At 68.6% G+C, this 57,671-nt stretch carries 48 protein-coding genes and 1 riboswitch (2 of these 49 running past the window's edge); of the genes, 28 read left to right on the forward strand and 20 right to left on the reverse strand.

Annotated features, from left to right (window positions below; all coding sequences use genetic code 11):
• Positions 1 to 7,101: the 5' portion of a non-ribosomal peptide synthetase gene (locus EV641_RS19255; RefSeq protein WP_132473826.1), read on the reverse strand. It extends 15,009 nt beyond the left edge of the window; the window shows 7,101 of its 22,110 coding nt (coding positions 1-7,101); its start codon is at positions 7,099 to 7,101; the stop codon falls past the left edge of the window.
• Positions 7,102 to 7,553: 452 nt separating this feature from the next.
• On the opposite strand from EV641_RS19255, the gene EV641_RS19260 reads away from it, so the two are divergent.
• Positions 7,554 to 8,156: a hypothetical protein gene (locus tag EV641_RS19260; protein WP_132473828.1), complete on the forward strand. Its 603-nt coding sequence runs from the start codon at positions 7,554 to 7,556 to the stop codon at positions 8,154 to 8,156.
• 29 nt (positions 8,157 to 8,185) lie between these two features.
• On the opposite strand, the gene EV641_RS19265 is transcribed toward EV641_RS19260, so the two are convergent.
• On the reverse strand, positions 8,186 to 8,518 hold the full coding sequence (locus EV641_RS19265) for a hypothetical protein (protein ID WP_132473830.1): 333 nt from the start codon (positions 8,516 to 8,518) through the stop codon (positions 8,186 to 8,188).
• Positions 8,519 to 8,700: 182 nt separating this feature from the next.
• On the opposite strand from EV641_RS19265, the gene EV641_RS19270 reads away from it, so the two are divergent.
• From EV641_RS19270 to EV641_RS19290, 5 genes are all read left to right on the forward strand, one after another.
• Complete coding sequence (locus tag EV641_RS19270) at positions 8,701 to 9,036, forward strand: RNA polymerase-binding protein RbpA (RefSeq protein ID WP_054720842.1); 336 nt, start codon at positions 8,701 to 8,703, stop codon at positions 9,034 to 9,036.
• A 305-nt stretch (positions 9,037 to 9,341) separates the two neighbouring features.
• Positions 9,342 to 9,695: a chorismate mutase family protein gene (locus EV641_RS19275; RefSeq protein ID WP_199233324.1), complete on the forward strand. Its 354-nt coding sequence runs from the start codon at positions 9,342 to 9,344 to the stop codon at positions 9,693 to 9,695.
• Between the two features lie 7 nt (positions 9,696 to 9,702).
• Positions 9,703 to 11,901 carry an aminodeoxychorismate synthase component I gene (gene pabB / locus EV641_RS19280; protein ID WP_132473834.1) on the forward strand — a complete coding sequence of 733 codons (2,199 nt, stop codon included), beginning with the start codon at positions 9,703 to 9,705 and terminating at the stop codon, positions 11,899 to 11,901.
• On the forward strand, positions 11,898 to 12,839 hold the full coding sequence (locus tag EV641_RS19285) for a prephenate dehydrogenase/arogenate dehydrogenase family protein (protein WP_241997353.1): 942 nt from the start codon (positions 11,898 to 11,900) through the stop codon (positions 12,837 to 12,839). Before pabB ends, EV641_RS19285 begins: the two co-directional genes overlap by 4 nt.
• Entirely contained in the window at positions 12,836 to 13,873 is a 1,038-nt protein-coding gene (locus tag EV641_RS19290) for a diiron oxygenase (protein ID WP_132473836.1), read from the forward strand. Before EV641_RS19285 ends, EV641_RS19290 begins: the two co-directional genes overlap by 4 nt.
• 63 nt (positions 13,874 to 13,936) lie before the next feature.
• Here EV641_RS19290 and EV641_RS19295 read toward each other — a convergent pair whose 3' ends face one another.
• From EV641_RS19295 to EV641_RS19310, 4 genes are read right to left on the reverse strand one after another with little or no spacing between them, the layout of a single operon-like run.
• Positions 13,937 to 14,746 carry a polyprenol monophosphomannose synthase gene (locus EV641_RS19295; protein WP_132473838.1) on the reverse strand — a complete coding sequence of 270 codons (810 nt, stop codon included), beginning with the start codon at positions 14,744 to 14,746 and terminating at the stop codon, positions 13,937 to 13,939.
• Positions 14,746 to 16,368 (reverse strand): apolipoprotein N-acyltransferase, encoded by a 1,623-nt coding sequence (lnt, locus tag EV641_RS19300; protein WP_241997361.1) that lies wholly within the window; start codon positions 16,366 to 16,368, stop codon positions 14,746 to 14,748. The genes EV641_RS19295 and lnt overlap by 1 nt, the downstream gene beginning before the upstream one ends.
• A 59-nt stretch (positions 16,369 to 16,427) precedes the next feature.
• Positions 16,428 to 18,047 (reverse strand): amidohydrolase family protein, encoded by a 1,620-nt coding sequence (locus tag EV641_RS19305; protein ID WP_241997354.1) that lies wholly within the window; start codon positions 18,045 to 18,047, stop codon positions 16,428 to 16,430.
• 22 nt (positions 18,048 to 18,069) lie between these two features.
• Positions 18,070 to 18,615 carry an FxsA family protein gene (locus EV641_RS19310; protein ID WP_132473840.1) on the reverse strand — a complete coding sequence of 182 codons (546 nt, stop codon included), beginning with the start codon at positions 18,613 to 18,615 and terminating at the stop codon, positions 18,070 to 18,072.
• Positions 18,616 to 18,768: 153 nt separating this feature from the next.
• On the opposite strand from EV641_RS19310, the gene EV641_RS19315 reads away from it, so the two are divergent.
• Genes EV641_RS19315 through EV641_RS19325 form a run of 3 tightly spaced genes read left to right on the forward strand, consistent with a single transcriptional unit; the run spans position 18,769 to position 22,437 of the window.
• On the forward strand, positions 18,769 to 19,533 hold the full coding sequence (locus tag EV641_RS19315) for a TSUP family transporter (RefSeq protein ID WP_132473842.1): 765 nt from the start codon (positions 18,769 to 18,771) through the stop codon (positions 19,531 to 19,533).
• 46 nt (positions 19,534 to 19,579) lie between these two features.
• Positions 19,580 to 21,067, forward strand: a complete 1,488-nt coding sequence (locus tag EV641_RS19320) for a TldD/PmbA family protein (protein ID WP_132473964.1) — start codon at positions 19,580 to 19,582, stop codon at positions 21,065 to 21,067.
• Entirely contained in the window at positions 21,064 to 22,437 is a 1,374-nt protein-coding gene (locus tag EV641_RS19325; protein WP_132473844.1) for a metallopeptidase TldD-related protein, read from the forward strand. The genes EV641_RS19320 and EV641_RS19325 overlap by 4 nt, the downstream gene beginning before the upstream one ends.
• 50 nt (positions 22,438 to 22,487) lie before the next feature.
• On the opposite strand, the gene EV641_RS19330 is transcribed toward EV641_RS19325, so the two are convergent.
• From EV641_RS19330 to EV641_RS19350, 5 genes are read right to left on the reverse strand one after another with little or no spacing between them, the layout of a single operon-like run.
• A complete protein-coding gene (locus EV641_RS19330; protein WP_241997355.1) occupies positions 22,488 to 23,015 on the reverse strand; it encodes a DapH/DapD/GlmU-related protein in 528 nt (175 codons plus the stop codon).
• Between the two features lie 9 nt (positions 23,016 to 23,024).
• Positions 23,025 to 23,558: a glutathione peroxidase gene (locus EV641_RS19335; protein WP_132473846.1), complete on the reverse strand. Its 534-nt coding sequence runs from the start codon at positions 23,556 to 23,558 to the stop codon at positions 23,025 to 23,027.
• Between the two features lie 51 nt (positions 23,559 to 23,609).
• Entirely contained in the window at positions 23,610 to 24,008 is a 399-nt protein-coding gene (locus EV641_RS19340; RefSeq protein ID WP_132473848.1) for a PPOX class F420-dependent oxidoreductase, read from the reverse strand.
• A 44-nt stretch (positions 24,009 to 24,052) separates the two neighbouring features.
• Positions 24,053 to 25,327, reverse strand: coding sequence for an acyl-CoA dehydrogenase family protein (locus tag EV641_RS19345; RefSeq protein WP_199233316.1), 1,275 nt, complete (start codon positions 25,325 to 25,327; stop codon positions 24,053 to 24,055).
• Complete coding sequence (locus EV641_RS19350; RefSeq protein WP_158289194.1) at positions 25,324 to 26,472, reverse strand: acyl-CoA dehydrogenase family protein; 1,149 nt, start codon at positions 26,470 to 26,472, stop codon at positions 25,324 to 25,326. Before EV641_RS19350 ends, EV641_RS19345 begins: the two co-directional genes overlap by 4 nt.
• 139 nt (positions 26,473 to 26,611) lie before the next feature.
• On the opposite strand from EV641_RS19350, the gene EV641_RS19355 reads away from it, so the two are divergent.
• From EV641_RS19355 to EV641_RS19375, 5 genes are all read left to right on the forward strand, one after another.
• A complete protein-coding gene (locus tag EV641_RS19355) occupies positions 26,612 to 27,406 on the forward strand; it encodes a precorrin-3B synthase (RefSeq protein ID WP_241997356.1) in 795 nt (264 codons plus the stop codon).
• A gap of 48 nt (positions 27,407 to 27,454) precedes the next feature.
• Complete coding sequence (locus EV641_RS19360; RefSeq protein WP_132473856.1) at positions 27,455 to 28,930, forward strand: NAD(P)/FAD-dependent oxidoreductase; 1,476 nt, start codon at positions 27,455 to 27,457, stop codon at positions 28,928 to 28,930.
• A gap of 219 nt (positions 28,931 to 29,149) precedes the next feature.
• Complete coding sequence (locus tag EV641_RS19365; RefSeq protein ID WP_132473858.1) at positions 29,150 to 29,971, forward strand: pentapeptide repeat-containing protein; 822 nt, start codon at positions 29,150 to 29,152, stop codon at positions 29,969 to 29,971.
• 110 nt (positions 29,972 to 30,081) lie between these two features.
• A complete protein-coding gene (locus tag EV641_RS19370) occupies positions 30,082 to 31,137 on the forward strand; it encodes a tyrosine-type recombinase/integrase (protein WP_132473860.1) in 1,056 nt (351 codons plus the stop codon).
• A gap of 76 nt (positions 31,138 to 31,213) precedes the next feature.
• On the forward strand, positions 31,214 to 32,662 hold the full coding sequence (locus EV641_RS19375; protein ID WP_132473862.1) for an NAD(P)/FAD-dependent oxidoreductase: 1,449 nt from the start codon (positions 31,214 to 31,216) through the stop codon (positions 32,660 to 32,662).
• Between the two features lie 16 nt (positions 32,663 to 32,678).
• On the opposite strand, the gene EV641_RS19380 is transcribed toward EV641_RS19375, so the two are convergent.
• Both EV641_RS19380 and EV641_RS19385 read right to left on the reverse strand, forming a co-directional pair.
• Positions 32,679 to 33,131: a PaaI family thioesterase gene (locus EV641_RS19380; protein WP_132473864.1), complete on the reverse strand. Its 453-nt coding sequence runs from the start codon at positions 33,129 to 33,131 to the stop codon at positions 32,679 to 32,681.
• Between the two features lie 227 nt (positions 33,132 to 33,358).
• Positions 33,359 to 34,102, reverse strand: a complete 744-nt coding sequence (locus tag EV641_RS19385; RefSeq protein ID WP_132473866.1) for a hypothetical protein — start codon at positions 34,100 to 34,102, stop codon at positions 33,359 to 33,361.
• 280 nt (positions 34,103 to 34,382) lie between these two features.
• Between EV641_RS19385 and EV641_RS19390 the strand changes: the two genes are divergently transcribed.
• The 7 genes from EV641_RS19390 to EV641_RS19420 all read left to right on the forward strand — a co-directional run bounded on the left by EV641_RS19390 (position 34,383) and on the right by EV641_RS19420 (position 41,620).
• Entirely contained in the window at positions 34,383 to 35,765 is a 1,383-nt protein-coding gene (locus EV641_RS19390; RefSeq protein ID WP_132473968.1) for an iron ABC transporter permease, read from the forward strand.
• Between the two features lie 68 nt (positions 35,766 to 35,833).
• Positions 35,834 to 36,904 (forward strand): iron chelate uptake ABC transporter family permease subunit, encoded by a 1,071-nt coding sequence (locus tag EV641_RS19395; RefSeq protein WP_199233326.1) that lies wholly within the window; start codon positions 35,834 to 35,836, stop codon positions 36,902 to 36,904.
• Positions 36,901 to 37,788, forward strand: coding sequence for an ABC transporter ATP-binding protein (locus tag EV641_RS19400; protein ID WP_132473870.1), 888 nt, complete (start codon positions 36,901 to 36,903; stop codon positions 37,786 to 37,788). The genes EV641_RS19395 and EV641_RS19400 overlap by 4 nt, the downstream gene beginning before the upstream one ends.
• Positions 37,789 to 37,828: 40 nt before the next feature.
• Positions 37,829 to 38,230: a BlaI/MecI/CopY family transcriptional regulator gene (locus EV641_RS19405; RefSeq protein WP_132473872.1), complete on the forward strand. Its 402-nt coding sequence runs from the start codon at positions 37,829 to 37,831 to the stop codon at positions 38,228 to 38,230.
• 13 nt (positions 38,231 to 38,243) lie between these two features.
• On the forward strand, positions 38,244 to 39,194 hold the full coding sequence (locus EV641_RS19410; protein ID WP_132473874.1) for a M56 family metallopeptidase: 951 nt from the start codon (positions 38,244 to 38,246) through the stop codon (positions 39,192 to 39,194).
• A 58-nt stretch (positions 39,195 to 39,252) separates the two neighbouring features.
• Complete coding sequence (gene gndA / locus EV641_RS19415) at positions 39,253 to 40,704, forward strand: NADP-dependent phosphogluconate dehydrogenase (protein ID WP_132473876.1); 1,452 nt, start codon at positions 39,253 to 39,255, stop codon at positions 40,702 to 40,704.
• Between the two features lie 13 nt (positions 40,705 to 40,717).
• On the forward strand, positions 40,718 to 41,620 hold the full coding sequence (locus tag EV641_RS19420) for a DMT family transporter (protein WP_132473878.1): 903 nt from the start codon (positions 40,718 to 40,720) through the stop codon (positions 41,618 to 41,620).
• Here the strand turns inward: EV641_RS19420 and EV641_RS19425 are convergent, their stop codons facing one another.
• A complete protein-coding gene (locus tag EV641_RS19425) occupies positions 41,621 to 42,238 on the reverse strand; it encodes a class I SAM-dependent methyltransferase (RefSeq protein ID WP_054720764.1) in 618 nt (205 codons plus the stop codon).
• A 104-nt stretch (positions 42,239 to 42,342) separates the two neighbouring features.
• Between EV641_RS19425 and EV641_RS19430 the strand changes: the two genes are divergently transcribed.
• From EV641_RS19430 to EV641_RS19460, 7 genes are all read left to right on the forward strand, one after another.
• Entirely contained in the window at positions 42,343 to 42,573 is a 231-nt protein-coding gene (locus EV641_RS19430) for a hypothetical protein (protein ID WP_132473880.1), read from the forward strand.
• Positions 42,573 to 43,946: a hemolysin family protein gene (locus EV641_RS19435; protein WP_132473882.1), complete on the forward strand. Its 1,374-nt coding sequence runs from the start codon at positions 42,573 to 42,575 to the stop codon at positions 43,944 to 43,946. Before EV641_RS19430 ends, EV641_RS19435 begins: the two co-directional genes overlap by 1 nt.
• Entirely contained in the window at positions 43,943 to 45,043 is a 1,101-nt protein-coding gene (locus EV641_RS19440; protein ID WP_132473884.1) for a hemolysin family protein, read from the forward strand. The genes EV641_RS19435 and EV641_RS19440 overlap by 4 nt, the downstream gene beginning before the upstream one ends.
• Complete coding sequence (locus EV641_RS19445; RefSeq protein WP_132473886.1) at positions 45,040 to 45,957, forward strand: 3-methyladenine DNA glycosylase; 918 nt, start codon at positions 45,040 to 45,042, stop codon at positions 45,955 to 45,957. The genes EV641_RS19440 and EV641_RS19445 overlap by 4 nt, the downstream gene beginning before the upstream one ends.
• Before the next feature lie 89 nt (positions 45,958 to 46,046).
• Positions 46,047 to 48,230 (forward strand): malate synthase G, encoded by a 2,184-nt coding sequence (locus tag EV641_RS19450; RefSeq protein ID WP_132473897.1) that lies wholly within the window; start codon positions 46,047 to 46,049, stop codon positions 48,228 to 48,230.
• A 153-nt stretch (positions 48,231 to 48,383) separates the two neighbouring features.
• Positions 48,384 to 50,183 carry a substrate-binding domain-containing protein gene (locus EV641_RS19455; protein WP_158289195.1) on the forward strand — a complete coding sequence of 600 codons (1,800 nt, stop codon included), beginning with the start codon at positions 48,384 to 48,386 and terminating at the stop codon, positions 50,181 to 50,183.
• A 2-nt stretch (positions 50,184 to 50,185) separates the two neighbouring features.
• Positions 50,186 to 51,346: a metallophosphoesterase gene (locus EV641_RS19460; protein ID WP_132473901.1), complete on the forward strand. Its 1,161-nt coding sequence runs from the start codon at positions 50,186 to 50,188 to the stop codon at positions 51,344 to 51,346.
• Positions 51,347 to 51,511: 165 nt separating this feature from the next.
• Here the strand turns inward: EV641_RS19460 and gcvP are convergent, their stop codons facing one another.
• The 6 genes from gcvP to gcvH all read right to left on the reverse strand — a co-directional run.
• Positions 51,512 to 54,370 carry an aminomethyl-transferring glycine dehydrogenase gene (gcvP, locus tag EV641_RS19465; protein ID WP_132473903.1) on the reverse strand — a complete coding sequence of 953 codons (2,859 nt, stop codon included), beginning with the start codon at positions 54,368 to 54,370 and terminating at the stop codon, positions 51,512 to 51,514.
• Positions 54,371 to 54,536: 166 nt separating this feature from the next.
• Positions 54,537 to 54,634: riboswitch (glycine riboswitch) on the reverse strand.
• Positions 54,635 to 54,691: 57 nt separating this feature from the next.
• Positions 54,692 to 55,318 carry a MerR family transcriptional regulator gene (locus EV641_RS19470; protein ID WP_054713565.1) on the reverse strand — a complete coding sequence of 209 codons (627 nt, stop codon included), beginning with the start codon at positions 55,316 to 55,318 and terminating at the stop codon, positions 54,692 to 54,694.
• Between the two features lie 251 nt (positions 55,319 to 55,569).
• The gene (locus EV641_RS19475; protein ID WP_132473905.1) at positions 55,570 to 56,043 is read right to left on the reverse strand and encodes a bifunctional nuclease family protein; all 474 of its coding nucleotides are present in this window, start codon (positions 56,041 to 56,043) and stop codon (positions 55,570 to 55,572) included.
• 148 nt (positions 56,044 to 56,191) lie between these two features.
• Entirely contained in the window at positions 56,192 to 56,929 is a 738-nt protein-coding gene (locus EV641_RS19480) for a MerR family transcriptional regulator (protein WP_132473907.1), read from the reverse strand.
• Entirely contained in the window at positions 56,929 to 57,393 is a 465-nt protein-coding gene (gene garA / locus EV641_RS19485; RefSeq protein WP_054713563.1) for a glycogen accumulation regulator GarA, read from the reverse strand. The genes EV641_RS19480 and garA overlap by 1 nt, the downstream gene beginning before the upstream one ends.
• Before the next feature lie 152 nt (positions 57,394 to 57,545).
• Positions 57,546 to 57,671 carry the 3' portion of a glycine cleavage system protein GcvH gene (gene gcvH / locus EV641_RS19490; RefSeq protein WP_132473909.1) on the reverse strand. Its footprint extends 279 nt past the window's final position, so only the last 126 of its 405 coding nucleotides appear in the window; the start codon falls outside the window, past its right edge — the gene reads right to left on this strand; the stop codon is at positions 57,546 to 57,548.

Raw genomic sequence — 57,671 nt, forward strand, 5'->3', positions numbered from 1 at the left:
CGGATCGGGGCGCGGCACGGCGGTCAGTGGGGGACGCGCCGTGGCGGGGGCGTCGAGGGAGGTGCGGTGCACGTGGTCGAGCACTGTCGCGACGGTCGGATTGTCGAACAGGTCGCGGATGCCGAGGTCTGCGCCGAGGGCGGTCGACAGGCGCGCGGCGAGCCGCATCGCGAGCAGGGAGCCGCCGCCGAGGTCGAGGAAGCTGTCGTGCAACCCCACGCGGGGTACCTCGAGCAGTTCGGCGAAGGTGTCGGCCACGAGTTGTTCGACGGGGGTGCGCGGTGGGCTGTACACCCGGTCGGGTGCGGACAGGTCGGGTGCCGGGAGGGTGTCGCGGTCGAGTTTGCCGTTGACACCGACCGGGAACCGGTCGAGCACGATCAGCGTGGTGGGCACCATGTAGTCGGGGAGCCGCTGCGCGAGCGCATCGGTGACCGCGGCGGTGTCGATGCTGTGGTCGGGGTGCGGCACCACGTAGCCGGTGAGCACGTCGTCGGCGAGGTGATGGACGAGCACCGCGGCCTGCCCGACGTCGGGATGGCTGCGCAGGGCGTGTTCGATCTCGCCGAGTTCGATGCGCAGGCCGCGGACCTTGACCTGGAAGTCGGTGCGGCCCAGGTACAGCAGGGCGCCATCGCGGCGGCGGGTGGCCAGGTCGCCGGTGCGGTACATCCGCTCCCCCGGGTGTCCGTGCGGGTCGGCGACGAACCGGTCGGCGGTCAGTGCGCCGCGGCCGAGGTAGCCGCGGGCGAGCTGCACTCCGGCGAGATACAGTTCGCCGACCGCCCCGACGGGCACCGGGTGCAGGCGGGTGTCGAGGACGTAGGCGCGGGTGTTCCACACCGGGCCGCCGAGGGGCACGGTGCCGGTGTCGTCGTCGCTGGTGGTCCAGGCGGTGACGTCGACGGCGGCTTCGGTGGGCCCGTACAGGTTGTGCAACCTGCTCCGAGGGAAGGCGCGGCGGGTCGCAGCGGCGGTTTCCGGGGGCAGGGCCTCACCCGAGGCGAACAGGTGCCGCAGCGAAGCGCCGGCCCCCGACCGGGTCTCGGCGGCAGCGGTGAACACGGCGAGCATGGACGGCACGAAATGCGCGACGGTGATCCGCTGCGCGTCGATGAGATCGAGCAGATGATCGGGGTCGCGGTGACCGCCGGGCGCGGCGAGCACGAGCCGAGCCCCGGTGTGCAGGGGCCAGAAGAACTCCCACACCGACACGTCGAACGTCGCGGGAGTTTTCTGCAGCACGCTGTCGGCGGTGGTCAGCGGATAGGTGTGCTGCATCCAGCGCAACCGATTGACGATGGCGCGGTGGCTCACCGCGACGCCCTTGGGGCGGCCGGTGGAGCCGGAGGTGTAGATCACGTAGGCGAGGTCGTCGCCGCAGGCGGGGCGACGGTCGGTGTCGGTCAGTGGCGCATCGGATTCACCGTCGGTGTCGAGGGTGTCGAGCTGCAGGACCTCCACATCGGAGCCTGCGAGGCAGGCGGCGTCGGTGGTGACGGTCAGGACGAGTGCGGGGCGGGCGCTGCCGAGCACATAGCCGGTGCGTTCGGCGGGATGCTCGGGGTCGAGCGGCAGGTAGGCGGCGCCGGCCTTGACGATGGCGTACATGCCCACGAGCAGGTCGAGGGAACGGGACACGGCCAGGCCGACGACCCGGCCGGGTCCGGCACCGCGACGCAGCAGAACCCGGGCGAGACGGTTGGTGGCGGCATCGAATTCGGCGTAGCCGAGGGTGTGCTGCCCGGCGACGACGGCGGGGGCGTCCGGGCTGGCGGCGACCTGCGCGGCGAACAGGTCGAGGACGGTGTCGCCGGTGGGCAGCGCCGTGGTGGTGCTGTTCCATTCGGCGAGCACCCGGCTGCGTTCCTCGGTGGTGAGGAGGTCGAGGTCGCCGACGGCGCGACCCGGGGCGGTCACCGCGGCGGTGATCAGCCGCACGAGTCGGTCGGTGATTCCGGCGGCGGTGTCGGCGTCGAACAGGTCGGTGGCGTACGACAGGGCGCCGTGCAGCGAGTCGATGCTCCCGTCGGAGCCGGGGATCTCCGCGACCGTCAGGTGCAGATCGAATTTGGTGGTGGCGGTGTCGATTTCTGCGATGTCGACGGTCAGGTCCGGCAGTTCGAGGTGGGCGGTGTCGTTGTTCTGGAATGCGAGCATCACCTGGAACAGTGGCGAATGCGCCGCCGACCGGTACCCGGCGAGCAGGTCGACGAGCGCATCGAACGGCAGATCGGCGTGCGCGAACGCTTCGAGGTCGCCGTCGCGGATCGTCTGCAGATAGGTGCCGAACGGCATCGCCGGCGGCACCGCGGTGCGCAGCGCGACGGTGTTGACGAACATGCCCACCAGGTCGTCGAGCTCGGGTTCCCCGCGACCCGAGACGGGGGTGCCGATAGTGACGTCGTCGCTGCCGGACAGGCGCGCGACCAGCAGACTCAGCGCGGCGTGCACCACCATGAACTCGGTGGCGCCGTGCGAGTGCGCGACCGCGGTGATCTTCCGGTACAGCGCGGAGTCGATGTCGAATTCGACGGTGGCGCCGCGGTACGACTGGGCCGGGGGCCGCGGCCGGTCGGTGGGCAACGCACTGATCTCCGGGGCGCCGGCGAGGCGGGTGCGCCAGAAGTCGAGTTGCTCGGCGGCGCGGGATGCGGTGTCGTCGACGGTGCCGAGTACCTCGTCGAACCACAGGGTGTAGTCGGCGTACTGGACGGGCAACGCGTCCCACTGCGGGCCCTGCCCGTCGCGGCGGGCGAGATAGGCGGTCATCAGATCGCGGGCCAGTGGGGCCAGGGACGCACCGTCCGCGGCGATGTGGTGCACGACGACGGCGACGACGTGATGCTCGTTGTGCACCCGCATCAGCCGCATCCGCACCGGCGGGTCGACGGTGACATCGAATCCGGCGGTGACGACCTCGGCGACCGCCGACGCGAGGTCGGCCTCGGCGACGGGGGTCGGAATCGGATCGAGGTCGATCTCCGTCGCCGGCAGGATCTGCTGGATCGGGCCGTCGGCGGTCGCGGGGAACCGGGTGCGCAACGCCTCGTGCCGGTCGAGCAGATCGTGCACTGCGGCGGTGAGCGCCGCGACGTCCAGCGTGCCGGTCAAGGTGATGGCGACGGGAATGTTGTAGGCGGCAGAGGTGGTATCGAGCTGGTTGACGAACCACAGTCGCCGCTGGGCGGCGGACACCGGTACCTGCTCGGGTCGGGGGCGGGTCGTCAGCGGCACCCGTGTGGGGCGGTGCGCGGCGGCGCCGCTCGCGTCGAGGTGCGCGGCGAGGGCCCGCACGGTGGGGGCCTCGAACAGGTTCCGCACCCCCACTTCGGTGCCGAATGCGTCGCCCAGGCGAGCCACCACGCGGGTGGCGATCAGCGAGTTGCCGCCGAGGTCGAAGAAACTGTCGTCGAGCCCGACCCGATCGACACCGAGCTGGTCGGTCAGGATCTGCGCCACCGCGGTTTCGGTGGGTGAGACCGGTTCGGTGCCGTCCGCGGCGGTGGTGAACACCGGTTCGGGCAGGGCGCGGCGGTCGAGTTTGCCGACCGGGGTCAGCGGGATGTGGTCGAGGACCACCAGCGCGGCGGGCACCATGTGTGCGGGCAGCCGCCGCCGCAGGTGCTCGACCACGGCGTCGGTATCGATGTCCTGACCGGTCTCGGGCAGCACGTACGCCACGAGCATCGGATCCCCGGAGGGCGCGGTGCGGCCGAGGGTGACGGCGAACGCGATGGTGGGGTGGTCGGTCAGGGCGGCGTCGATCTCGCCGAGTTCGATGCGGAAGCCGCGGATCTTGATCTGGAAATCGGAGCGTCCGAGATATTCGATGGTGCTGTCGTGATGCCAGCGCACCACGTCGCCGGTGCGGTAGGTGCGGGATCCGGGTGCACCGTAGGGGTCGGCGACGAACCGGGCCGCGGTCAGGCCAGGACGGTCGAAGTAGCCGCGGGTGACACCGGCGCCCCCGATGTACAGTTCGCCCGCCACGCCGCGCGGCACCGGATGCAGCCGGGTGTCGAGGACCACCTCGGTGACCCCGCACACCGGCGCCCCGAGGGTGACGGTCTCCCCCGCGACGAGCGGTTCGGTGATGTTGACGACGATGGTGGTTTCGGTCGGTCCGTAGGCGTTGAACATCCGCCGCCCGGGTGCCCACCGCGCGGCGAGTTCCGGTGGGCAGGCCTCCCCGGCGACGGTGATCGATCCGGCCTGCAGGCGGGCCGGGTCGAGGGACGCCAACGCTGCGGGGGTCGAGAACATGTGGGTGACGCGTTCGTGGTTGAGCAGGTCGGTCAGTTCGTCGCCGCCGTACACGGTGGCCGGGACAACCACGAGGGTCGCGCCGACCCCGAACGCGGTCATGTATTCGAAGATCGACGCGTCGAAGCTCGGCGACGAGAAGTGCGAGACCCGCGCGGTGGGGGGCGGCGCGAGTCGGGTGTGCAGGGTCGCCGACAGATTCGCCAGGCCACGGTGCGGCACGAGCACGCCTTTGGGGCGGCCGGTGGAGCCGGATGTGTAGATCAGGTAGGCGGCGTGATCGAAGTGCAGATCGCAGGGCCGGTCGGCGTCGGTGACGGGGACGCCGGAGGTGTGCTCGATGCGGTCGCGCAGGTCCGAGTCGTCGAGTTCGAGCCAGGGCACCAGGTCGGGTAGTTGCGGCCGGTGTGTACCGGTGGTCAGGCCGAGCACGGCACCGGAATCGGTGAGCATGTATTCGATGCGGTCGAGTGGGTATGCCGGGTCGATCGGCACGAACGCCGCGCCCGCCTTGGCGACCGCCCACAGCGCGGCGACCGATTCGACGGATCGTGCGATTCCCAACGCGACGATGCGTTCCGGTCCGGCACCCGCGGCGATGAGGATGCGGGCGAGTCGGTTGGACCACAGGTCGAGTTCGCCGTAGGTCACCGAGCGGTCGCCGCACACGACGGCGGGGCTGTCGGGGACGATCGCGGCGACTGCGGAGAGCAGTTCGGGCCACAGCTGTGGGGACATCGCCGGGCGCCCGCGCGCGGGCAGTAGCCCGTCCGGTTCGCCCTCGGCGACCAGGGGCAGGTCACCGACCGGGCAGTGCGGGTCGATGACCGCGCCGGTCAGGACGCGGCCGAGCCTGGTGACGAAGTCTTCGGCGGTGTACGCGTCGATGTCGGCGCGGCGGAAGACGGCGTGCACGGCCATGTCGTCGCCGGTGAGCGCGATGTGCAGGGTCAAGGCGGCGGACGTGTCCGACGCGAGGGACGCCTGCACGGGGGTGGTCGGTGCGGTGGGTCCGGTGACCGACAGGACTACCGGTGGGATCGGGACGGTGCCGGCTGCGGCGAGCCCGTCCGCGCTGACCTCGGCGTAGTCCGCGGCCGCGGTGTCGAGCGCCGTGAGACGGGTGAGCAGCGCGGTGAACGAGTCCGCGCCGTCGACGCGTGCGCACAGCGGCAGTACCGCCCTGGGGCCGGGTCGTCCGACGACGGTGTTCTCCTCGGCGGTGAGCCGGGCCTCGACGATCGCGGTGGCGGCGTGCAGCACCGGATACCAGGGGTCGTCATACCAGGGGTTGTCGAGGTGGCCGGACAGGGCTGCCAGTTCGTCTGGGGTGACGGGCAGGGCCACGTCGACCGTGCCCAGCGTGTCGTCGTCGGTGCCGGCAGGAAACGCGTCGTCGGGGGTGGTGCGTGGCAGCCGGAGTTGTTCCGGGGCACCGGCGAGGGTGCGGCGCCAGAATTCCGTGGTCGCCACGGTGTGCCGGCGTCGCCGGCCGATCTCGGCGGTGGCTGTGTCGATGCGGTCGAGCGGGGTGTCCGCGGGGGCCCGCAGGAACTCGTCGAGCAACGCGACGAACGCGGTGTGGTGCTCGGCGAGTTCGTCGCGGTCGTAGCGATGCGGGTTACCGCGGAAGTCGATGAAGGTCTTCGCGGGGGTCCCGCTCTGATAGATGTTGACCAGCAGGTCTTCGACGGGTCCGGAGGTCATGATGTGGAATTCCCCGCGGATGTCCCCGAGGGTCAGCTCCTGGTGGAAGAGCATGACGTTGACCATCGGCCCGGCGTAGCGGGTCGGATGCCCGGCGGCGCCGCTTTCGCGGCGGATGTCCTCGAGACTGAAACGTTGGTGCCGCAGCGCGCCGGTGAGTTCCAGCTGCACCCGTTGCACCAGGTCGTGGCGGGTGTCGTCGGCGTCGAGCCCGATGTGCAGCGGCGCGGTGTTGACGAGCATGCCGCCACTGCGCCGCACGACGGCGGTGGTGCGGGCCGAGACGGGCAGGTTGATCACCACGTCGTTGTGGCCGGTCATGCGCGCCAGATAGGTTGCGAAGGCAGCGATGACCGTGGCGGTGGATGACGAGCCGGCGGTCTCGTCGGTCACGGTCAGGGCCTGCACCAGGTCGTCCGGTAGTGCGGTGCCGGTGAGCAGGCTCTGCGCAGCCGTCGGTGCGTCGCGGTGTGCCAGGGTCGATCCGTCCTCGAGTCCGGCGAGGCGTTCGAGCCAGTAGTCGCGGTCGGAGGCGTAGCGGGTGGAGCCGTGGTAGTCGCGGTCCCAGTCGTAGAGGGTGCGCAGGTCCGCGGCGCGCGCGGCTTCGGGTTCACGCTGTTCGTGTGCCGCGCTGTACAGCGCGGCGGCCCGGTTGAGCATGGTCATCGCCGCGTAGCCGTCGAGCGCGACATGGTGGATGCGGGTGTACCAGAAGTACCGTTCGTCGGCGACCTGCAGGATCGCCATGTTCACCAGCAGATCGGTGGTCAGGTCTACCGGTCGGGCGTAGTCGGCCTCCATCCATTCCTGGGCGGCGCGCAGCGGGTCGGATTCACCGCGGAAGTCGAACTGCGGGATGGTCTCGGAGGCGATGGAGCTGTCGACGACCTGGTAGGGCTCGCCGTCGACCTCGAGGATCCGCAGGTAGGCGGATTGGAATTCGCTGCCGGCGAGGTAGGAGACCCGGCACAGCAGATCGATGTCGACGTCGCCGCGCAGGTCGATGTACTGGGCGATGCAGATCGGCACGTGTGGTGCGAGTTGCTGTGCGAACCAGATCGACCGTTGCGCGGACGACAGCGGGAAGGCGCCTTCGGGCAGCGCCGACTCATGAGATCGCAACGACATTACCCCTCCGAGAAGCGATGTGGCCGAAACCGGCGCGCCCCGACACCGCGTCATGGTGGCTCCAGCGAATGCCCCATTTTTCCGGTCGTGCATTCTTCCGTGTGATCGGAAGCACCCCCCAAGCTAGACCACATACGTTGTGCCCCGGTGCGGTTTCGCGCCGCAGAAAAGCCGACGGGGGCGAATGCGATACCGATCGGTAATCGGGGCCGAACCGGAAACGGATCATCCCCACGCGTGTCCACGAGAACAATTACTTTTTCATCGCGATTCGATCACTGTTCAATACACGAATCCGAAATGTCGGGTTCGCGACGACAAATTCCGAAACGGCACGAAACTCGGGCTCGGTGCCTATTCTCGGAACTCGAATCACACCTGTCCCACTACTTGCGGTATCCGACCGTTTTCGCACTGACGCACAACTCTCACACCCGACGAAGGAGCATCAGATGTCGCGTCGCCGGTTCGCCCGCTCACTCGGTGTCCTGTTCGCTGCCACGATCGCCGCAGCGGTCCCCACCCACGCGGCCGCCGATCCCGCACCCGCCGGAGTGCCCGTCGATCAGCTGCGCGCCGAGCTCGCCGGGTCGCCGGACCTCGCCGACGCCCTCGACCGGATCGTCGACGCCGCCCGCACCCCCACGATCCTCGAGCCGCCGCCCCGCAACATCCCGCAGCCGTTCATGTCGCCTGCACCGTCGGTCGGCCCGGGCTGCGGCGGCGGCTTCACCCCGTTCGCGATGACCTCCGGGTGGGCGCACCCCGGTCCGCACGCCGATCCGGATATCGGGTTCGGGGAGATGAAGGTCTACGTACAACCGACCATCCCCGTCCAACCCGCCGCTGCCGACCTGAAGTTCGTGTGGATGAACATGGAGAACTTCCGGGCAGGTGTCGCCACCCTCGACGACCGGATCGGTGGGGTCCCTCAACTGTCCACCACCATCGCACCGGGGCCCGGCCCCGTCATGGCGGCGCTGTTCGGCTCGGTGCAGTATGTCAACGGCGCATTCTGCCAGGTCGTGTACACCATGGGCGGTTTCTTCGTCTGACCGAACCGCGCACCGGCCGGACCCTGACCTCAGCGCAGTCGTTCGGCCGCGCGCGCCAACTCCACCAGTTCGGCACACAACCGGCGCAGTTCCACCTGATCGGCACCTTCGTCGACGGCGGTCGCCACATCCTCGGCTGCGCACCGCACCTCGAACGCCCGATCGGTCAGGGACTCGGCCTCCATCGCCGACAGCACCACCGCGTCGGCCGCGAGCCCCGTGCTCGCCGCGGTGGCGCGCTGCTCGTAGGCGCGTTGACGGCACGACTGGCGGCAATAGCGACGCCGGCGTCCCGTCCCGATCTCCGGCACCGGTCGCCCACACCACAGACAACTCGCTGGTCTGCGCTCCCGTCCGGCCATAGGGTGACACGTTACCGAGCGCAGAACCCGTGCCGGTAAACTGGCAGATCGGCCGTGTCCCCGGTTCGGGAACGGATTCGGCCCCGCCGACGTTGACATGGTGTGGACGTGGGTACCGTCCGGCACACGCCGCGGCGGTGCCGGGCCCCACCGGGCGGAGCATTACGAGAGAGGACACCACCATGGCAGATCGTGTACTGCGAGGCAGCCGACTCGGGGCGGTGAGCTACGAGACCGACCGTGACCACGATCTTGCGCCGCGTCGGATGGCACGCTACCGCTGCGACAACGGCGAAGAGTTCGACGTGCCGTTCGCCGACGAAGCCGAGATCCCCGGTACCTGGATGTGCAAGAACGGCCTCGAAGGCACCCTCATCGAGGGAGCTGCACCGGAGCCGAAGAAGACCAAGCCGCCGCGCACCCACTGGGACATGCTGCTCGAGCGTCGCTCGGTCGAGGACCTCGAGGAACTGCTCAAGGAACGCCTCGACCTGATCAAGAGCAAGCGGCGCGGCTGAACGACCCACCGGGTGCCTGCCACCCGGGCCTGCGCAACCGGTGATGCCGTTGCGGGAATTACTTCCCGCAACGGCATTTCCTTTTTCAGGGATGCAGGACCGGTCAGGTCGCGGACACGCCACAAAAAGATCAAATGGCGGGCACCTGTGTGGATCGGCGTGCAATTATGGGCGAACCCGCCGGACGAGAACACTCGGCGGTACCACCTTCACATCACGTACCGAGCATCCGACGATCATCCGGTCGGGCAGCACCCGGGAGGTGAATACACGTGAACGACAACAACACCGCCACCAGCAGTGAAATCAACTCCGTCACCGACCCCGAGGCCGCACTCGCGGCGTTGCGCGTCGAACTCGACCGCATCGACCGGGCGCTGCTCGATGATGTCCGCGATCGGCTGGCACTGTGCACGCGCGTCGCCGAACTGAAACAACAACACGACATCGCGGTGCTGCAACCCGGCCGCATGCAGCTCGTGCAGCGCCGCGCCCGCGACTACGCCGACCGCCACGGACTGTCCGCCGAGTTCGTGCGTGAACTCTACGACCTGCTGATCGGGGAGGCCTGCCGGGTCGAGGACCTCATCGTCGCCGGAAGCGAGAGCACCGCGCCCGGCGACCTGGACGACACCGTCTCCGCCGAGCACCGGAGCTGACCGCGTCATGGCAGCGGCTGCGTCCTCGTCCGGCCCCCGGTCTTCGTCGAATGCGGGGTCGTGCACCCCGCCGGTCCGCACACTGCTCGTGGACAACTACGACTCGTTCACCTACAACCTCTACAGCCTCCTGACCCGAGTCAACGGCACAGCCCCGATCGTGGTCACCAACGACACCTCCTGGGACGAAGTGCTGACCCTCGACTTCGACAACGTCGTCATCTCCCCCGGTCCCGGACGCCCGGACCGCGAACGTGACTTCGGGATCAGTGCCCGCGCCCTCGCCGAACTGTCCGTCCCGGTGCTCGGGGTGTGCCTCGGTCATCAGGGACTGTGCCATCTGTTCGGCAGCGACGTCGTCCGCGCTCCCGAGCCGGTGCACGGCCGCACCAGCGACATCCTGCACGACGGGACCGGGCTGTTCTCCGGGATCCCCTCCCCGTTCACCGCCGTGCGCTACCACTCGCTGATCGTCGAGCAGGTCCCCGACGAGTTCGAGGTCCTCGCCCGCACCGGCGACGGGTTGCTCATGGCCGTCGCGCATCGCGACCGCCCCCTGTACGGGGTGCAGTTCCACCCTGAGTCCATCGGCACCGACTACGGATTCGAACTGCTCGACAATTTCCGTGCCGCCACCGGCCCACACACGCGCACCACCCGTAACGGCGCCGCGGTGCCGGCCCCGGCGGTGGACGCCGCGCGGTTCGTGCTCGAGAGCCGCACCCTCGAATGCCATCCCGACCCGCACGCGGTGTACGAGGCGTTGTTCGCGGCGGGCCCGCACAGTTTCCTGCTCGACGGCAGCGATGCTCTCGAGCGCGACTCGCGGTTCACGGTGATGGGCGACGCATCGGGGCCCCGCGCCGAATTCGTCTCCTACAGTGTCGCCGAAACCTTGGTGCGGGAGTATCACCCCGACGGCACGCAGACCTCGTACCATCGCACGTTCTTCGACCACCTCGACCGCAGACTCACCGAACGCCGGGTCGCGCCCCGCGACGATCTCCCGTTCACGTTCGGGCTCGGTTACGTCGGGTATCTCGGCTACGAACTCAAAGCCGACGCCGGCGGTCAACTGGTGCACACGTCCCCGGTCGCCGACGCCGCCATGGTGTTCGCCGACCGCGCCGTCGTCCTCGATCACGAGGCCGGGCGCTGCCACCTGCTCGCGCTCAGTGAGCACATCGGCGAGGACGCGACCGCGGCCTGGTTCGACGAGACGTCCGCGGTGCTCGCCACCTTGTCCGACTCGGTGCCGGCCGCACCGCCGCCGTTGCTCGTGCTCGACGACCGTGACGAGAAGATCCGGGTGCGGCACGACCCGCAGCGCTATCTCGAGCTGATCGGCCAGTGCCTCGCCGAGATCCGTAGCGGCGAAACGTACGAGGTGTGCCTGACCAATACGGCCACCGTCGACCGGCACATCGATCCGCTGCGCACCTACCGGGTCCTGCGCAGTATCAGCCCCACACCGTACAGTGCGCTGCTGCGTTTCCCCGGCCTGTCGGTGCTCAGCGCGTCCCCGGAACGGTTCTTGCGGATCGGGACGGACCGTGTCGTCGAATCCAAACCGATCAAAGGCACCCGGCCGCGCGGCACCACCGCCGCGCAGGACGCCACGCTGCGCGAGCATCTGCGCACCTGTGAAAAGGACCGCTCCGAGAACTTGATGATCGTCGATCTGGTGCGCAACGACCTCTCCCGGGTGTGCATCCCCGGATCGGTGCACGTCCCCAAACTCTTCGATGTCGAAACCTATTCCGCGGTACATCAATTGGTCTCCACTGTCCGCGGAACCCTCCGTCCCGACCGGACCGCGGTGGACTGTGTGCGGGCCGCGTTCCCGGGTGGCTCGATGACCGGCGCACCGAAACTTCGCACGATGGAGATCATCGACAAATTCGAGGACGGGCCACGCGGCGTCTATTCGGGGGCGCTCGGATATCTGTCCCTGACCGGCACGGTGGATCTGTCCATTGTCATCCGCACCATGGTCGCCACCGACCATCAGGTCAGCTTCGGTATCGGTGGTGCGATCGTCGCGCTTTCCGATCCGGACGACGAACTCGAAGAAACCCTGATCAAGGCCGTTGCGATGCGCCGCTGCCTGGCCGACCTCGATGCGGGCGGAACCGGTGGAACCGACCCCGTCGGCGGAGCCGGCACCAACGGCATCGCGTCGCTGGCAGACGGAACCCGCCGGTGACGGCGGCACCCCTCGGGCCCGTCGTCGTCGCCGGCGGGCGCGGGGACGTCGGCACGATGCTCGCTGCGGCGCTGCGCCGCGACGGCAACCGCGTCCACATTCTGGATCCGACATGTGCGGATGATGCTGCCCCGCAAGAGGGTTCGAGTGACATGGCGATCCGCGCCGACATCATGGCACCGACCCCTGCTGCCGAATCCGTACTGCGGGCGGCCGCAACCGTGGTCCTCGCGGTCCCCGAACCGGTCGCTCTTGCCGCGCTCCCTCCTCTCGCGGCATTACTGCCGCCCGATGCGCTGCTCGTCGACACCCTGTCGGTCAAGACCGCGATGGCGGACGCCGTGCACAGCGGACTGCCCGACCGCGCGGCCCTGGGGATCAATCCGATGTTCGCCCCGTCCCTGGGGATGGCCGGCCGCCCTGTCACGGCCGTCGTCTACCGCGACGGACCGCCGGTGGATCGGTTCGTCGCGGCGCTACGCCGATGGGACGCGCGCGTCGTGCCGGTCGGCGCCGACGAACATGACCGGGTCACCGCCACCACCCAGGCCCTGACCCACGCGACGGTCCTCGCGTTCGGATTGGCACTCGACACCCTCGATCCGCCGGCCGCCGCGGACACCACCGCCCCACCGCCGCACATGCTGCTGCGCGCCCTCCTCGCGCGCGTCGCCTCCGGGGTGCCCGAGGTGTACCACGACATCCAGGCGGCCAACCCGTACGCAGCGCAGGCCCGCCGCGCGCTGCGCAGCGCCCTCGACGAACTCGACGCGGCCGCCGACGACAATCGGATCGACGCGTTCGACACCGTGATGACCCGGGCGAGTACGGCCCTCGAACCGGGCCTCGACCGGTATCGTGCGATCTGTGGGCAGCTGTTGACGATGCTGCCGTCCGCACCACCCGGACCCGACCTCGAAAACGGGGGGCCGCGATGATCGATCCCGAATTCGGAATCCCACTCGCACACGCCGGCGCCGCCACCGCAGAACCCGTGCGTGCCCGGCTACGTCCACCCGAACTCCCCGGCCACGACCCGACCGATCCCGTCGAGAGCGCCGTGATCCGCGGACTGTCCCGCTCGTGGGGGCGCCGCGCCGCGGTCAAGAAGGACGAACCGGACCTCGACGCGATGTTCGAGCCGGCGCTACGTGACTTCCCCGACACGATGATTCCGTTCCACAACGATCCGCGTTATCTTTCACTCGACGAGCACCACCGCGCCCGGATCGGGGCGTGGGCCTGGATCGCGTACAACAAGAACGTCATCGACATCGAACAGCACGTCGTCAATCCCGGTTTCGGGTTGATCATCTCGGATGTGTTCGGCCTCGGCCCGCACGACACGGTCACCGTCGGGGTGCTGCAGGCGATGGTCGACGAGCAATACCACACACTGATGCATCAGAACGCCAATTCCTTGACCCGTCGGCGCCGCGGCTGGGCGATGCCTGACGCGGTGCTGCCACCGTGCCGTACCGTCCGCGCCCACGACGCGGCGGTCGCCCACGCCCTCGATCCGCGGCATGCGGCGTTGATCCGGTTGGCGTTCACCACCGTCGCCGAAACGTCGATCAGCGCGTATCTGGGCCTGTTCACCGGCGACGAGACGGTACAACCGGTCAACCGCAGCACCGTGGCCGTGCATCGCCGCGACGAACTGTGCCACAGCTCCCTGGCGGGGGAACTGCTCACGATGGTCTTCGACGAACTCGACGCCACCGAACGTGAACTGTTGCTCGATGCCCTCGCCACCGGGATCGAGGCGTTCACCGGCAACGATATGGGCACCTGGGCTGCGATCGTGGCGCACGAGCAGATCCCGGGTGGGCAGGCGATGCTCGCCGACACCGCCGCGGCGGCCGCCGCGCAACCGGTGGTACAGGACTGCAGCGCGATCCGCCGTTTGTGCGGGCACCTCGGAGTCGAGGCCGACCTCGTCGCGCGCGGCCCGTTCGGTCACCCGGCGTGAGACACCAGACCGAACCTCGGCGACCGATCGACACCGAGCGTCAGCGACCAACTGACCCGAGCGTCAGCGACCGATCAACCGGGCGAGCAGCGCCCGCGCCTTCGACAGCCGTGACTCGAGCCCCCACAACGTCACCTTGAGCAACGCTTCCTGCACGATATTGCCACTCATCTTCGATTCACCGATCTCCCGTTCGGTGAACGTGATCGGCACCTCGCCGACCGTGAATCCGGCCTGCAGCGTCCGCCACGCCAGGTCCACCTGGAAGCAATAGCCGTGCGAAGCGATGGAGTCGAGATCGAGGGTTTCGAGCACATGCCGCCGGTATGCGCGGTAGCCGCCGGTGATGTCCTGGACGTTCACCCCGAGCGCGAGACGCGAGTAGATGTTGCCGCCGCGGGAGAGCACTTCCCGATGCCACGGCCAGTTCACCACGGTACCGCCCGGCACATACCGCGATCCGAGGACCAGATCGGCGCCGGCATCCACCCGCTCGAGCAACAGATGCAGCTGCTCCGGGGCGTGACTGCCGTCGGCATCCATTTCCACGAGCACCGTGTAGCCGCGGTCCAGACCCCACCGGAACCCGGCGATGTAGGCGGCCCCGAGACCGTTCTTCTCGGTGCGGTGCATCACCTCGATGCGCCCACCCGACCCGTCGGGGCCACGGTCGGCGGCCGCGAGCTCATCGGCGAACGCGCCGGTGCCGTCCGGGCTGCCGTCGTCGACGATCAACACGTGGGTGTGCGGAAGCGCAGCGTGCAGCCGCTCGACGATCCGTCCGATGTTCTCGCGTTCGTTGTACGTCGGAATGATCACCAGAGTGTGAGCGCTCGGTGCGCTCGTGTCCCCGGCCGGCGTCGCCGCTGCCATCAATGGTCCTCCCTGTCGAACCGGCCGTCGGCCGGGATTGGTGCTACGTCGGTGTCGGGCTGCGACCCCGACGCATCGCGGCGCCGGCGGTCGCGCACGAGGGCGACACCGGCAGCGGCCACGGCCCCGACACAGAGCGCGAGCTCCGGGAAAGGTCCGAACCGACTAGCCAGCGTAGCGTCCTGCCGCAACTGCACGCGCGCGACCAACGCTGCCGGCTCGAACAACGCGGTGCGTTGCTGTACTCGACCGTCGGGGTCGACGACCGCGCTGACCCCGCTGGTGGCGGCGACGACCACGGTGCGGCCGTGCTCGACGGCCCGCACCCGCGACATCGCCAACTGCTGATAGGTCATCTCGGTGTCCCCGAAGGTGGCGTTGTTCGTCGGCACCGCCAGCAGCTGCGCGCCGGCGTCGATCGAGTCGCGGAACGCCCGGTCGAATGCCACCTCGTAGCAGGTGGCCACCCCGATCGTGATGTCCGCGGCGGTGACCGTGCCGTCCCCGTCACCCGGCACGAAGAACCCGGCACGGTCCGCGTATTCGGAGAACAACCGGAAGAACGACCGATACGGCAGATATTCGCCGAACGGTTGGATGATCCGCTTGTCGTGCCGCTCGCCGGGCCCGGACTGCGCGTCCCACACGATCACCGAGTTGGTGGTGGTGCCGTCACCGTTGACCAGCACCGCGCCGACGAGAATCGGTGCACCGATGGCGGCGGACGCGGCAGAGATGTCGGTAGCGGCGTCCGCATTGCGCAGCGGATCGATGTCGGAGGCGTTCTCCGGCCAGATCACCATGTCCGGGGCGTCGACCTGGCCGGCCCGGACCTGCGCCGCGAGCGCGAGCGTCTGCGCGACGTGATTGTCGAGGACCGCCTTGCGCTGCGCATTGAAGTCGAGGCCCAGGCGCGGCACACTGCCCTGGATCGCCGCGACCGTCACCGCCCGCCCGCGCGAATCCGGAGTGTCGGCGGTGACGAGCAGAGGCCACGCCGCCAACGCCGCGAGCGGCGCCAGCGCCGTCCACGCGACCGCCGTCCACAGGCCCCCGCGATCCGACGGACCGCGGTTCCGGTGGCGCAGCACCGTGAGCACGAGCGCGGCCGCGCCGCTGCCGATCAACGCCACCGCGAACGACACCAGCGGGGCACCCCCGACCACAGCGAGCCACACCAGGAACCCGTCGGGCTGCCCGAACGCCAACCGGCCCCACGGAAACCCGCCGAACGGCACCGACGAACGCAGATACTCGGTCAGCGACCACGCCGCCGCGATCCACAACGGTGCCGCCGGCATCGACCGCAAATGCACCACCAGCGCCCCGAACAGCCCGACGAACAGCGCTTCGGCCGCCGCCAACGCCAACCACGGCAACGGCCCGACATACACCCCGATCCACGGCAGCAACGGCACCAGGAACCCCAGGCCCGCGAGAAAGCCGTATCCGAACCCCGCCTTCCGCTGCATCGGCCGGACCGTCAACACGACGACCAGGACCGCGATGCCTACCGGCGCCAGGAACCACAACGGCCGCGGCGGGAAACTCGCGAACAGCAACAGTCCCGCCCCGACCGCGGCCAGCGACCGCGCCGACACCGGGGCGAGCCGCCGCGTCAGCGACGCTCCCGCTCCCGTCCGGAACCACCCGGACGGAACGGCATCCTGTGGGTCGGCACTCACCGCTCGTACACCACGCGGCCGCGATGCACACTGCGCACCAGCACCGGATCCGCGGTGCCCGGGCTCAGATCCGGCAGCGGCGCAACCCGCGACCGCGGATCCGTCGACCAGCGCTGCACCCCGTCCTTGGGGGCACTGATCACCAACTCCCCCGCCTCCCACAACCCATACGACGCCGGAGCCCCCGGATCCAACGTGCCCGCCAGACCGTCCCGGACCCCACCGGCCCGCCACGCCCCACGCGTCGCCGCAGCGAACGCGGCGCGCGGCGAAATGCCGCTGCCGTCGGTGCGGTGATGCACCGCCGCCCGCAGCATCGCCCACGGGCGCGGCGCGGTCACCGGCGCATCGGACCCGAACGCCAGCGAGGTGCCGGTCGCGGCGATCGTCGCGAAATCGTTGAGCGCCGCGGCGCGTTCGGCGCCGAGCCGCTGCGCGTACATCCCGGAGGGGCCACCCCACGCCGCATCGAACCCCGGCTGCATGCTCGCAAGGATCCCGTACCGCGAGAGCACCTGCGCCTGCGCGGCGGTGACCGACTCGACGTGTTCGAGACGATGCCCGCACGACGCGACGGCGGGCCCACCGAGATCCGCGGCGACCTGCTCGATCGCCGTGATCGCCGCGGCGGTCGCGGCGTCACCGATCACATGGAATCCGGCCTGGATCCCGGCGACGGTGCAGGCCCGCAGATGCGCAGCGATCGCGTCGACATCGAGGTAGGTGCGGCCGCAGCAGTCCGGCGCATCGAGATACGGCTCCGACAGCCACGCCGTACGCGACCCGAACGCGCCGTCGACGAACAGGTCGCCGCCGAGCGCGTGCGCTCCGGTGTCCGCGAGCACGGTGCGCGCCTGCTCCGCGGTGGTGACGGCCTGCCCCCAATAGCCGCGCACCTGCACCGGATGGTCGAAAGCGAGCAGTTCGGTGAAGTCGTCGACACCGAAGATGTCGGGTCCACCGCACTCGTGCACCGCAACGATCCCGTGCGCGGCCGCGTCGTCGAGGGCCGCGCTGCGCGCGGCGGTGCGTTGTTGCGGGGTGAGCGCCGCGTGCGCGGCGGCGCGCACCGCGTGATGCGCGGCGGCGGTCAGTGGCCGCTCCGGGTGGTACCCGTCGAGTGCGGTGGCCTCCGCAGCCGCCCGTAACGTGCTCGAGGCCGCCGCCGAATGCGCGTCGACCCGAGCCAGATACACCGCGCGACCGGGGGCTGCGGAATCGAGGGCCGCGGTGGTCGGGGCAGCATCGGGCCAGGTGGTCTCGTCCCAGCCCTGACCCCAGATGACGGCGTCGTCGTGGGTCGCAGCGAACTCGGCGACTCGACGCAGCAACTCGGCAAGGCTCCCGCTGCCGGACAGGTCCACCGCGAGCGGGTTCCGGTCGGTGACCGTCAACCCCTGCGCGGTGACGTGCATGTGGGTGTCGACGAACCCGGGTGCGACGAACAGTCCGTCGAGGTCGACGATCTCTGCGTCCGGATGCAAGGCCTTCCCCGGACGGTCCTGACCGACCCACACGACGTGTCCGTCCGTGACCGCCATCGCGGTCGCGTCCGGGGCTGAGGAACTGTAGATGCGGCCGCCGACGAGCAGCCGGGTGCGCGGTGCTGAACTCACGAGAGTCCAGTCTGCCCCCTCATCACGGGTGTCGGCGGGGCGGGGTGTCGACGATCTCGCCCTCGAGCACCTCGTCGCTGGGGATCACCGGTCCGCTCGGGCCGGTCGCGGTCAGGCGCGGATCGGCACCGAGCACGGTGTGTTCGACGACCTGCCCGTCCACCACCACCGTGCGGGTGCCCCGCACCGTGGCGCCGTGCCGCGCGACCTGCCGCGCCGCGACCGCGCGCACCAGCGGACGCAGCACCGCACGGGTCGGCAGCAGCAACACGATCCCGAGAATGCTGGTGATCAGCCCGGGCACCAACACCAGGGCGGCGCCGACACCGATGAGTGCACCGTCGGTGAGCATCCGCTCCGGCGTCACATCGAGGTTCGGTGTCGTGCCACCGCGCAGCGAGGTCAGATCGCGCAGCGCGCGGCGTCCGCGGGAGGCGAGCACCGCGTAGCCGAGCACGCTCACACCCAGGAAAAGCAGCACGGTGACGAGCGCGCCGAGCGTGGAGCCGAGCCAGGCGAGCACGGCGATCTCCGCGACAATGTAGGCGAGGAACAACAACAAGTACATGGCGGTCCTTCCGGGTGCCGGCCGCGCCGTCTGCTGCAGGGGGGTGAGCGGCCGTTATCCCATCAACGAACGGGAGCGTGCTTTTTCTCCCGAACCGCCGGAGCACGTGCGCGCCGTTCCCGACACCGCGGCCCGCCGTGATCGAATGGCGTGATGAGCGCCGCGGACTGGGCTGTACTGCTGGTGGCGGCCACCGCCGCCGGATGGGTCGACGCCGTGGTCGGTGGCGGCGGGCTGATCCTGCTGCCTGCATTGTTCCTCGTCGCCCCGCAACTCACTCCGCAGGCGGCGTTGGCGACGAACAAGCTCTCCGCCATCTTCGGTACCGGCGCGGCGGTGATCACCTTCGCGCGGCGCATCCCGTTGCAGTGGAAGATCCTGGCCCCCGCCGCGCTCGTCGCGGCGGTGTGCGCGGCCGCGGGCGCGGCTGCGGTGTCGCTGATCGACCCGGCCGTGTTCATTCCGCTGGTGATGGTGGTGCTGGTGTCAGTCGCGGTGTTCGTCACGGCACGCCCTACCCTCGGGACCGCCCCGGCCCACAAACCCAGCGTGAAGCGCATGGTGATGGTGATCGTGGGCGCGGCGGCGGTCATCGGGTTCTACGACGGCATTCTCGGCCCCGGCACCGGCACCTTCTTCATCATCGTGTTCGCGGCGATGCTCGGCAGCGAGTTCGTCACCTCGGCGGCGATGGCGAAGGTCCTCAACTTCGGGTCGAACCTGGGGGCGCTGGTGTTGTTCGCACTCGGCGGGCATGTGTGGTGGACGCTCGGGTTGGCGATGGCGGTGTGCAATGTGGCCGGATCGGTGCTCGGGTCGCGCACCGCGCTGCGGCGCGGCGCCGGGTTCGTGCGGGTGGTGCTGCTGGTGGTGGTCACGGCGATGGTGATCCGGCTCGGCATTCAACAGTTCGGGTGAGCAGGCCGATACGCTGCTGCAGGTGAACGTCGTCGATGCGGATTTTATGGCGCTGCCGTTGCCGAGCATCGCCGATGCAGCACTGTCGGTGGCCCGCGCGGCGGGCGCGCAGCACGCCGATGTGCGGGTGCATCGGGTGCGCACCCAGTCGTTGATGCTGCGCGACAGTGCGGTCCAGTCCGCGGTGGACGCCTCGGATCTCGGGGTGTCGGTGCGGGTGTTGATCGACGGGACCTGGGGTTTCGCGTCGCATCCCGAACCGGATCCCGACGGTGCCGCGCATGCGGCGACTCGTGCGGTGGCGGTAGCGCGGACGTTGCGCCCGATCAACCGCGATCCCGTCGAGTGGGCACCCGAACCGGTGTACCGGGACGCGACGTGGTGCTCGGACTACCGGAGCGACCCGTTCGCCGTGCCCACCGACGAGAAGGTCGCGGTGTTGACGGACTATTCGCGCCGGCTGCAGGGCGCGGACGGTGTGCATCACGTGGCGGCAGGCTGCGAGCTGGTCAAGGAGCAGAGTTTCTACGCGGATCTGGCGGGCTCATCGATCACGCAGCAGCGGGTGCGGGTGCATCCGCATCTGGAGGCGACGACGGTGGACCGGGACGCGGGGACGTTCGAGTCGATGCGCACCTTGGCCGCACCGACCGGGCGGGGCTGGGAGTACGTCGCCTCGGATGCGGTGTGGGACTGGTCGGGTGAGCTCGCGACGCTACCAGAGTTGCTGGTCGAGAAGGCGCATGCGCCGACGGTGACGGCGGGCCCGACGGATCTGGTGATCGACCCGACGAATCTGTGGTTGACCATCCACGAGTCGGTCGGGCACGCCACCGAATACGACCGGGCGATCGGCTACGAGGCCGCGTATGCGGGGACCTCGTTCGCGACCCCGGACCGGCTCGGGTCGCTGCGCTACGGCAGCACCGCGATGCAGGTGACCGCCGATCGCACCGACCCGCACGGGCTGGCCACCGTCGGATTCGACGACGACGGGGTGGCCGCCCAGTCGTGGGATCTGGTACGCGACGGCGTGCTGGTGGGCTATCAGCTGGACCGGGCGTTCGCCGCCAAGGCCGGTGTGGGGCGCTCGAACGGCTGCGCCTACGCCGATTCGGCGCATCATGTGCCGTTGCAGCGGATGGCGAACGTGTCGCTGCAACCGGATCCCCAGGTCGATCGGTCCACCGCCGATCTGATCGGCGGGGTCGAGGACGGACTGTATGTGGTCGGTGATCGCAGCTGGTCGATCGACATGCAGCGCTACAACTTCCAGTTTACCGGGCAACGTTTCTACCGGATCCGCGGCGGGCGCCTCGCCGGTCAGGTGCGGGATGTGGCGTATCAGGCGACCACCACCGACTTCTGGGGTGCGCTCGAGGCGGTCGGCGGGCGCTCGACATACCAGCTCGGCGGCGCGATGAACTGCGGTAAAGCGCAACCCGGACAGATCGCGGCAGTGAGTCATGGTTGCCCGTCGGTGCTGCTACGGCAGATCAACGTGCTCAACACCCGGCAGGAGGGCGGTCGATGATCGACGCACCCCGGCTCGTCGACGCCGCGTTGGCCGCGTCCCGCGCCGACGAGACGATCGTGCTGGTCACCGACAGCGACGACGCGAATGTGCGGTGGGCGGGAAGTTCGATGACCACCAACGGGGTGATGCGCTCGCGCAGCTGGACGGTGATTGCGATCCGCCGTGACCCGCGGCCGCGCTGCGGCATCGTGACCGCCCCGAGTGTGTCCGCCGACGAGGTCGCCGCGGTGGTAGCCGCGGCGGTCACGGCCGCGGACACTGCCGCCGAGGCCACCGACGCGATGCCGCTGCTGCCCGGCGATGGGGAACCCGAAAATTGGGCGGACGGGACCGCCGGCACCGGCATCGAGGTGTTCGGTGACGTGCTCGAGGCATTGGCGGCCGGGTTCAGCGACATCGGACGAGACCCGCTGTATGGGTTCGCGCATCATCACGTGCACACCACCTGGCTGGGCACCTCCACCGGGCTGCGACGCCGCTGGACGCAGCGGGACGGGTCACTCGAGATCACCGCGAAACGCGGCGGGTTGTCCGGTGCGGGCGCGTGGGTGGGGGCCGGCACCGCCGACTTCACCGATGTCGATACGGTCGCACTGCTCACCGAACTGGACCGGCGGCTCGGGTGGGCCGGCAGCACGGTGGCATTGCCGCCGGGCCGGTACGAGACGCTGCTGCCGCCGTCGGCGGTGGCGGATCTGATGATCTACCTGATGTGGTCGATGGGCGGGCGCGGCGCCGAGGACGGGCACACTGTCTGGTCGCGGCCCGGCGGCACCCGCGTCGGCGAGACCGTGGCGGCGTTGCCGGTGACGTTGACCTCCGATCCGGCTGCGCCGGGTCTGGCGTGCCCCCCGTTCCTCACCGCGACCTCCTCGACCGACACGGTGTCGGTGTTCGACAACGGTCTCGATGTCGAACGCGTCGATTGGATCCGTGACGGCACCGTCACGGCGTTGACCTACCCACGCGCGGCGGCGGCTGAGTTCTCCGCGCCGGTGACCGCGCCCGGGGAGAACCTGCTGCTCACCGGCGGCTCGAACGCCACCCTCGATGAGATGATCGCCGGCACTGAACGGGGCCTGCTGCTCACCACCCTGTGGTATCTGCGGGAGGTGGATCCATCGGCGCTGCTGCTGACCGGACTGACCCGTGACGGGGTGTATCTGATCGAAGACGGGCAGGTGCGCGGTGCGGTGAACAACTTCCGGTTCAACGAATCCCCGCTCGATCTGCTGCGCCGCGCGGTCGAGGTCGGGGCGACCGAGCGGACGCTGCCGCGGGAGTGGAACGACTGGTTCACCCGCACCGCGATGCCGCCGATGCGTATCCCCGATTTCCACATGTCGTCGGTCAGTGCCGCCCAATGAGAGCAATACCGCCCGATGGGTCGATAGCCGGGCCGAGAGGAGGTCGTCGATCAGGATAGGTCGCGGCGATGCCGAGCGGGGCTGCCGACGTACAGCGCATTCGGGGCGCAGTCGGCGGTGACCAGGGCGTTCGCGCCTACCACCGCGCCCGCCCCGATCGTCACTCCCGGCAGGATCGCTACCCCGGACCCGATCCAGGCGCCGTCTCCGATGTGCACCGGTTCGCCGGTGAGAGGCCCGGCGCGCTGGTCGCGCCCTCCCGTGCGGTGGCTGCTGGTGAGTACCCGCACATGATCGGCGAGGAACACTCGGTCGCCGACGGTGATGTCGGCGACCGTGTCGAAGAAACACCCGTAGTTGACGAACACCCCGGAGCCGAGTCTCAACCGGCCCAGCCCCTGCACGACCACACCGCGGTGGATCAGGCTCGGCGCCGACACCTGTACTCCTGCGCCGCGCAGCAACCGGTGCCGCAGGGCGCCGGGTATCACCGGAAGCCCTGCGGCAGCGACGAACACGGATTGGGACAGATAGGTGTGACGCACCCCGGTACTGCCTCCGACAATTTTCTTCTGCAACCGACGCTCCTAGAGCAGGTCGGCGAGTTCCTTCGCGATCTCCTCGGGGGTGACCGTGGGCTCGAAGCGGCGCACCACCGCGCCCTCGGGGTCGACGAGGAACTTGGTGAAGTTCCACTTCACCTCGTCGGTGCCGATCGCCTCCGGACGCGACTTGCTCACGTGCTCGAACAGGAACCCGTTGTCGGGACCGAAGTCGCCGGGGGCCTGCTCACGCAGGTACGTGTACAACGGCGCCGCGTCGGCGCCGTTGACGTCGATCTTGCCGTAGACGGGGAACGTCACGTCGTACTTCACCGAGCAGAACTCCTGGATCTCACTGTCGGTGCCCGGTTCCTGCCCGCCGAACTGGTTGCACGGGAACCCGACGATCTGCAGCCCGGCGTCCTTCTTCTCTCGGTGCAGCGCCTCGAGGCCCTCGTACTGCGGGGTCAGTCCGCACTTGCTCGCGACGTTGACGATCAGCAGGTGCCTACCCTGGTGCACCCCGAGGGATTCGGTGCCGCCGTCGGCGGTGGTGACGGTGAAATCGTGGACGCTCACAGCTCTCCTAGGGTGTTCTGGTTCGTGTATGTCGAGGTTCGAATGCTCGGGTCAGTCGAGGGTGCACGCCAACCCGATCGTGCCGGACCGGCCGCGCCGCAGCAGACTGCCCTTGACGGTCAGCCACCCGAACAGTCGGTACTTTCCGATGATCGCGGACCGGGTGTGTTCGGTGCCCGCATCGTCGAGGATCTCTGCAGTGCCGGGTACCGCGGCGCTGCGCGGACGACCCCGCGCATCGCACACCGCGAGTGTGATTCGCGGATCGCGGCGCACCCGCCCCACCTTGTGGGACCCGGTTGCCGTCCACACCAGCAACCGGTCGCCGTCGGCCACCGCCCACACGGCGGTGGCGACGGCGGTGCCGTTCTTCCGGAACGTGCTCAGCAGCACATACTGGGCGGCGGCGAGGTCGGCGAACGACGGTGTGGTGACTCCCCCATCAGGCATGCGCCCACCTTACGGAACAACCACCGTGTGCGCGCGGCGGCGGTTCACCCTCCGGTGGGGGCGCCGCGTGGCACGTCGCGGAACGCGAGGTTGGGGTCGTGGCTGCGCTCACGCGGCATCCCCAGCACCCGCTCGCTGATGGTGTTGCGGGCCATTTCGGTGGTACCACCGGCGATCGTGTACGACTGCTGCATCAGGAAGTCGGTGCCGCATTCGGCGACTGCGCCGTCGTCGGCGTCCCACGCAGCGCCGTCGGCGCCGGTCATGTCGTAGATGATCGTGGTGAGGCGGGTGGCGACGTCCCCGGACATCAAACGCAGGATGCTCGCGGCCTGGTCGGTCATCGCGCCGGTCGTCATGGCCTGCCCGATCCGCTGCTGCAGCGCGTTCTTGACCAGTTCGAGGGTGTCGGCCTCGCCGATCAGATCGCGGGCGAGGGGGTCGTCGAGTCGTCCCGCGTCGCGGGCGACCTCGAGGAGTTCCTCGGTGCGGGAGCCGCCGCGGCTGCTGCCGGCCGGCAACGTCGCGTACGGAGAACGCAACAGCAGCCGTTCGTGGAACATCCAGCGGGTGCCGACGGTCCAGCCGGCGTCGACCTCCCCGATCCGGTCGCTGTCCGGAATCCGCACATCGGTCATGTATTCCTGGCAGAATTCCTTCGACCCGCTGAGCATCTCGATGCGGTGCACCTCGATGCCCTCGGCCTTCAGCGGCACCATGAACACCGTCAGCCCGCGATGTTTGGGCACATCCCAGTTGGTGCGGGCCAGGCACAACGCCCAGTCGGACCACCAGGCTCCGGTGGTCCAGATCTTCGAACCGTTGAGGATCCAGTCGTCGCCGTCGCGCACCGCGGTGGTCACCGCGCCCGCCACGTCGGATCCGCCGCTGGGCTCGGAGAGCATCTGCATCCACAGTTCCTCGCCGCGCAGGATCGCCGGGATGTGCCGCTTCTTCTGTTCCTCGGTGCCGAAATCGAGCAGCACCGCCGCACACGGCACGAACGTCGGTGCCTGCAGTCGCGCCGGATACTCGAAACCGGCGAGTTCGTCGTTGAGGACGCGCTGGTGTGCGGGGGTCAGTCCCTGCCCGCCGTACTCGCGGGGAATGCTGATCCCGGCGAGCCCTGCGTCGAACATCGACCGTTGCAGTGCGCGGTCGTGCGTGACGTCGGCGAGTTCGTCCTCATCAGAGGTTTCCTTGCGCAGCACCCCGACGTGCGCGGCGGGATCGGCGGGCGCGAGATTCGCGCGGATCCAGGTGCGGGCGCGGGCGCGGAACTCGTCGAGAGTTTCGATCTCGACCTCGGTCTGGGTCACTGTGCGCTCTCCTTCGACGTGGCGGCAGCCGAGATGACGGCATCGGCGAGTGCCCGACGATGCTCGGCGGGGGTGCCGTAGGTGGACCGGTTCGCGGCGACGCGCCGGGTATACAGGTGCAGGTCGTGTTCGAAGGTCAGGCCGATGCCGCCGTGGAACTGCACGCATTCCTGCATCAGGTCGGCGGCATGATCGCCGATGTACGCCTTGGCCGCGCTCGACAGGCGGGCCGCGTCGGGTGTGTCCGCGGCGACGGCCGCAGCAGCGGTGTCGCTGATCGCGTGACACGCCTCGAGCCACATCTTCATGTCCGCGAAGCGGTGTTTGATGGCTTGGTACGAGGCCAGGGCCCGGCCGAACGAGTACCGGTCGAACGCCCACGCCACGGTGGTGTCGAACGCGGTCTGCAGCGCACCGACGGTTTCTGCGCAGCCCAGCACGATCGCCAGATGCCGGGCGTATTCGTCGTCGGCGGAGCCGTCGCCCGCAGCGCCGAGCAGCGCGCTCGCGGGTAGCCGCACTCGGTCGAACTCGACCTTTGCGTAGCGGCGGGTGAGATCCACCGAGCGCATCGCAGTGACGGTCACGCCGGGCGTGTCGCGGGGAACGAGGACGTGGCTGAGTCCGTCGCCGGTACGGCCGGTCACCAACAGCAACTCGGCGGTGCCGGCGGCTTCGACGGGGCGTTTGGTGCCGTGCACGATCACGTCGTCGCCGTCGACGGTGATCGTCAGCGGCGCGGTGGCGGCACGGGCCTCCGGGCGTGGTTCGGCGGAGCACCACGCGGCGGTGACGGAGCCGTCGAGCAACCCCGCGAGGGTGTCGTGGTGGTGACTGTGCCGGCCCAGCAGGGCCGCGACCACGTTGGTCGGGACGAGCGGTCCGGGTGCGGCGTGCCGGCCGAACTCGTATGCGATCAAGGTCAGGTCGATCAATCCCGAGTCGCTGATGGAGCCACCGCCGTGCGCTTCGTCGACGAGCAGGCTGGTCCAGCCCAGCTCGGCCCCGGCGCGCCAGAATCCCGGGTCGAATCCGGCGGAGTCGTCGCGCAGGCCTCGCAGGACCGCGACCGGGGTGCGTTCCTGCAGGAACCGGGCGGTGGTGTCGCGGAAGAAGTCCTGGTCGGGCGTGGGTTCGAGCAGCATGCAGTGCCTCTCGTCTCGGTGGCACCCACAAGTGGAGTACCTCAATCTCAATAATGAGAATATAGTTATCCCATCCTGTAAAGGAAAGTCTCTTCGGGGCGGTTCCGGGGACGGCCCCCACATCCGGATACTGGAGGGCGTGACCGCGACGAACCCGAGGGACGACACCGCAGCAGTGGACGTGCATCTGCCCGCCGGAACGCTGACCGCCGCACAACTGCAGACCCTCGCCGACCTCGCGCACACCCACGCCGGCGGCGTCCTGCACCTGACCCCGCACGCCCACCTGCGCCTGCACGGCGACCCCGCGCCCCTGACCACAGCCGTCACCGACGCCGGATTCACCGTGGGCCACCCCGCGCTGCCGCACCTGCTCGCGTCCCCCCTCACCGGACGCATCGGCGGACTCCGCGACATCCGGCCCCTCACCGACACCGCACAGACCCGCCTGCTCACCGCGCGCCCCGGCGTGACACTCGGACTCGACGACGGCACCGGCGACGTCGTCGCGCTGACCCCCGATCGCACACTGCTCGCCCTACCCGGCGACGAATGGGCCCTGATCCTCGGCGGCGAGGACACCGGGATCCGCCGATCCGACCCTGTCGACGCCGTCGGCCTCCTGTTCGACGACACCGCACCCACCGACATCGCACCCACCGACACCCCCATTGCCGTCCCGACGCCCCCGGACCCCCCGATCGGATGGCTCGACCAACCGGACGGCACCGTCACCCTGGCCGGAGGCCTGCCCGGCGGTGTGCTCCCCGCCCGTCTCGCCGAATTCCTCGCCGCCGTCGAACACCCCCTCGTCGTCACCCCCTGGCGCTCGGTGCTGCTGTGCGACCTCCCCGAACAGGTCGCCGAACAGGCCGTGCGTGTCCTCGCCCCCATGGGATTGATCTTCGACGCACAGTCACCGCACCTGCGGTAACCCACCGAACCGCCCCGCCTCACACCGGACCGGCCTACCGTAGGACAGGTGAGTTCCGAACCGGCCGACTCCGCATCCCCCGACACCGACGCCTTCGACGTGATCGTGCTCGGCGCGGGCCCCGCCGGCGAGAATGCCGCTCAATACGCCATCGCCGGATCCGACCGCACCGCCGCCCTCGTCGAACACGAATTGGTCGGCGGCGAATGCTCCTACTGGGCATGCATGCCCAGTAAGGCCCTGCTGCGGCCCACCCAGGTCCTCGCCACCGCCACGCACATGCCCGGCGTGCAGCAGCACGTCACCGCCGACCACGTCGACATCCCCGCCGTCCTGTCCCGCCGCGACCGGTTCACCTCCGGCCACGACGACTCCTCCCAGGTGCTGTGGGCCGACGCCGCCGGCATCGACGTGATCCGCGGTCACGCGCACCTCACCGGACCCCGCACCGTCACCGTCGACGGCGACCACCCCCGCACCCTGCACGCCCGCCACGCCGTCGTCCTCGCCACCGGCACCGTCGCCACCGTCCCCGACCTGCCCGGACTACGCGCCGCACTGCCCTGGACCTCCCGCGACGCCACGAACCTGCGGCAGATCCCACGCCGGATCCTCGTGATCGGCGGCGGCGTCGTCGCCTGCGAAACCGCCACGTGGCTACGGCAACTCGGCGCCGACGAGGTCACCGTCGTCGTCCGCGGACCGCGCCTGCTCGCGCGGATCGAACCGTTCGCCTCCGATGCCGTCGCCGACCGGATGCAGACCCGCGGCGTCCGACTGCGGTTCGGGACCGAAGTGACCTCGGTGACGCGCCCCGACGTCCGCGACACCGGCGTCGGCATGATCCACGGTGGCCCCGTCACCGCGGAGTTGACCGACGGCACCACCATCGAGGTCGACGAACTCGTCGTCGCGACCGGTCGCCGCGCCGCCGTCGGCCACCTCGGCCTCGACACCGTCGGCCTCGACACCGGCACCGTGACCGTCGACGACCACCTCACCGTCGCCGGTGTCGACGGCACCTGGCTGTACGCGGTCGGCGACGTCAACGGCCGCGCCGCCCTGACCCACATGGGCAAATACCAGGCCCGGGTGTGCGGCGACGTCATCGCCGCCCGCGCCGAGAACCGGCCACTGGACGACCCCCGTTACCGGGCGAGCGCCGACCACGGGCAGATCCCCCAGGTGATCTTCACCGTCCCGGAGATCTCCTCCGTCGGGCACACCGCAGACTCGGCCCGCGACGCCGGACTCGACGTCGAGGTGCTCGAGGCCGACATCGACGTCGCAGGCGCCGCCCTGCACCGCGACGACTTCACCGGTCACGCAACGCTTGTCGTCGACCGCGCCACCGACGTCCTCGTCGGCGCGACCTTCGCGGGGTCCGACGTCGCCGAACTCGTCCACGCCGCTACCGTCGCGATCGTCGGGAAGGTGTCCCTCGGTCTGCTGTGGCACGCAGTCCCGGCCTACCCCACGATCAGTGAGGTATGGCTGCGCCTGCTCGAAACCCGCCGGCCGTGACACCGAGGCCCTGACCGCGCCCGGGGACGCTCGGCCTCCACGCCGGCGGTAGTAGTGTGCGGGGCAGTGAACACTTCCTTCCGTGCTTGAGAATCGACTCTCACGTCGATCGTGAACGACGCCGCCTACGCGCGGCGGTGATTCCGTGTGCCCCGAGTGGGGACCCGACCCCGGGCCCCCGGCTCCGCTCCCATCGGAATCACACTTCTCGGAGTTCTCATGCGCCGTCTGCCCCTGTCCAGCCGCACTCCCCTGCCCCGCACCGACCTGCTCGGTGACTGCCACAGCTGTGTCGGCTTGTGCTGCACCGTCTTCGGATTCTCTCGCTCCCGCGACTTCGCCACCGACAAACCTGCCGGGACACCGTGCCCACACCTCGCGTCCGATTTCGGCTCCACGATCCACGACGCCCTGGCCCCGCGCGGGTACAGAGGATGCACCGCGTTCGACTGCTTCGGCGCCGGTCAGGCCGCCACCGCCCGGGTCCCCGGCCACCTCACCGGCGCGGTGTTCCCGAGGATGAAACAGTTGCACGAGATGCTCTGGTACCTCCACGAGGTCACCGATCGTGCCCTCGACCCCGACGACATCGCCGACGCCGCTGATCTGGCTGCGACGATCAGCGGATTCACCCGGCTCGAGGCATCCGAACTGCTCACTCTCGACCTGGGCGAAGTGCACGAGCAGGTGCGCGCCCTGCTCGTCGATGTCAGCGATGCACTGCGCGCGTCGTATCACGCCACCGGCACACTCGATCCGCGACTACACCCCGGCGCGGACCTCGCAGGCCGGCCCCTGCGAGGCCGGGTCCTGTGCGGCGTCGACCTGCGCGGCGCGTGCCTGATCGGAACAGATCTGCGAGGCAGTGATCTGAGTGCGGTGGATCTACTCGGCGCCGACCTACGCGATGCCCGCCTCGACGGTGCCGATCTGTCGTCGGCGCTGTATCTGACGGGCCCGCAGCTCGCGGCGGCACGCGGTGACCGCGACACGCTGCTGCCCCACTGGGTGCCGATACCGCAGTGGGGCAGGCACTGGTGAGCCGCACGAAAACAGATCCCCCGAACCACCCGCCCCACCGAACACGTCGGTCCCTCCTGGCACACTGATTCGCACATGCGTACGACGACCGCAGGAAGGTGAGTGCTCCTATGACGAGCCGGGACGGATCGGGCCTCCTCGAGTGGGTCGCGTCGTACCTGGAGACTCTGCAGACCGCGAAACGCTCGGCGCACACGGTCAAGGCGTACCGCCTCGACCTGCACGGGGTGTGCGCTGCGCTTGCCGCGGCGCGCGGCGGCACCCCGGACACCTTGACCATCGCAGACCTCACGATCCGCGGGCTGCGCACCGCGTTCGCCACGTTCGCGCGCGAACGCCAACCGGCGTCGGTGCGACGCGCCTGGTCGGTATGGAACAACTTCTGCAATTTCCTCGTCACCGAGGGGCTCTCCGAGGGCAACCCGATGGCCTCGATCACCCAGCCGAAACGCCCCGAGCACACCCCGAAGGCCTTCAAACCGGCCGCCGTCGGGCAACTCGTCGACACCTTGACCCACGACGCACAGCACCCGAGCGGGTCGCCGCGGGACTGGCCGCAGCGGGATCTGGCGCTGGTCGCGACCCTGCTGCTCACCGGGATCCGGTCGGAGGAGTTGATCTCGCTGGATCTGGGACACATCCTCGGCGGGCTCGACGCCCCCGTGCTGCGGGTACACGGCAAAGGCGCGATCGAACGGGAAATCCCCCTCGAAGACAGCTGGACGGCGATCACGTCCGCTTACCTGCAGGAACGCTATGTCCGGTTTCCGCCGCTGCGGCATTCGGTACTCGCCGACCGCACGGATCTGCCGGTGTGGGAGCGGCACACCCCCACCGATCCGTTGTTCGTCGGGGCCGACGGGCAGCGCATCACCCGCGGCACCCTGCAATACCGAGTACGGCGCATGTATCGGCGTGCGGGCATCGAATCCGAACGCAAACGGGGAGCGCTCGCGCACGCGCTGCGGCACACCTTCGCGACGTCGCTGGCCGACAACGGCGCCACGATGGTCGAGTTGCAGCAGCTGCTCGGGCATCGGTCGTTGCAGACCGTGCAGATCTACACCTCGGCGACGAACGACGCGGTACGGCATGCAGCCCGCCACAACCCGGTATACGGGTTGCTCGGCGGAACCGATCGCACTGTGAGCGACGACGCGAGCTGACAGACTGGGATCCGAACCGCAGTGTCGAGGTGCACTCCACACATGAGGACGCACCGAGAACAACGAAGGAGCTTGCATGAGCGTCGAATCGGTGGAAGCTGCGCGTCATCGCGTCGTGGTGATCGGATCGGGATTCGGTGGATTGTTCGCCGCGCAGGCCCTCGCCCGCGCCGATGCCGACGTCACGCTGGTAGCGCGCACCACCCACCATCTATTCCAGCCACTGCTCTATCAGGTGGCCACAGGCATCCTCTCGGTCGGCGACATCGCCCCGGCCACGCGCATGGTGCTGCGCAAACAGGACAACACCCGGGTGCTGCTCGGGGAAGTCGACGACATCGATCTCGAGAACGGCACGGTCACTTCCCAGTTCCTGGAGCGACGCACCGTCAGCGACTTCGACTCGCTGATCGTCGCAGCCGGCGCCGGCCAGTCCTATTTCGGCAACGATCATTTCGCCGAGTTCGCGCCCGGCATGAAGACGATCGACGACGCACTCGAGTTGCGCGGCCGCATCCTGGGGGCATTCGAGCAGGCCGAACTGTCGAACGACCCCGAGGAACAGACCCGACTGCTCACCTTCGTCGTGGTGGGCGCGGGCCCGACCGGTGTGGAGCTGGCCGGGCAGATCGCGGAACTGGCGCATCGCACCCTCAAGGGCACCTTCCGTCATATCGACACGACGCGGGCGCGAGTGGTGCTGCTCGACGGCGCATCGGACGTGCTGCCGGTGTACGGCGGGAAGCTGTCGAAGAAGGCCCGCCGAACCCTCGAGGGTCTCGGTGTGGAGATCCAGCTGGGTGCGATGGTCACCGGCGTCGACGCAGACGGTCTGACGGTCAAGGAGAAAGACGGCACCGAGCGACGTCTCGAATCGCAGTGCAAGGTGTGGTCGGCGGGCGTGGCGGCGAGCCCGCTCGGCAAGCAGCTGGCGGAGCAGTCCGGTGCCGGGATCGACCGGGCCGGTCGCGTCGAGGTGCTGCCCGATCTGTCATTGCCGGGATACCCGAACGTGTTCGTGATCGGCGACATGATGTCGCTCGACAAGCTTCCGGGGCTCGCGCAGGTCGCGATGCAGGGCGGCAAGTACGCGGCGAAACAGATCGCCGCATCCGTCGAGGGGCAGGACCCGTCCCAGCGACCCCCGTTCAAGTATTTCGACAAGGGGTCGATGGCGACGATCTCGCGGTTCAGTGCGGTCGCGAAGGTCGGCAAACTCGAGATCAGTGGGTTCCTCGGCTGGATCGCCTGGTTGTTCATCCACCTGCTGTATCTGGTGGGGTTCTCATCGAAGATGTCGACGTTGTTGTCGTGGGCGCAGGCGTTCTTCTCCGCCGGCCGCAACGAGATGGCGGCGACCGAGCAGCAAGTGTTCGCGCGGATCGCGATCGAGCGGCTACGACACCACGAGAACTCCCTCGCTGCCGGCAACGGCAGCGCCACCGAGCGGGGCGCCGCAGGGAAGGACGCTCCCGCCGGGAAGGACAGCGACTCGTCTCCGGCGGACCGCAAGGCCGCCGGCTGACCAGTGCGGCGCGCCGTCAGTTCCCGATGCGGGCGCTGTCCTCGATGTTCGCCAGCCGAACCTGGCCCTGCGAGACGACCCGGTCCTGCGCGTCGGTGATCACCACCCGCCACAGTTGCTGGGTGCGGCCCCGGTGGATGGGGGTGCCGACGGCGGTGAGGACGCCCTCGCGGGTGGCGCGCAGGAAGTCGGTGTTGTTGTTGACTCCGACGACGTTGCCGCGATCGCCGAACCAGATGGCGCCGCCCATACTCGCGATGGTTTCGATGACCGCGCAGTACACCCCGCCGTGCACGATGCCGTAAGGCTGATGCTGGTTCGGTGTCACGGTCCACTGGGCGCGGACGACATCGGCGGTGAGTTCGAGGAACTCGAGTCCGAGTGCTGCTCCGAACCCGGTGCGGTTGAGTGTGGTCACCTCGGCGGCATCGAGTGCAGAACTGTGCTCCGGCGTGGATTGATCGGTCATGTCTGTGAACTCTCCTGCTCGATCGGTCCGGCCGAGGGCGCCGGTGTCCGTCGAACGATGGTAGGGCATCGACGTTTTCGGCGGGCGGGAGAGCAGCTTCGGGAAGCGCGGGGCCTGAACGGACCGGCGGGCCTCGCGTGGTGATCGCGAGGCCCGCCGTCGGGGATGGACCGGGAGTCTCTGCAGCCCTCAGGACTCCGGCACGGTCCGGTGTTGCGCGTCTCTCACTATAGGCAAGGCTGACCTAATCCCACAAGGCCTCGCACCGGATGACCCGCGGCCACGAAGGCATCCAGCAACTGCTGGCCACGTCGTGCCGCGTCGCGGCGGGACGCGCCACCGAGGACGGGCAGCTGCGATGCGCCGGTGACGACCGTGCGTCCGACCATCGCCCAGAAGCGGGTGCGGTCGAGCGGGGCGCATCGCTGCACGGCCTCGTGCACCGCAGTCAGGGCGGTCACGGCGCGATGCGCGGTCCACACCGCCATGGCTTCCTCGCACGGCAGCACCACGACCCCACGATCAGCGGCGGCCCGGTCCCCCGGAAGCACGCGCAGGGTGTCGTCGGCGACACCGGCCCAGTCGATGCATCCGTCGCTGTCCTGGTGCAGCCAGAGATTGTCGAGGCCGGGATCCCACACGCGCCCCTCCAGAGCGAGCGGGGCGAGCACCCGGCCGACAATCGAGTGGATGAGTGCGGCGGCGACCTGCTCGGCCGCGATGCGTGGTTCCTCCACGTCCTCGAGCGAGCGTCGGTAGAGCAATTCGATGCGTTCCGTGCGTTCGGCACTGCCGAGGCCCCACCAGCGGCGCTTGGGTTCTTCGTCGATACAGGCCACGGCATAGACGCGGGGCGATCCCGCGGCGAGTGCCCGCAGGCGGGTGCGGGTGTCCTCGAATGCGCGGACGCTCCGGTCGTCGAACGTGGTGACCGGAGCAGTGGTGGTCGGCGGCAGCAGCAGAGTCGTCATCCGACACCTCTCTTGTCGACAGGAACCCAGCGGGTTGCTTAGGTAAGGCTAACCATTACATCCGGGGTGGGGATCGCGCAACCCACCTCACCCGAAGAACCCGTCACAGCGAAGCGGCGACCTACCGGCCGGACCCACCCGGTGACAGATCGAAATAGGATTCCGTAACCTAACCTCCAGACCTACCCGAGAATCCCGTCACGAGGAGCGCCCCACGCACGTGGCCACCATTCGACCCCCCTCCCCAGAACTCACGGCCACCGAACCCACGACCACCGAGTTGACCGGACCGCCCACCACGGCCCGGCGTGTCGTCGCGGAGTTGCTGGACCTCGCTCTCCTCGCCATCCCCCTCGTCATCGGCGCCCTGCTCGTCGACACCCTCGGCGACGCCAACGGAGGCGGACAGACCGACCGCGTCGTCTTCGGTGGCGCCGCACTCGCCGCCACCGCCGGAGTGCTGCTGTGGAACCGCGGCCGCCGGGAAGGCCGCACCGGCGCGAGCCTCGGCAAGTCCTGGACCGACCTCATCACCCGCGACCCGGACACCGGCGCTCCCGTCGGCGCCCGCCGCGCCCTACTGCGCCGCCGCACCGAAGTCGTCATGACCCGCACCGCCGACGACGACGGCTTCACGCCGCTACCCGCGGACACCAGCGTCGCCGGGATTCGCCGCAGACGACTCCTCGGACTGCTCACCCTCGCCGTGATGCTCGTGCTGGTCCTGCTCGCCAGCGTCGCGATCGGGGCCCGCCCGATGACCTTCACCGAGGTGTTCCACGCACTGTTGGTCAACGACGGCGCCGAAACCGACGTGATCATCCACTCCCTGCGCATCCCCCGCACCCTGCTCGGACTGCTCGTCGGCATCGCCCTCGGAGTGGCCGGCGCCCTCATCCAAGGCCACACCCGCAACCCCCTCGCCGACGCCGGCCTGCTCGGCATCAACGCCGGCGCCGCACTGTTCGTAGTGCTCTCGATCTACCTGCTGGGCACCAGCACCCCCGCCGAATACCTGTGGTTCGCCTTCGCCGGATCCCTGTTCGCCAGCGTCGTGGTATTCGGGTTCGCCTCCATCGGCAACGGCGGCTCGAGCCCCCTGAGCCTGGCCCTCGCCGGCGCCGCCGTCGCCTTCTTCCTCCAAGCGATGATCCAAACCGTCGTCCTGCTCGACCAGACCAGCCTCGACGGCTACCGCTTCTGGGTGGTCGGATCCGTCGCCGGACGCGGCATGGACGTGCTCTGGCAGGTCCTGCCGTTCATCGTCGTCGGCCTCGTCATCGCCCTCGCGAGCACCCCCGGCCTCAACGTGCTCAGCCTCGGCGAAGACGTCGCCCGCTCCCTGGGTACCAACATCGTCCTGACCCGCGTCATCGGCATCGCCGTGATCACCATCCTCACCGGCGCCGCCACCGCCGCATGCGGCCCCATCGCGTTCGTCGGCCTCATCGTCCCGCACATCGCCCGCGCCATCACCGGCCCGGACTACCGCTGGCTCGTCCCCTACGCAGGACTGCTCGGCGGGGTGCTGCTCGTCCTCGCCGACGTCATCGGCCGCATCGTCGTGCGCCCCGGCGAACTGCAGGTCGGCATCGTGCTCGCCCTGGTCGGCGCCCCGTTCTTCATTGCCCTCGTCCGCCGCCGGAAGCTGGTGTCGCTGTGACCGACCTGACGAAGATCCCCACCGCGACCCCACCCACCACCGGCAAGGATCCCCGCCGCCGCACCCCCATCCAGCTCTCCACCGCAGTACCCGCCCGCCCCGGCTTCCGCGTCGGCCGGTTCTCCGTCGTGTGGCGCGGTCGCCAGGTGCTCGTGTGCACCCTCCTCGCCGTCGCCGCGTTCCTGCTCCTGTGCGTCGGGCTCGGTCGCGGCGACTATCCGATGTCCGTCCCCGAGGTCATCGAGGTACTCCTCGGCGGCGGCGAACGACTCGACCGGTTCATCGTGTTCGACCTGCGCCTCCCCCGCGGCATCGGCGCGCTCGTCGTCGGCGCCTGCCTCGCTGTCTCCGGCGCCATCACCCAGTCGCTGTCCCGCAACGCCCTGGCCAGCCCCGACATCCTCGGTATCACCGCCGGCGCCAGCGCCGCAGCCGTCGCCCTGATCGTCGTCACCAGCGGCGGCACCATCGTCGGACTCCTCGCCGCACTCGGCCTGCCCCTGGCAGCCCTCGTCGGCGGCCTGCTCACCGCCGCCGTGATCTACCTACTCGCGTGGAAGAACGGCGTCGACGGATTCCGGCTCGTGCTCATCGGCATCGGCGCCAACGCCATGCTGATCGCCCTGACCAACTGGATGCTCGTCTCCGCCGACATCAACGACGTCTCCCGCGCCCAGGTCTGGCTGACCGGCTCCCTCAACGGCATCAGCTGGAGTCAGGTCATCCCCGCCGGCGTCGCCCTCGCCGTCATCGGCACCTGGACGATCATCGCCTCGTTCACCATCGGCGCCCTGCGCCTCGGCGACGACACCGCCCGCTCACTCGGAATCCGCCTGCAATCCCAGCAGGGCATGCTCCTCGTCGCCGCCTGCGCACTCGCCGCCATCGCGACCGCAGCCGCCGGACCCATCGGATTCGTCGCGCTCGCAGCACCCCAGGTCGCGCTGCGCCTCGTCCGCTCCGCCGGCCCCCCGGTCATCGCCTCCGCGCTGACCGGCGCCGTGCTCGTCGTCGGCGCCGACATCATCGCCCGCACCATCCTGCCGGTCTCCCTACCGGTCGGACTCGTAACCTCCGCGCTCGGCGGCCCGTTCCTGCTGTATCTGCTCGTGCGCTCCAATCGGAAGGTGTCAGTGTGACCCACGCCCAGCCCCTCGACACGCACCCCGCCGACGCGCCCGACCACGCCGGCGCGCGGCTCGTCGCCGAGCATCTCGCGCTCGGCTACGGAGACCGCCTCATCGTCGACGACCTCGACCTCGAGATCCCCACCGGCGTGGTCACCACCATCATCGGACCCAACGGCTGCGGCAAATCCACCCTGCTGCGCGCCCTGAGCCGCCTGCTCAAACCCCGCGACGGACACGTCCTTCTCGATGGCCGCAAGATCACCACGATGCGCACCCGCGACGTCGCCCGGGTCCTCGGCATGCTCCCCCAGGCACCCACCGCACCCGAAGGGCTGACCGTCGCCGACCTCGTCGCCCGCGGCCGCCACCCCCACCAATCGTGGGTGCGGCAGTGGTCCGGCGACGACGAAGACGTCGTCTCCACCGCGCTGACCCGCACCGGCATCGCCGACCTCGCCGACCGCCCCGTCGACGAACTCTCCGGCGGCCAACGCCAACGCGCCTGGATCTCGATGGCGCTCGCGCAGGGCACTGACGTCCTGCTGCTCGACGAACCCACCACCTACCTCGACCTCGCGCACTCCATCGAGGTCCTCGACCTCGTCGACCAGCTGCACAGCGAACTCGGCCGCACCGTGGTGATGGTCCTGCACGACCTCAACCTCGCCATCCGCTACAGCGACCACCTCGTCGTCATGCGCGACGGCAAGGTCATCGCCTCCGGCCCACCGGCCGAGGTCATCTCCGTCGAACTGCTCCGCGACGTGTTCGGACTCGACGCCTCCGTCATCAGCGACCCGGTCTCCGGCCGGCCCCTGATCGTGCCCATCGGCACCCGCCACGTCTACGGCACCGTCGGCGGCGACACCCTACCCGAAAAACTACGACCCTAGGTAGTACGCACAAATGTCGGAGACTCCGTAGAATCAACGTATGGCAGCACTAGGCGAACTCGAGCGAGCAGTGATGGACCACCTGTGGTCCTCCACCGAACCCCAGACCGTGCGACAGGTCCACGAAGGCCTCTCCGCCCGCCGCTCACTCGCATACACCACCGTCATGACTGTCCTTCAACGCCTCGCGAAGAAGAACCTCGTCATCCAACAACGCGACGACCGCGCCCACCGCTACCTCCCGGTGCACGGCCGCGACGAACTCGTCGCCAGCCTCATGGTCGACGCCCTCGACCAGGCCGACGAAACCGCCGGACGCACCGCCGCACTCGTCCACTTCGTCGGCCGGGTCGGCGCCGACGAAGCAGACGCGCTGCGCGCCGCACTGGCCGAACTCGAAGCCCATCACAGCACCGACCGACCCGCGGGAAAGGCGAGCTGACAGACTCGACTCCATGGATGCGACCACCGCGCTCGTATTCGGCATACTTGCGCTTCTCCTCGCGGGTCCGGTGCCCGGGCTCCTGTCCCGCGCCTCCTGGCCGCACCGCAACCCGCGCGCGGCGCTCGTGTTGTGGCAGGCCATCGCCCTGGCCGCCGTCCTCTCGGCGTTCAGCTCCGGCCTCGCCATCGCCAGCCGTCTACTGGTGCCCGGCGACGACGGCCGCCCCACCACCGGACCCCTCGAGGAAATCGACGCGCTCGGGCTACCCCTGTGGCTCACCTACGTCGTCGTCTTCATGCTCACCTTGCTCATCGGCGGCCGCCTGATCTACTCGACCGTGCACGTCGGTGTCCGCACCCGCCGCCGCCGCGCCCGGCACCGCATGCTCGTCGACCTCCTCGACCGCCGCGACAACCTCTCCGCCATTCGCACCCTCCCCCACGTACGGATCCTCGACAGCACGGACCCCATCGCCTACTGCCTGCCCGGCATCCGGCACCGCGTCGTCCTGTCCGAAGGCACCCTCGACAACCTCACCGAGGACGAACTGAGCGCCGTACTGCGCCACGAACACTCCCACCTGCGCGCCCGCCACGACCTCATCCTCGAAGCATTCACCGCCGTCTACGAAGCGTTCCCCCGGTGGGTCCGCTCCCGATCGGCACTCGGCTCCGTGCAGTTGCTCGTCGAAATGCTCGCCGACGACTCCGCGGTACGTCTCACCGGCCCCACCCCGCTGGCCCGCGCCCTCGTCACCTGCGCCGACGCCCACACCCCCACCGGCGCCCTCGCCGTCGGCGGACCCTCCACCCTGCTGCGAGTGCAGCGACTCGCCAATCCCGGCCCCGACCTGACCATCTCCGCGTGCGCCTACATGACCGCCGCCGCGATCCTCGTCGTCCCCACCGTCGCCGTCGCCGTCCCCTGGCTGACCGAACTGACCCGCCTGTTCACCCACTGAGCACACTTCCTGCGCCGTTCGATTTCGATCACGCCCCATTTCGAGAGAAGCTGTACCCATGACCGTCGAACGCACCGAGACCCCCCGCGCCCAGATCGGCGTGACCGGCCTGGCCGTCATGGGGTCCAACATCGCCCGGAACTTCGCCCGCCACGGCTACACCGTCGCCCTGCACAACCGCAGCATCGCCAAGACCGACGCCCTGCTCGCCGAACACGGCAGCGACGGCACCTTTATTCGCACCGAAACGATCGACGAGTTCGTCGCCGCCCTCGAGAAGCCCCGCCGCGTCCTGATCATGGTCAAAGCCGGCGACGCCACCGACGCCGTCATCGACGAACTCGCCGACGCCATGGAACCCGGCGACATCATCATCGACGGCGGCAACGCCCTCTACACAGACACCATCCGCCGCGAAGCCGCCCTACGCGAACGCGAACTGCACTTCGTCGGCGCCGGCATCTCCGGCGGCGAAGAAGGCGCCCTCAACGGACCGTCCATCATGCCCGGCGGCCCCGCCGAGTCCTACGCCGCACTCGGCCCCCTCCTCGAGGCCATCTCCGCCAAGGTCGACGACACCCCCTGCTGCACCCACGTCGGCCCCGACGGCGCCGGACACTTCGTCAAAATGGTGCACAACGGCATCGAATACGCAGACATGCAGCTCATCGGTGAGGCCTACCACCTCCTCCGCGACGCCCTGCGCTACGACGCCGCGAAGATCGCCGACGTATTCGCCGACTGGAACACCGGCACCCTCGAGTCGTACCTCATCGAAATCACCGCGGAAGTCCTGCGCCAGACCGACGCCGCCACCGGAAAACCCCTCGTCGACGTCATCGTCGACGCCGCCGAGCAGAAGGGCACCGGACGGTGGACCGTCAAGGCCGCCCTCGACCTCGGTATCCCCGTCACCGGCATCGCCGAAGCCGTCTTCGCCCGCGCTCTGTCCGGATCCCGCACCCAACGCGCCGCAGCCCGCGACCTGACCTCCGGCACCCTCGGCGCCGCCCCCACCGACACCGCCCAGTTCACCGAGGACATCCGCGCCGCCCTGTACGCCTCCAAGATCGTCGCCTACGCCCAGGGATTCGACCAGATCGCCGCCGGCAGCGCCGAATACGGCTGGAACATCGACCGCGCCGCCATGGCCACCATCTGGCGCGGCGGCTGCATCATCCGCGCCCAGTTCCTCAACCGCATCAAAGAGGCCTACGACGCCGACCCGGAGCTTCCCAGCCTGATCCTCGCCCCCTACTTCCGCGACGCCATCGAAGCCGGCATCGACAGCTGGCGGCGCGTCGTGGTCACCGCCACCACCCTCGGCATCCCGATCCCCGCCTTCGGCTCATCCCTGTCGTACTACGACGGGCTGCGTGCCGAACGCCTCCCCGCCGCACTCACCCAGGGCCAGCGCGACTACTTCGGTGCGCACACCTACGAGCGCACCGACAAGCCTGGCAAGTTCCACACCCTGTGGAGCGGCGACCACAGCGAAGTCCACGCCTGACCGGACCCCGACCATGACCGGCACCACGGCAGCATCCGTGGCGTGCGCGCTCGCCGCCGCGGTGCTGATCGCCGTCAGCATGGTCGCCCAGCAACGCTCCGCCGCCGCCGTCCCCACCTCCGGGCCACTCGTCGGCAGCCTCGTCCGCAGCCCCCACTGGTGGGCGGCGCTGGCGGTGGACGGCGGCGGCTACACCCTGCAGGTTTTCGCGCTTGCGCTCGGCGCCGTCCTGATCGTGCAGCCGCTGCTCGTCTCGTCGCTGCTGTTCGCCATCCCCATCTCCGCCTACTACACCGGACGACGACCCGACCGCCGCACCCTGTTGCTCGCCGGGGCACTGTGCGTCTCGTTGGCGGTGTTCCTGATCGCCGGCAACCCCACCGCAGGAGCCGTCGACGCCGCCGCGGCTCGATGGGCGCTGCCCCTCGCACTCGTCCTGGCCGTCGCCGCCGGCGCCACCGCACTCGGCCTCGCCGCCGGATCGCCGGGGCGCCGCGCCATGCTGCTCGGCACCGCCGCCGGAATCCTCTACGGCGTCGCCGCCGCCTTCACCAAACACGTCACCGACCTGATCGAACACGGCGTGTTCACCGTCCTCGGGTCGTGGCAGACCTGGACCGTGATTGCGGCAGGGCTCACCGGCATGTACCTGCAGCAACGCGCCTTCCAAGCCGGACCATTGACCGCCTCCCTACCGACTCTGACGATCGCCGAACCACTCGCCGCGGTACTCCTCGGCATGACCGTGCTCGGCGAACACCTCGACACCGGCGGCCTCGGCCTCACCGCCACCGTCGCCGCCGTCGCTGTGATGGCCGTGACCACCCTCGCACTCGCCCGCACCGTCGCGCCCAGCCCCTCCGGCACCACACCGGCCACCGAAGGGACGACGAACACGAGGCCTACACAGCCCTGATCAGCTCCCTGACCGCGACAACACCGCGACCAGGAAATCCGAATCCTCCGTGAACGGGCGCAGATCCCACGTCGACAGCAACAACTCCGGCGTGAGACCCCCGGCCGCTGCATCGGCAAGGAACTCGGTGAAGTCGTAGTCGCGGCCCGCACCGAACCCGACCACTGCACGCCCCGACGACGACAGATGCCGCGCGAACCCGGCCAACGCCGCCCGCCGCGTCGACGGCGCCAAAAACGTCATCACATTGCCCGCACACACGATCGCGTCGAACTCCGCGGCCACACCGCGACTCGGGAGATCCAACTCGGCGAGATCCGCGACCAACCACGTCGGGCCCGGATGATCCTCCTCCGCCGCCGCGATCAATACCGGGTCCACATCGACCCCCACCACGACGTGCCCCACCCCGTGCAGATAGCCACCCAACCGGCCCGGCCCACACCCCGCATCGAGCACCCGCGCACCGCGCCCCACCATCGCGTCGATCAACCGGGCCTCACCGACGATGTCCTGCCCCTGCGCCGCCATCGTCCGGAAACGCTCGACATACCAACTCGAGTGCGATGGATCCGCCTCGGTGATGTCCTCCCACTGGCTTCGGATGCGCTCGGCCAACGTCCCACCTCCTCGATCGGGCCCGCCAGCGCGAGCCACCTAGGACCCACCCTATTCACCCGATCCCACCGCAGGACACGACAGCCACCACCCACCGAATTAGAATGGGCACTTTCACCGCACCGTCCGGGAGCATCCTCATCCGTCCCGGACCCGACGAGAGGAACACGGTGCCTGCGGCACCCACTACCAGCACGGTGCCTGCGGCACCCACTACCAGCACGCCCCGAGCCGACGGCGGCGCAACCACCGCGGAGACCGACTCCGCCGGGCAGGAGGGCTCCCCTGGCGAGCCGGGCGACAAACCCGGCGCGATCCCACAGGGGCGGCCCTGATGTCCGTCGCCCTGTCCGTCCTCAGCCTCCTCGGCTTCGTCGCTCTCACGGCAGGCACCGCCCTGTTCGTCGCCGCCGAATTCTCCCTGACCGCCCTCGAACGCAGCACCGTCGAAGCGCACGCCCGGGGCGGCGACCGCCGCGCCCGCCAGGTACAGCACGCGCACAGCACCCTGTCGTTCCAGCTGTCCGGCGCCCAACTCGGCATCACCATCACCACCTTGATCACCGGCTATCTCGCCGAACCGGTCCTCGCCCGCTTCCTCGACCCCGTGTTCGATGCCATCGGGCTGGCCGAGAACACCGCGAGCACCGTGTCTCTGGTCGTCGCGCTCGTCCTCGCCACCTCGTTCTCCATGGTCTTCGGTGAACTCGTCCCGAAGAACATCGCGATCTCCCGCCCTCTGGCCACCGCGCGCGCCACCGCCGGACTCCAAGCCGGCTTCTCACTGATCTTCCGCTGGGCCATCACCGGTCTCAACGGAACCGCCAACCGCATCGTGCGGCGCCTCGGCATCGAACCCGCCGAAGAACTACGCTCGGCGCGCTCCCCACAAGAACTCGGCTCCCTCGTGCGCGCCTCTGCCGAAAGCGGCGTCCTCGACGAATCCACCGCCCGACTCGTCGACCGTTCCCTGCGCTTCGGTGAACTCACCGCCGAGGACCTCATGACCCCGCGCATGACCATCGAATGCCTCGATCGCCGCGACACCGTCCTCGACCTGATCGAACTGTCCTCCCGCACCGGATACTCCAGATTCCCGGTCATCGACTCCGACCTCGACTCCACACTCGGTGTCGTCCACATCAAACACGCGTTCACCGTCGCAGCCGACCTGCGCGGCACCACCACGGTCCAGAACCTCGTCCGGAAGGTGCCGATCGTGCCGTCGACCCTCGACGGTGACACCGTCATGGAGCGGGTCCGCGCCGACGGAATGCAGGTCTCCCTCGTCGCCGACGAATACGGCGGTACCGCCGGGATCGTCACCATGGAAGACCTCATCGAGGAAATCATCGGCGACGTCCGCGACGAACACGACGAACCACAACCCGACGCACACCCGCTCGACAACGGCTGGTCGTGCTCCGGGCTTCTGCGCATCGACGAGGTCGAACGCCTCACCGGCTACCTCGCGCCGGACGGCGACTACGAGACGATCGGCGGGCTAATCCTCACCGAACTCGGTCGCATCCCCGAGATCGACGACGAAATCCCGCTCCCTGCCCGCGACCACGACGTCCCCCCGTGGCTCGCCCGGGTCCTCGAGATGGACGGTCACCGCATCGACCGACTCCTGTTGACCCCCACCGACCCCGAACAGAACAGTCCCGACCACAACAACGAGTACACCGACGAGGAGCAGCCATGAACGACCTGCTCGGGGCCGCTCTGACCGTATTGCTCCTCGCCGGGAATGCTTTCTTCGTCGGCGCTGAATTCTCGCTCATCACCGCCCGCCGCGACCGACTCGAAGCGCTCGACGCCCAGGGCAAGAAACGGGCCCGCACCGTCATCGCCGCCGGCGAACACCTCTCCCTGATGCTCGCAGGTTCCCAACTCGGCATCACGATCTGCTCGATCCTCCTCGGCCGTGTCGGTGAACCCGCCATCGCGCATCTCATCGAGGCGCCGCTCCACCTCGTCGGCCTCCCCGACCAGCTCCTGCATCCCATCGCGTTCACCATCTCGATCGCGCTCGTGGTGACCCTGCACATCCTGCTCGGCGAGATGGTGCCCAAGAACATCGCCATCGCCGGACCCGAACGCACCGCCATGCTCCTCGTGCCCGTCCACCTGCTATTCATGCGACCGGCCCGGCCCCTGATCGCCTTCTACAACTGGTGCGCCAACATCACCCTGCGCCTGATGCGCGTCGAACCCAAAGATGAACTCGACGCGACTGTCACCGCCGTCGAACTGACCGAGATGATCGGCGAATCCCGCTCCGAAGGCCTGATCGACGAAGAGGAACACCGCCGACTCATCCAGGCACTGAACACCGGGGGACGCACCGTCGCCGACGTCCTGATCCCGGTCAGCGACGTCCGTACCGTGCCCACCACCACCGCCGGTGTCGCCCTCGGTGCCATCGAACACGCCGTCACCACGACCGGGTTCTCCCGCTATCCCACCCGGACCCCCGCCGGCGATTACACCGGATACCTTCACGTCAAGGACATCCTCGACCTCGTGCACGACCAGGGAGCGGGCCCCGACACCGTGATCCCACCGGAGACGATCCGCCCACTCCCATCGCTGACCCTCGACACCGCACTCGACGACGCCCTGTCCCAACTGCGACGCACCCGCTCCCATCTCGGCTGCGTCGTCGACAACACCGGAGCGACGCTCGGCATCGTCGCGCTCGAGGACCTCGTCGAAGAATTCGTCGGCACCGTCCGCGACGCCACCCACCGAATCACCGATCCCACCCCGGGGAGCCGCACAGGAGGCACAGCCAAGTGACCGAGGCCCCGACCACCCACCGGGAGGTCATCCTCACCGAGAATCAGTGGACCGTGCGCCGCGACCGACACCGGTACGAGGTCGACGAACTGCTCGCCGCGCACCTGCGCCGGCGCGCGTCGCACGAGAAACATCCCGTCCACGACTTTCTGTTCACGTACTACAACCACCGGCCCGCGCAGCTGCGGCGGTGGCATCCCGGGTTCGGCACCGTTCTGCTCGGTGCGGGTCGCGAGTACCGCGACCACCCCGCCTACGAGCGGGTCGTCGTCGACGGCGCGCCCGGGGTCCGCGTGAGCTCCGACACCCTCGAGCATCGTTCCGCAACGGTCGGTTTCGTAGCCGAACTGCTGACGCGAACCGGATCGCGGACCGCCCAGTTCGGCTGTTTCGGGCTGCACGAATGGGCGATGGTATACCGCACGAGCAGTGACGATGTGCGGCATTCGGCGGTGCCGCTGCGGCTCGGTCACACTGGAACCGATGCGGTGGTGGAATCAATGCAGTTGCGCTGCAGTCATTATGACGCCTACCGGTTCTTCACCCCGGAGGCGGCACCTCGCAACATCGAACTGCTGACCCGCGACGACCAACTCGACCGTGAGCAGCCCGGGTGCCTACACGCCGGCATGGACCTATACAAGTGGTGCTACAAACTCTCACCCCTGGTCGATTCGGACCTGCTGGTGCGCTGTTTCCGGCATGCAGCCACGACACGCGAACTCGACATGCGCGCGAGCCCGTATGATCTGAGCGACTACGGCTACTCGCCCATCACGATCGAGACTGCCGCCGGACGCGCACAGTACGTCCGCGAGCAGTCGGCGCTCACCTCCCGCGCCGCGGACCTGCGACAGGACCTGCTCGAACGATGCACCGCCTTGCGCGCGCGCCGAACCGACGCACGCCCCTAGCTACCGGCGGGTAACATAATGGTGAATTTTCGTGCGGCTCCCGGAACGCAACAACACCGGGCGCACAGCAACCGGAAAGAGTGAGGGTAATGACTGAACGCGTGACCGTCGGCGGACTGCAGATCGCCAAGGTGCTCTACGACTTCGTCAACAACGAGGCGCTCCCCGGCACCGGCGTGGACGCCGAGGCGTTCTGGGCCGGCGCCGACAGGATCGTCGAGGAGCTCGCACCCCGCAACCGCGCTCTGCTCGCCAAGCGCGACGACCTGCAGGCACAGATCGACACCTGGCACCGCGACCGGGCCGGAGCGCCCCACGACCCGGCCGCATACAAGACATTCCTCGAGGAGATCGGCTACCTCGTCCCCGTCCCCGCACCGTTCCAGGTCACCACCGCCGGCGTCGACACCGAGATCACCTCCACGCCGGGCCCGCAGCTCGTCGTGCCGATCCTCAACGCCCGCTTCGCCCTCAACGCCTCCAACGCCCGCTGGGGTTCGCTCTACGACGCGTTGTACGGCACCGACGCCATCTCCGAAGACGGCGGCGCCGAGAAGACCGGCGGCTACAACAAGGTCCGCGGCGACAAAGTCATCGCCTGGGCCCGCGACTTCCTCGACAAAGCCGCGCCCCTGCAGTCCGGCAGCCACGCCGACTCGACGAACTACTCCATCGACGGCACCGAACTGAAAGTCACGCTCGCCGACGGCACCGTCACCGGACTCGCCGACGCTGACGAGTTCGTCGGCTACCTCGGCGACAAGAACGCCCCCACCTCCGTGCTGCTGCGCAACAACGGCCTGCACATCGAGATCCAGATCGACGCCGCCTCCCCCATCGGCAGCACCGACGCCGCCGGAGTCAAGGACGTCGTCCTCGAATCCGCCGTCACCACGATCATGGACTTCGAGGACTCCGTCGCCGCAGTCGACGCCGATGACAAGACCCTCGGATACCGCAACTGGCTCGGCCTGAATCGCGGCGACCTGACCGAGTCGTTCGACAAGGGCGGCAAGACCCTGACCCGTACGCTCAATGACAACCGGGTCTACACCGCACTCGACGGCAGCAAACTCGAACTGCACGGCCGGTCCCTGCTGTTCGTCCGCAACGTCGGTCACCTCATGACCACCCCCGCCATCCTCGACGCCGACGGCAACGAGATCCCCGAGGGCATCCTCGACGCGCTGATCACCAGCCTGTGTGCCGTCCACGGTCTGCACACCGACGAGTCCCATGGGCCCCTGGCCAACAGCCGCACCGGCTCGATCTACATCGTCAAGCCCAAGCAGCACGGCCCCGAGGAATCCGCCTTCACCACCGAACTGTTCGGCCGCGTCGAAGAGGTCCTCGGTCTTCCGGCCAACACCGTCAAGGTCGGCATCATGGACGAGGAGCGACGCACCACCGTCAACCTCGCCGCCTGCATCGAAGCCGCCTCCGAACGCGTGGTGTTCATCAACACCGGCTTCCTCGACCGCACCGGCGACGAAATCCACACCTCCATGGAAGCGGGCGCCGTCGTGCGTAAGGCCGCCATGAAACAGCAGCGGTGGATCAGCGCCTACGAAGACTGGAACGTCGACACCGGACTCGCCGCCGGACTGCAGGGTAAGGCACAGATCGGCAAGGGCATGTGGGCCATGACCGACCTCATGCACGACATGCTCGTGCAGAAGATCGGCCAGCCCAAGGCCGGCGCCAACACCGCATGGGTGCCGTCCCCCACCGGCGCGACCCTGCACGCCACCCACTACCACGAGGTCGACGTCTTCGCGGTCCAGGACGAGCTGAAGGGCGCGCCGCGCGCCACCGTCGATGACATCCTCACCATCCCGCTTGCCGAGAACACCGACTGGTCCGACGCCGAGAAGCGCGAAGAACTCGACAACAACTGCCAGTCCATCCTCGGCTACGTGGTCCGCTGGATCGACGCCGGTGTCGGGTGCTCCAAGGTTCCCGACATCCACGACGTCGCACTGATGGAAGACCGCGCGACCCTGCGCATCTCGAGCCAGCTCCTCGCGAACTGGATCCGCCACGGCGTCGTCACCGCCGACGACGTCGTCGCGTCCCTCGAACGGATGGCTCCGATCGTCGACCGCCAGAACGAAGGCGACGCTTCCTACCGGAACATGGCGCCGGACTTCGAGAGCAACATCGCGTTCCAGGCCGCAAAGGAACTGATCCTCGAAGGCACCACACAGCCCAGCGGCTACACCGAGCCGATCCTGCACCGCCGCCGCCGCGAGTACAAGGCCGCCAACGCCTGACCTCCTCCGGCAGCAGCCCGACCCGAAGCGATGGGCCCCGATCCGCGTGGATCGGGGCCCATCGCCACACCACCCGGCCTGCAACGGACCACCGAGATCGCGCGTCACTAGACTGCTGGGGCCCGACCACAACGAAACGAGGCGAGAATCCAAGTGGCTCGACATCGCGGATCCGGTGGAACACGTGGCGTCAGCGCAGGCATCATCGTGTCCCTGGTCGCCGTCGTCCTCCTGGTTCTCGGCATCATCGGCTGGCTCCAACTCCGCAACCGAATCGATGAACAGGCCATCGAAGCAGCCGGGACCTGCGTCGAAGGCGACGCCGAACTTCACATCGCCGCCGACCCACTCATTGCCCCCACCCTCTCCGACCTCGCCGCCACGTGGAATACCGACGTCGCACCCGTGATCCGCGACTATTGCGTCACCGCCCACGTCACCGCCGCCGAATCCGCCGCCGCCGCCGCGGCCCTCGCCGACGACGGCACCTGGAACCCCGAACTCGGGCCCGAACCCGCCCTCTGGGTGCCCGTCGACACCCGCGCCGCCGACCGCGCGGGCACGGCTGCGAGCGGGCAACGCCGATCCCTCGCCACCTCACCGATCGTCCTCGCCACACCCACCGTCCTCCAGAACGGACTCACGACCGCCGGGGTCGCATGGCACGACCTACCGTCGCTGCAGGCCACCCCCGGATCCCTCAGCACACTCGGACTCGGATCCTGGGAATCACTGAGGATGGCACTGCCCACCGGAACCGGCAGTGCCGCTACCGAGCCCGCACTCGAAGCCGTCGCCACCACCGGGACGGGACCGCTGCCCCAGGATGAAGCAGAGTCCCCGGAAACCGTGACCGCCGTGACGGAACTCGCGCTCGGTGCCAACGCCCTGGACATTGCCGCAGGGCCGGCCACCGCAGACGCACTCACGGCGCTCGCCGCGAACACCACCCCCGACTCCCCGATCCACGCAGTGCCCGTGACGGAGAAGCAACTGTACGACGCGGTCACCTCCGGCACCGCCGACGATCTCGCCGGCTTCCTACCCGCAGGCGCCACACCCGTCGCCGATTTCCCCGCGGTGGTCCCGAATACCCCCTGGGTCGACGACACACTGTCCCGGGCCGCCGGGCAGTTCATCGACTACGTGCGCAGTCCCGACGTGGTTCAGAGCTTCCTCGACGACGGATTCCGTAACGAAGACGGTAATCCCCCCGACGGCTCCACCGCGGGAGCGACGGACTCCGGTCCGTCCGGCTTCACGTACCCTCCGGTCACGAGCGTGCTCGTCACTGCGGATCCTTCCGTCGGCGACACGCTTCTCGATATCCGGCTCAACCCCCAACCACCCACCAAAACCACCGTGCTCGTGGACACGACCCGCTCCATGACCACAGCAGACGGAGACAGCACCCGACTCGACGACACCTCGGCCGCCATCGACAGCGTCCTCCGCCGCTCCCCGAACTCTTCGATCGTCGGGATGTACCTCTTCGACGACACCTCGGCCTACCGGACCGCTGTTGCCCGAGACGCACTCACCCTCGAGCAGCGCGCGGCACTGACCTCCGCACTCGACACCGTCGCTCCTACCGAGACCGCGCCGGTGTACGGATCGATCCTCGCTGCGTACGCCGATGCTGTCGAGAACTACGATCCGTCCAGACCGAACTCGATGCTCGTGATCCTCGACAGCGACGACGTGAGCCTGGATGACGGTACGGACGCCGGCGTCGATTCCGGCACAAGTACCGCCGAAGATTTCCTCGACGAAATCGGCGAGCTCATCGACAGTGCCGCACCGGTACGGATGAACATCGTCGTCCTCGGCGACGACGTCACCGATTCCGGAACACTGGAAGACCTCACCGACCGCACCGGCGGGTCGTACTCGACGCTCGGCATCCCAGCGAACGACGACCTCACCCGACTACTCCGAAAGCTCATCTCCTGACCGTGATCAGATTGCTCGTCGCGGGGACGTTCCTCGCCCTCATCACCTTCTGGCTCCACCGCCGCCTCGTCCGTGCTCCAGGCCTCACCGGAAAACCTGCGCTGGCCGCAGACATCGCCCTCGTGGCGTTGCTCGGCGTCGCTATGGCGGCGTCGGTCACCGGCACCGTTCTCGACCCCGCATGGGCACGTCCGCTGGGCTTCCTCGGCTACAGTTGGTTCGCTGCGGGGCTCTACCTGATCATCGGCATCCTCGTCATCGGAGCGTTCTGCATCGGGGCACGGCTCGTGCGGCGGTTCCGCACCGGCAATTCCCCCGAACCGGACTCGTCCCGACCGCCACGTCGTACTCTCCGCATCGCAACGGGCACTCTCGTGGCCGTCACAGTGATCACGATCGGCTACGGAAGCCTGATCGAAGCGGCCAATCCGCGGATCGTCCATTCCACCATCGCCCTACCCGGGCTTCCGAACGGGTTCGACGGACTCCGCGTCGCTCTGATCACCGACCTGCACGTCGGTCCGGCGAGAGGCTCCGGGTTCGTGCAGGGAGTCGTCGATCAAGTCAACGAACAGCAACCCGACCTCATCATCCTGGGCGGGGACCTGGCCGATGGCACGATCGAGTTCGTGGGAGAGGACCTCGCGCCCCTCGCTGAGCTCGATGCCCCGCTCGGTGTCTATGGAGTGAGCGGCAATCACGAGTACTACTCCGACGACGCCTTGTCCTGGCTCGACCACTGGGAAACGCTCGGTGTACGAACGCTGCGAAACGAAAACGTCACTGTGACACACAACGGCGACGAGATCGCCGTGGCAGGAGTGCACGACTACACCGCGCCCGCACCGGACGCGGCGGACCTCCCCCGGGCCGTCGCCGGCCTGTCGCCCGAGACCTTCGTTCTACTCGCCGCGCATCAGCCGAGGCACGTCCTCGAAGCACAGGATCTCGGTGTGGACCTTCAGCTCTCGGGGCATACACACGGCGGCCAGATGTGGCCCCTCGGATACCTTGTCGCCGCTGCGAACCCGACCGTCGCCGGGCTGGACCACTTCGGCGACACCGCTATCTATACCTCCCAGGGTGCAGGTGCCTGGGGCCCGCCCGTCCGCGTCGCGACGCCGCCCGAGATCTCCATCCTCGAGCTCGTCACGCAGGAGTAGCAACGTGGACCTCGGGCCGATCAAGTCCCGGTGTAGAGGTGCGTTGAAGGTGAGTGGCGGGCGTTGAGGCGGGAGTGATTCGGTATTTCTAGCGTTTCCGTACGGTTCTGAATAGTTCCCACCTAACAAGGGGCTGCGGGCAGCTTGCCCGCAGCCCCCGTACTGTCAGCTGCTGTAGGCCTCCAGCGGAGGGCACGAACACACCAGGTTGCGGTCGCCGTGCGCACCGTCGATTCGACGAACCGACGGCCATACCTTCGCGCGCCCCTTCCCCAACGGATACACCGCGATCTCACGCGAGTACGGATGCGTCCACTCCCCGACCAGGCACTCCGCGGTGTGCGGTGCTCCTCGCAGCGGATTGTCGCCGACGGTCCACTCCCCTGCCCCGACCCTGTCGATCTCCCCGCGGATCGAGACCATCGCATCGATGAACTCGTCGATCTCGCTCAGATCTTCACTCTCGGTGGGTTCGACCATGAGGGTTCCGGCCACGGGAAAGCTCATCGTCGGCGCATGGAATCCGTAGTCGGCGAGACGCTTGGCCACATCGTCGACCGTGACACCGGTGTCCTTGGTCAACTGACGCAGGTCGAGGATGCACTCGTGTGCAACCATCCCGTTCGCACCCGTGTACAGCACCGGGAAGTACTCGTCGAGGCGCCGTGCAATGTAGTTCGCCGACGCGATGGCAGTGAGCGACGCCCGCCGAAGACCCGGTGCGCCCATGAGCTTGATGTATGCCCACGTGATCGGCAAGATCGACGCCGACCCGTAGGGCGCAGCCGATACCGGGCCCACACCACCGAGCTCAGGTGCCGACGGATGGCCCGGGAGGAACGGCGTGAGATGCGAACGTACCCCGATCGGGCCTACGCCCGGCCCGCCTCCACCATGCGGAATGCAGAAGGTCTTGTGCAGATTCAGGTGGCTGACGTCGCCGCCGAACTTGCCCGGGCGAGCCAGACCCACGAGTGCATTGAGATTCGCACCGTCGATGTACACCTGCCCGCCGGCGTCGTGTACGGCCGCGCAGATGTCCTCGATCTCGTGTTCGTACACGCCATGGGTCGACGGGTAGGTGATCATGATCGCTGCCAGCCGTTCGGCATGGTCGGCGATCTTCGCCCGCAGATCGTCGAGATCGACGTCACCGTTGGGACGACATGCAACGACCTCGACCCGCATACCGGCCATGACAGCCGACGCGGCGTTGGTCCCGTGCGCGCTCGACGGAATCAGGCACGTGTCGCGGTGGTCGTCACCGCGGCTCAGATGGTAGTGCCGAATGGCGAGCAGACCTGCATATTCCCCCTGGCTCCCGGCATTCGGCTGCAGCGTGACGGCGTCGTATCCGGTGACTGCGGCGAGCCAGCGTTCGAGGTCCGAGACGAGTTCCCGGATGCCCTCGGTCTGATCCGCAGGAGCGAACGGGTGGAGACCCGCGAACTCCGGCCACGTGATGGCTTCCATCTCCGCCGCAGCGTTGAGCTTCATCGTGCAGGATCCGAGCGGAATCATCGTGCGGTCGAGAGCGAGGTCCTTGTCGGACAACCGTCGCAGGTACCGCATCATCGCGGTTTCCGTCCGGTACTTCGTGAATGCCTCGTGCTGCAGGAATTCGCTGGTCCGGCACAGTTCTTCCGGGATGGATACGGGCCCGTCGCCGGCCGACTCTTCCGCAGCGATACCGAATGCGGCCAGCACCCTCACCACGTGTGCGTGCGTCGTCGCCTCATCGCAGGAGATCGACACGTGGTCCGCATCGACGAGATACAGATTGACGGAGCGCTCGATTGCGGCCGCCACCACCTCGGCAGCGCGACCCGGAACCCGCGCGAGGACGGTATCGAAGAACTCGGCGTACACGATCTCGATACCACCGCTGCGCAGCGAGCCGGCAAGGCCGGACGCGTGCGCAGCCACTCGCCGCGCGATCCCTGTCAGGCCCTCCGCACCGTGGTACGACGCGTACATCGCGGCGAGCACCGCCAGAAGCACCTGGGCAGTACAGATGTTGCTGGTCGCCTTCTCGCGGCGGATGTGCTGCTCGCGGGTTTGCAGCGCCAGCCTGTAGGCGGGAGCACCGTCGGCGTCGACCGAAACACCCACGAGACGACCGGGGAGGTTCCGCGTGTGCGCACCGTTCACGGCCAGGTATCCGGCGTGCGGGCCACCGAAGCCCATCGGCACACCGAAGCGCTGGGTAGTGCCGAAGCAGGCGTCGGCACCTTTCTCTCCGGGCGGGGTCATCAGTGTCAGCGCCAGGAGATCCGCACCTACCGCAACCAGCGCGCCGCGCTCGTGTGCAGCCTCGATCACGGGAGCGACGTCGAACACGCGGCCCGACGCGCCCGGGGCCTGCAGGATCACACCGAAGAACTCTCCCTCGGGTAGCCCGTCATCGACGAGATTCGCGGTGACGAGCTCGATTCCGAGCGGCTCGGCGCGGGTTGCGAGCACCGCGGCAGTCTGAATGAACAGGTCGGAGTCGACGACGAATCGGGGGCTCTTCGATTTGCGGTTCGCGCGACGCAGCAACGTCATCGCCTCTGCCGCTGCGGTGGCTTCGTCGAGCATCGACGAGTTCGCGACCTCCATGCCGGTCAGATCGGCCACCATCGTCTGGAAGTTGAGCAGGGCTTCGAGCCGTCCCTGGCTGATCTCCGGTTGATACGGCGTGTATGCGGTGTACCACGCGGGGTTCTCGATGATGTTGCGCAGCAGAACCGGCGGAGTGAGCGTGTCGTAGTAGCCGTGTCCGATCATGGACGTGGCGACGGTGTTACGGGACGCCAGCGCCTTCAGGCCTGCGAGAACCTCGTGTTCACTCAGCGGCGCATCCAGCACTTCGAGTCCGTCGGCAACATCGCCATCACGCTTGTCGAGGATGCCGGCGGGAAGTGCCTTCGCGGCCAGCTCGTCGAGCGTATCGACTCCGACGACATCGAGGATCCGGCGCATTCCCTGCGCATCCGGCCCGATGTGTCGATCGGAAAAATTCCAGGTGACGGCATCTGTCATCGCAGCTCCCAGGCTGGTCGGCGAGGTTCACACGTGCTCGGTCGGCACGGGCGCTTCCTCCCCCTCTGTCCTGAGCTCGCCGGGCGAGCGCCTGAGAGATTCGGTCCCGGTCGGCGGACCTTTCCCCGTGGGCGGGTGGGTGCTCCCACCGCTTTCCAGAGACGTCGTAGCTCACGCGGTCCTGGGTGCCTGAGAGATTGACGGAGAGGTGCTGCTCCTTCGGCGCCCGGATGTGTTGGTCCGGGACTCTCCCGCGAGACGTCGACGCACACCGATTCTAGAGCACATCGGGGTCGCTCTCGTCGGAGCGTGACCTACGCCCTATCCGATGCGGCGATTGATGCGGTTGCGGCGGCGGGAGGCCAGTTCGTCCTCGGGCTTCTCCTCGACGTCGTAGCCATCGGCGCGCTCGGCCGGGAAGTCCGCGATACTGCCGGTCAGTTCCCGGACCGCGCCGCTGACTGCGATACCGAACACACCCTGTCCGCCTTGGAGGAGGTCGACGACCTCTTCGGGCGACGTGCACTCGTACACAGTGGTGCCGTCCGAGAAGAGTGTGATCTTGGCCAGGTCGCGGACGCCACGACTCCGGAGGTGGTCGACGGCCACACGAATGTTCTGCAGAGAGACGCCGGTATCGAGGAGTCGCTTGACGATCTTGAGAACCAGGATGTCCTTGAAGGAGTACAGCCGCTGGCTTCCCGAACCCGCCGCGCTCCTGATCGAAGGCACCACCAGATTCGTTCGGGCCCAGTAGTCGAGTTGGCGGTAACTGATGCCGGCGATCTGGCATGCGATCGGCACTCGATAGCCGACCAGCTCATCGGGCACCGAATTGTCGGGAAACAGCCCCGGCTGCAGGTCCTCGGAGGTGCCCGATACGGGTACCGGAGCGACGCGATCGCCGGAATCGGCACCGAGTTGCTGTCCTTGCGGCCGATCTCGCACTTTGTGACTTCCTCTCGCGCGCCCCGTTGTCCCTCGCCACCACTGACCAGGCAGATCCCCCACCGCATCCGATCCCGTGCATCCTCCGGCTCACCCGATTTGATCCCGTAACGGATCAACCAAGCGTACGCCCTGTGTGATTCACGTCGGGCAGCAACACGCCGACCCGGAAAGTAACGATCGACATTACACGGGTTCGTTGCCGGGCGTCGTCGAACTACTTCGACTCCTCCCACCGGCGGAAGATCGTGTCAGCCGTCGGTTGCCTTGAAGTCGTCGGGCGAGACCGATTCGAGGAATTCCTTGAACTTCTCGACCTCGTCTTCCTTCTCCTCGGGCATCGCGAGGCCCGCTTCGGCCAGCACGGATTCCTCGGCGAACACCGGCGCACCGGTACGCAGGGCGACGGCAACCGCATCCGAGGGCCGGCACGAGACCCGCATGTCGCCCTCGAAGACGAGATCGGCGTAGAAAGTACCCTCCTGGAGATCCACGATCCGGACCTCGAGGAGGGCATGGCCGAACGCGTCGAGAAGATTCTTGATCAGGTCGTGGGTGAGAGGGCGCGCTGGTTCCACGCCCTGCTGTTCCAGCGCGATGGCGGTTGCTTCCATCTGACCGATCCAGATCGGCAGGTACCGCTCTCCGTCCGCTTCACGCAACAGAAGGACCGGCTGGTTCTGCGGTTGCTCGACTCGGATACCGACTATCCTCATCTCGCTCATTGCGGCGCCTCCGTCCCGCTGCCTGTCAGTCGTCGTACTCGCTGACACGTACTGCCTGAATTCTAGTGTGATCCTCCGTATACGTCAGGTACCCGATCCCGAAACCGGAAGATGTCACTGCGCATGGACGATGCCGTTGCGAGGCCACTCAACGATCGAGTGAGCCCTGCACCGCTGCCTTGACGAGGCACGTGTGCAACGTCAGAGACAGCGCCGCCAGTTCACGAACCATCTCTTCGGCACGTTCACGCGCCCCTGCATCGCGTCCCTTGGCGATCGGTCCGGCGATCTGGGCGACGAGCCCCGCCTCACGGTCTGCCGCCAATTTGAACGCACGGAGGTGCCGGACTTCGAGTCCGAACTGGGACATCGACTTCGCCGTCCGCGCCAGCAGCACCGCGTCGTCGTCGAAGAACCCTGCGGGACCCGGTGTGAGGAGCCCCGCGCCCACCAACTCCGTGAGGAACACCGTGTCGATTCCGGCCCGTTCACAGAGGTCGTCTCGGCCGACTCGAACCTGGCGGTCGGTACGAAGATCCTCGGGAGAAACCTCGCCTCGCGCGACCGCGAGCTGGCGCGGTCGCTTGGGGCGAGAGTCGACGGCCCCCACCGTTGCGGCCCCGCGGTCGATCGCCTCGAGCTGTTCCTTGATGACCTTCAGCGGGAGGTACTGATCACGCTGCGCCGTGAGCACGTACCGGAGTCGCTCACAGTCCGCGATGGAGAACCGCCGGTAGCCCGAAGGTGTGCGCTCCGGACTGATCAGTCCTTCGGCTTCGAGAAATCGGATCTTCGAGATCGTCACGTCCGGGAATTCCGGGCGGAGTCGGTCGAGCACGGACCCGATCGACATGCCTGCCGGCGCCGGCTGGTGGGCAGCGGTCATCAGCTACCTGCGCCCTGAGTGCCCCGTGGGCCGGTCAGAAACACCAGACGGAACTTGCCGATCTGGACCTCGTCGCCGTTCGCGAGCACTGCCGAGTCGACTGGTTCACGGTTGACGTATGTGCCGTTGAGGCTTCCCACATCTACTACCTGGAACTCGCCGTCGTCCTGACGGAACTCTGCGTGGCGCCGACTGACCGTGACATCGTCGAGGAAGATGTCGCTGTCCGGGTGCCGCCCGGCCGACGTGGTGGGCTGGTCGAGCAGGAAGCGCGACCCCGCGTTGGGCCCGCGCTTGACGACGAGCAGGGCCGCCCCGGCCGGAAGCCCTTCGACACCCGAGACCGGTGCTTCGGTCGTCGCAGCGGCGCCGGCGTTCTCCAATTCGTTCAGGAAGTCGGCACGAAACACCGAAGTAGTTTCCGCTGGGGTCTCTTCGTAGCCCGCGTTGCCGTTCTCGCTCACCGTTTCTCCTTATCCGTTCGATCGTCCGAGTAGTCCCGGATGATCGTCATTCGTTCGCCACCACCACGGTCGGACACGGCACACGCCATACCCGACCGTACCCTGCGCACGCCCCTGGTGCAGGTAGTCGCTGGTATGTCACCCAGGGGATCTCATCCTTCTGTGATCGTTCTGTAGCCAGCGGCGTCGAGGGTCTGCTCGAGTGCAGCGTCGAGGTCCGCCTCGCTGTTCGCCTCGACATCGATGAGCCACCCTTCCGCGTACGGCGCGCTGTTGAC

The organism is Rhodococcus sp. SMB37, from assembly GCF_004345605.1.
In the GTDB taxonomy this organism is placed as follows: domain Bacteria; phylum Actinomycetota; class Actinomycetes; order Mycobacteriales; family Mycobacteriaceae; genus Rhodococcus.

Excerpts from the sequence above, each read along its gene's own strand:
- EV641_RS19475 (WP_132473905.1), bottom strand. The coding sequence starts at position 56,043 with ATGAGCGAGATGAGGATAGTCGGTATCCGAGTCGAGCAACCGCAGAAC.
- EV641_RS19350 (WP_158289194.1), bottom strand. The coding sequence starts at position 26,472 with ATGCTGCTCGAACCCACGCCCGACCAGGACTTCTTCCGCGACACCACC.
- EV641_RS19310 (WP_132473840.1), bottom strand. The coding sequence starts at position 18,615 with ATGTACTTGTTGTTGTTCCTCGCCTACATTGTCGCGGAGATCGCCGTG.
- EV641_RS19435 (WP_132473882.1), top strand. The coding sequence starts at position 42,573 with ATGTCCGTCGCCCTGTCCGTCCTCAGCCTCCTCGGCTTCGTCGCTCTC.
- EV641_RS19290 (WP_132473836.1), top strand. The coding sequence starts at position 12,836 with ATGATCGATCCCGAATTCGGAATCCCACTCGCACACGCCGGCGCCGCC.
- EV641_RS19365 (WP_132473858.1), top strand. The coding sequence starts at position 29,150 with ATGCGCCGTCTGCCCCTGTCCAGCCGCACTCCCCTGCCCCGCACCGAC.
- EV641_RS19315 (WP_132473842.1), top strand. The coding sequence starts at position 18,769 with ATGAGCGCCGCGGACTGGGCTGTACTGCTGGTGGCGGCCACCGCCGCC.
- EV641_RS19370 (WP_132473860.1), top strand. The coding sequence starts at position 30,082 with ATGACGAGCCGGGACGGATCGGGCCTCCTCGAGTGGGTCGCGTCGTAC.
- EV641_RS19480 (WP_132473907.1), bottom strand. The coding sequence starts at position 56,929 with ATGACCGCTGCCCACCAGCCGGCGCCGGCAGGCATGTCGATCGGGTCC.
- EV641_RS19440 (WP_132473884.1), top strand. The coding sequence starts at position 43,943 with ATGAACGACCTGCTCGGGGCCGCTCTGACCGTATTGCTCCTCGCCGGG.
- EV641_RS19265 (WP_132473830.1), bottom strand. The coding sequence starts at position 8,518 with ATGGCCGGACGGGAGCGCAGACCAGCGAGTTGTCTGTGGTGTGGGCGA.
- pabB (WP_132473834.1), top strand. The coding sequence starts at position 9,703 with ATGGCAGCGGCTGCGTCCTCGTCCGGCCCCCGGTCTTCGTCGAATGCG.
- EV641_RS19430 (WP_132473880.1), top strand. The coding sequence starts at position 42,343 with ATGGGCACTTTCACCGCACCGTCCGGGAGCATCCTCATCCGTCCCGGA.
- EV641_RS19420 (WP_132473878.1), top strand. The coding sequence starts at position 40,718 with ATGACCGGCACCACGGCAGCATCCGTGGCGTGCGCGCTCGCCGCCGCG.
- EV641_RS19270 (WP_054720842.1), top strand. The coding sequence starts at position 8,701 with ATGGCAGATCGTGTACTGCGAGGCAGCCGACTCGGGGCGGTGAGCTAC.
- EV641_RS19450 (WP_132473897.1), top strand. The coding sequence starts at position 46,047 with ATGACTGAACGCGTGACCGTCGGCGGACTGCAGATCGCCAAGGTGCTC.
- EV641_RS19325 (WP_132473844.1), top strand. The coding sequence starts at position 21,064 with ATGATCGACGCACCCCGGCTCGTCGACGCCGCGTTGGCCGCGTCCCGC.
- EV641_RS19385 (WP_132473866.1), bottom strand. The coding sequence starts at position 34,102 with ATGACGACTCTGCTGCTGCCGCCGACCACCACTGCTCCGGTCACCACG.
- gcvP (WP_132473903.1), bottom strand. The coding sequence starts at position 54,370 with ATGACAGATGCCGTCACCTGGAATTTTTCCGATCGACACATCGGGCCG.
- EV641_RS19410 (WP_132473874.1), top strand. The coding sequence starts at position 38,244 with ATGGATGCGACCACCGCGCTCGTATTCGGCATACTTGCGCTTCTCCTC.
- EV641_RS19380 (WP_132473864.1), bottom strand. The coding sequence starts at position 33,131 with ATGACCGATCAATCCACGCCGGAGCACAGTTCTGCACTCGATGCCGCC.
- EV641_RS19295 (WP_132473838.1), bottom strand. The coding sequence starts at position 14,746 with ATGGCAGCGGCGACGCCGGCCGGGGACACGAGCGCACCGAGCGCTCAC.
- EV641_RS19340 (WP_132473848.1), bottom strand. The coding sequence starts at position 24,008 with ATGCCTGATGGGGGAGTCACCACACCGTCGTTCGCCGACCTCGCCGCC.
- EV641_RS19375 (WP_132473862.1), top strand. The coding sequence starts at position 31,214 with ATGAGCGTCGAATCGGTGGAAGCTGCGCGTCATCGCGTCGTGGTGATC.
- EV641_RS19260 (WP_132473828.1), top strand. The coding sequence starts at position 7,554 with ATGTCGCGTCGCCGGTTCGCCCGCTCACTCGGTGTCCTGTTCGCTGCC.
- EV641_RS19320 (WP_132473964.1), top strand. The coding sequence starts at position 19,580 with ATGGCGCTGCCGTTGCCGAGCATCGCCGATGCAGCACTGTCGGTGGCC.
- EV641_RS19405 (WP_132473872.1), top strand. The coding sequence starts at position 37,829 with ATGGCAGCACTAGGCGAACTCGAGCGAGCAGTGATGGACCACCTGTGG.
- gndA (WP_132473876.1), top strand. The coding sequence starts at position 39,253 with ATGACCGTCGAACGCACCGAGACCCCCCGCGCCCAGATCGGCGTGACC.